53 protein-coding genes and 1 pseudogene (1 of these 54 only partly in view) are annotated in these 56775 nt (G+C 69.6%); 15 read left to right on the forward strand and 39 right to left on the reverse strand.

Annotation, left to right across the window (positions count from 1 at the left end; translation table 11 throughout):
• Window positions 1-39: 39 nt before the first annotated feature.
• From ACRDSQ_RS00600 to ACRDSQ_RS00610, 3 genes are all read right to left on the reverse strand, one after another.
• Window positions 40-651 (reverse strand): lipoprotein, encoded by a 612-nt coding sequence (locus ACRDSQ_RS00600; protein WP_431417811.1) that lies wholly within the window; start codon window positions 649-651, stop codon window positions 40-42.
• A 27-nt stretch (window positions 652-678) separates the two neighbouring features.
• Window positions 679-2340, reverse strand: coding sequence for a citramalate synthase (cimA, locus tag ACRDSQ_RS00605; RefSeq protein ID WP_431417812.1), 1662 nt, complete (start codon window positions 2338-2340; stop codon window positions 679-681).
• 228 nt (window positions 2341-2568) lie between these two features.
• Window positions 2569-3318, reverse strand: coding sequence for a class I SAM-dependent methyltransferase (locus ACRDSQ_RS00610; RefSeq protein ID WP_431417813.1), 750 nt, complete (start codon window positions 3316-3318; stop codon window positions 2569-2571).
• Between the two features lie 59 nt (window positions 3319-3377).
• On the opposite strand from ACRDSQ_RS00610, the gene ACRDSQ_RS00615 reads away from it, so the two are divergent.
• Window positions 3378-3959, forward strand: a complete 582-nt coding sequence (locus tag ACRDSQ_RS00615) for a CGNR zinc finger domain-containing protein (protein WP_431417815.1) — start codon at window positions 3378-3380, stop codon at window positions 3957-3959.
• 7 nt (window positions 3960-3966) lie between these two features.
• Here ACRDSQ_RS00615 and ACRDSQ_RS00620 read toward each other — a convergent pair whose 3' ends face one another.
• The 8 genes from ACRDSQ_RS00620 to ACRDSQ_RS00655 all read right to left on the reverse strand — a co-directional run bounded on the left by ACRDSQ_RS00620 (window position 3967) and on the right by ACRDSQ_RS00655 (window position 14200).
• Window positions 3967-4947 carry an ABC transporter substrate-binding protein gene (locus tag ACRDSQ_RS00620; RefSeq protein WP_431417817.1) on the reverse strand — a complete coding sequence of 327 codons (981 nt, stop codon included), beginning with the start codon at window positions 4945-4947 and terminating at the stop codon, window positions 3967-3969.
• Window positions 4944-5717, reverse strand: a complete 774-nt coding sequence (locus tag ACRDSQ_RS00625) for an ABC transporter ATP-binding protein (RefSeq protein ID WP_431417819.1) — start codon at window positions 5715-5717, stop codon at window positions 4944-4946. Before ACRDSQ_RS00625 ends, ACRDSQ_RS00620 begins: the two co-directional genes overlap by 4 nt.
• Window positions 5717-6730, reverse strand: coding sequence for a FecCD family ABC transporter permease (locus tag ACRDSQ_RS00630; protein WP_431417821.1), 1014 nt, complete (start codon window positions 6728-6730; stop codon window positions 5717-5719). The genes ACRDSQ_RS00625 and ACRDSQ_RS00630 overlap by 1 nt, the downstream gene beginning before the upstream one ends.
• A 364-nt stretch (window positions 6731-7094) precedes the next feature.
• Window positions 7095-8132, reverse strand: coding sequence for a 3-isopropylmalate dehydrogenase (locus ACRDSQ_RS00635; RefSeq protein WP_187221353.1), 1038 nt, complete (start codon window positions 8130-8132; stop codon window positions 7095-7097).
• Between the two features lie 341 nt (window positions 8133-8473).
• The gene (gene serA / locus ACRDSQ_RS00640) at window positions 8474-10072 is read right to left on the reverse strand and encodes a phosphoglycerate dehydrogenase (RefSeq protein ID WP_431417824.1); all 1599 of its coding nucleotides are present in this window, start codon (window positions 10070-10072) and stop codon (window positions 8474-8476) included.
• 164 nt (window positions 10073-10236) lie between these two features.
• Complete coding sequence (locus tag ACRDSQ_RS00645; protein ID WP_431417825.1) at window positions 10237-10554, reverse strand: hypothetical protein; 318 nt, start codon at window positions 10552-10554, stop codon at window positions 10237-10239.
• Window positions 10555-12564: 2010 nt separating this feature from the next.
• The gene (locus ACRDSQ_RS00650; RefSeq protein WP_431417826.1) at window positions 12565-12840 is read right to left on the reverse strand and encodes a DUF397 domain-containing protein; all 276 of its coding nucleotides are present in this window, start codon (window positions 12838-12840) and stop codon (window positions 12565-12567) included.
• A 166-nt stretch (window positions 12841-13006) separates the two neighbouring features.
• Entirely contained in the window at window positions 13007-14200 is a 1194-nt protein-coding gene (locus ACRDSQ_RS00655) for an RNA-guided endonuclease InsQ/TnpB family protein (RefSeq protein WP_431417828.1), read from the reverse strand.
• A gap of 143 nt (window positions 14201-14343) precedes the next feature.
• Here ACRDSQ_RS00655 and ACRDSQ_RS00660 point away from each other — a divergent pair, with 143 nt between their 5' ends.
• Window positions 14344-15060: a hypothetical protein gene (locus ACRDSQ_RS00660; protein WP_431417830.1), complete on the forward strand. Its 717-nt coding sequence runs from the start codon at window positions 14344-14346 to the stop codon at window positions 15058-15060.
• Window positions 15061-15117: 57 nt separating this feature from the next.
• Here ACRDSQ_RS00660 and ilvC read toward each other — a convergent pair whose 3' ends face one another.
• From ilvC to ACRDSQ_RS00675, 3 genes are read right to left on the reverse strand one after another with little or no spacing between them, the layout of a single operon-like run.
• Complete coding sequence (gene ilvC, locus ACRDSQ_RS00665; protein ID WP_187221358.1) at window positions 15118-16131, reverse strand: ketol-acid reductoisomerase; 1014 nt, start codon at window positions 16129-16131, stop codon at window positions 15118-15120.
• Window positions 16132-16163: 32 nt separating this feature from the next.
• Window positions 16164-16670 (reverse strand): acetolactate synthase small subunit, encoded by a 507-nt coding sequence (gene ilvN, locus ACRDSQ_RS00670; RefSeq protein WP_091371379.1) that lies wholly within the window; start codon window positions 16668-16670, stop codon window positions 16164-16166.
• A gap of 2 nt (window positions 16671-16672) precedes the next feature.
• Window positions 16673-18505: an acetolactate synthase large subunit gene (locus ACRDSQ_RS00675; protein WP_431417833.1), complete on the reverse strand. Its 1833-nt coding sequence runs from the start codon at window positions 18503-18505 to the stop codon at window positions 16673-16675.
• 292 nt (window positions 18506-18797) lie between these two features.
• On the opposite strand from ACRDSQ_RS00675, the gene ACRDSQ_RS00680 reads away from it, so the two are divergent.
• From ACRDSQ_RS00680 to ACRDSQ_RS00690, 3 genes are all read left to right on the forward strand, one after another.
• Complete coding sequence (locus ACRDSQ_RS00680) at window positions 18798-19238, forward strand: PH domain-containing protein (RefSeq protein ID WP_431417836.1); 441 nt, start codon at window positions 18798-18800, stop codon at window positions 19236-19238.
• Between the two features lie 85 nt (window positions 19239-19323).
• A complete protein-coding gene (gene ilvD, locus ACRDSQ_RS00685; protein WP_431417837.1) occupies window positions 19324-21183 on the forward strand; it encodes a dihydroxy-acid dehydratase in 1860 nt (619 codons plus the stop codon).
• 57 nt (window positions 21184-21240) lie between these two features.
• Complete coding sequence (locus tag ACRDSQ_RS00690; protein ID WP_431417839.1) at window positions 21241-21411, forward strand: hypothetical protein; 171 nt, start codon at window positions 21241-21243, stop codon at window positions 21409-21411.
• A gap of 71 nt (window positions 21412-21482) precedes the next feature.
• On the opposite strand, the gene ACRDSQ_RS00695 is transcribed toward ACRDSQ_RS00690, so the two are convergent.
• The gene (locus ACRDSQ_RS00695) at window positions 21483-22118 is read right to left on the reverse strand and encodes a DoxX family protein (RefSeq protein ID WP_431417841.1); all 636 of its coding nucleotides are present in this window, start codon (window positions 22116-22118) and stop codon (window positions 21483-21485) included.
• A gap of 48 nt (window positions 22119-22166) precedes the next feature.
• Window positions 22167-23054, reverse strand: a complete 888-nt coding sequence (locus ACRDSQ_RS00700; RefSeq protein ID WP_431417843.1) for an NAD(P)-dependent oxidoreductase — start codon at window positions 23052-23054, stop codon at window positions 22167-22169.
• A 175-nt stretch (window positions 23055-23229) separates the two neighbouring features.
• Between ACRDSQ_RS00700 and ACRDSQ_RS00705 the strand changes: the two genes are divergently transcribed.
• Together ACRDSQ_RS00705 and ACRDSQ_RS00710 are read left to right on the forward strand one after the other, a co-directional pair.
• A complete protein-coding gene (locus ACRDSQ_RS00705) occupies window positions 23230-23868 on the forward strand; it encodes a septum formation family protein (protein WP_431417845.1) in 639 nt (212 codons plus the stop codon).
• Window positions 23869-24197: 329 nt separating this feature from the next.
• Window positions 24198-25388, forward strand: coding sequence for a PQQ-dependent sugar dehydrogenase (locus tag ACRDSQ_RS00710; protein WP_431417846.1), 1191 nt, complete (start codon window positions 24198-24200; stop codon window positions 25386-25388).
• Here the strand turns inward: ACRDSQ_RS00710 and ACRDSQ_RS00715 are convergent.
• The 5 genes from ACRDSQ_RS00715 to gatC all read right to left on the reverse strand — a co-directional run bounded on the left by ACRDSQ_RS00715 (window position 25385) and on the right by gatC (window position 29460).
• Window positions 25385-25798: a hypothetical protein gene (locus tag ACRDSQ_RS00715; RefSeq protein WP_431417847.1), complete on the reverse strand. Its 414-nt coding sequence runs from the start codon at window positions 25796-25798 to the stop codon at window positions 25385-25387. The genes ACRDSQ_RS00710 and ACRDSQ_RS00715 overlap by 4 nt on opposite strands.
• Window positions 25799-25944: 146 nt before the next feature.
• Window positions 25945-27450, reverse strand: a complete 1506-nt coding sequence (gatB, locus tag ACRDSQ_RS00720; RefSeq protein ID WP_431417848.1) for an Asp-tRNA(Asn)/Glu-tRNA(Gln) amidotransferase subunit GatB — start codon at window positions 27448-27450, stop codon at window positions 25945-25947.
• Window positions 27447-27647 carry a hypothetical protein gene (locus tag ACRDSQ_RS00725; RefSeq protein ID WP_431417849.1) on the reverse strand — a complete coding sequence of 67 codons (201 nt, stop codon included), beginning with the start codon at window positions 27645-27647 and terminating at the stop codon, window positions 27447-27449. The genes gatB and ACRDSQ_RS00725 overlap by 4 nt, the downstream gene beginning before the upstream one ends.
• Window positions 27647-29164 carry an Asp-tRNA(Asn)/Glu-tRNA(Gln) amidotransferase subunit GatA gene (gene gatA, locus ACRDSQ_RS00730; RefSeq protein ID WP_431417850.1) on the reverse strand — a complete coding sequence of 506 codons (1518 nt, stop codon included), beginning with the start codon at window positions 29162-29164 and terminating at the stop codon, window positions 27647-27649. The genes ACRDSQ_RS00725 and gatA overlap by 1 nt, the downstream gene beginning before the upstream one ends.
• The gene (gatC, locus tag ACRDSQ_RS00735; RefSeq protein WP_431417852.1) at window positions 29161-29460 is read right to left on the reverse strand and encodes an Asp-tRNA(Asn)/Glu-tRNA(Gln) amidotransferase subunit GatC; all 300 of its coding nucleotides are present in this window, start codon (window positions 29458-29460) and stop codon (window positions 29161-29163) included. The genes gatA and gatC overlap by 4 nt, the downstream gene beginning before the upstream one ends.
• Before the next feature lie 238 nt (window positions 29461-29698).
• Here gatC and ACRDSQ_RS00740 point away from each other — a divergent pair, with 238 nt between their 5' ends.
• The 3 genes from ACRDSQ_RS00740 (at window position 29699) to ACRDSQ_RS00750 (ending at window position 31856) form a co-directional block, all read left to right on the forward strand.
• Window positions 29699-30352 carry an amino acid-binding protein gene (locus tag ACRDSQ_RS00740; RefSeq protein ID WP_431417853.1) on the forward strand — a complete coding sequence of 218 codons (654 nt, stop codon included), beginning with the start codon at window positions 29699-29701 and terminating at the stop codon, window positions 30350-30352.
• A 339-nt stretch (window positions 30353-30691) separates the two neighbouring features.
• The gene (locus tag ACRDSQ_RS00745) at window positions 30692-31597 is read left to right on the forward strand and encodes a helix-turn-helix domain-containing protein (RefSeq protein WP_431417855.1); all 906 of its coding nucleotides are present in this window, start codon (window positions 30692-30694) and stop codon (window positions 31595-31597) included.
• A 25-nt stretch (window positions 31598-31622) separates the two neighbouring features.
• Complete coding sequence (locus ACRDSQ_RS00750; protein WP_431417857.1) at window positions 31623-31856, forward strand: DUF397 domain-containing protein; 234 nt, start codon at window positions 31623-31625, stop codon at window positions 31854-31856.
• Between the two features lie 144 nt (window positions 31857-32000).
• Here ACRDSQ_RS00750 and ACRDSQ_RS00755 read toward each other — a convergent pair.
• The 7 genes and pseudogenes from ACRDSQ_RS00755 to ACRDSQ_RS00785 all read right to left on the reverse strand — a co-directional run.
• A pseudogene (locus ACRDSQ_RS00755) lies at window positions 32001-32301 on the reverse strand (IS982 family transposase); the annotation flags it as partial.
• Window positions 32302-32409: 108 nt separating this feature from the next.
• Window positions 32410-32934 (reverse strand): GNAT family N-acetyltransferase, encoded by a 525-nt coding sequence (locus tag ACRDSQ_RS00760; RefSeq protein ID WP_431417859.1) that lies wholly within the window; start codon window positions 32932-32934, stop codon window positions 32410-32412.
• On the reverse strand, window positions 32927-35134 hold the full coding sequence (gene ligA / locus ACRDSQ_RS00765; RefSeq protein ID WP_431417861.1) for an NAD-dependent DNA ligase LigA: 2208 nt from the start codon (window positions 35132-35134) through the stop codon (window positions 32927-32929). Before ligA ends, ACRDSQ_RS00760 begins: the two co-directional genes overlap by 8 nt.
• 38 nt (window positions 35135-35172) lie before the next feature.
• A complete protein-coding gene (locus tag ACRDSQ_RS00770; protein WP_431417863.1) occupies window positions 35173-35715 on the reverse strand; it encodes a hypothetical protein in 543 nt (180 codons plus the stop codon).
• Window positions 35716-35801: 86 nt separating this feature from the next.
• Complete coding sequence (locus ACRDSQ_RS00775; protein ID WP_431417865.1) at window positions 35802-36083, reverse strand: MoaD/ThiS family protein; 282 nt, start codon at window positions 36081-36083, stop codon at window positions 35802-35804.
• Window positions 36083-37165, reverse strand: coding sequence for an exo-alpha-sialidase (locus tag ACRDSQ_RS00780; protein ID WP_431417867.1), 1083 nt, complete (start codon window positions 37163-37165; stop codon window positions 36083-36085). The genes ACRDSQ_RS00775 and ACRDSQ_RS00780 overlap by 1 nt, the downstream gene beginning before the upstream one ends.
• Window positions 37166-37215: 50 nt before the next feature.
• Entirely contained in the window at window positions 37216-38253 is a 1038-nt protein-coding gene (locus ACRDSQ_RS00785) for a methionine synthase (protein ID WP_431417868.1), read from the reverse strand.
• 63 nt (window positions 38254-38316) lie between these two features.
• On the opposite strand from ACRDSQ_RS00785, the gene ACRDSQ_RS00790 reads away from it, so the two are divergent.
• Window positions 38317-39207: a threonine/serine dehydratase gene (locus ACRDSQ_RS00790; protein WP_431417869.1), complete on the forward strand. Its 891-nt coding sequence runs from the start codon at window positions 38317-38319 to the stop codon at window positions 39205-39207.
• Here the strand turns inward: ACRDSQ_RS00790 and ACRDSQ_RS00795 are convergent.
• The 5 genes from ACRDSQ_RS00795 to ACRDSQ_RS00815 are packed head-to-tail and all read right to left on the reverse strand — an operon-like array spanning window position 39204 to window position 44089.
• Window positions 39204-40514 carry an ABC transporter permease gene (locus ACRDSQ_RS00795; RefSeq protein ID WP_431417871.1) on the reverse strand — a complete coding sequence of 437 codons (1311 nt, stop codon included), beginning with the start codon at window positions 40512-40514 and terminating at the stop codon, window positions 39204-39206. The genes ACRDSQ_RS00790 and ACRDSQ_RS00795 overlap by 4 nt on opposite strands.
• Window positions 40514-41212, reverse strand: coding sequence for an ABC transporter ATP-binding protein (locus ACRDSQ_RS00800; RefSeq protein WP_431417873.1), 699 nt, complete (start codon window positions 41210-41212; stop codon window positions 40514-40516). Before ACRDSQ_RS00800 ends, ACRDSQ_RS00795 begins: the two co-directional genes overlap by 1 nt.
• Before the next feature lies 1 nt (window position 41213).
• Window positions 41214-42212, reverse strand: a complete 999-nt coding sequence (locus ACRDSQ_RS00805; RefSeq protein WP_431417874.1) for an efflux RND transporter periplasmic adaptor subunit — start codon at window positions 42210-42212, stop codon at window positions 41214-41216.
• Between the two features lie 42 nt (window positions 42213-42254).
• Window positions 42255-43172 (reverse strand): LysR substrate-binding domain-containing protein, encoded by a 918-nt coding sequence (locus ACRDSQ_RS00810; protein WP_431417876.1) that lies wholly within the window; start codon window positions 43170-43172, stop codon window positions 42255-42257.
• A gap of 44 nt (window positions 43173-43216) precedes the next feature.
• Window positions 43217-44089 (reverse strand): hypothetical protein, encoded by an 873-nt coding sequence (locus ACRDSQ_RS00815; protein ID WP_431417878.1) that lies wholly within the window; start codon window positions 44087-44089, stop codon window positions 43217-43219.
• A 244-nt stretch (window positions 44090-44333) separates the two neighbouring features.
• Here ACRDSQ_RS00815 and ACRDSQ_RS00820 point away from each other — a divergent pair, with 244 nt between their 5' ends.
• Window positions 44334-45272, forward strand: coding sequence for a hypothetical protein (locus ACRDSQ_RS00820; RefSeq protein WP_431417880.1), 939 nt, complete (start codon window positions 44334-44336; stop codon window positions 45270-45272).
• Here the strand turns inward: ACRDSQ_RS00820 and ACRDSQ_RS00825 are convergent.
• Both ACRDSQ_RS00825 and ACRDSQ_RS00830 read right to left on the reverse strand, forming a co-directional pair.
• Entirely contained in the window at window positions 45230-45871 is a 642-nt protein-coding gene (locus tag ACRDSQ_RS00825; RefSeq protein WP_431417881.1) for a response regulator, read from the reverse strand. The genes ACRDSQ_RS00820 and ACRDSQ_RS00825 overlap by 43 nt on opposite strands.
• Window positions 45864-46994, reverse strand: a complete 1131-nt coding sequence (locus ACRDSQ_RS00830) for a GAF domain-containing protein (RefSeq protein WP_431417883.1) — start codon at window positions 46992-46994, stop codon at window positions 45864-45866. The genes ACRDSQ_RS00825 and ACRDSQ_RS00830 overlap by 8 nt, the downstream gene beginning before the upstream one ends.
• A gap of 144 nt (window positions 46995-47138) precedes the next feature.
• Between ACRDSQ_RS00830 and ACRDSQ_RS00835 the strand changes: the two genes are divergently transcribed.
• The 3 genes from ACRDSQ_RS00835 to ACRDSQ_RS00845 are packed head-to-tail and all read left to right on the forward strand — an operon-like array spanning window position 47139 to window position 49239.
• Complete coding sequence (locus ACRDSQ_RS00835; RefSeq protein WP_431417885.1) at window positions 47139-47816, forward strand: SDR family NAD(P)-dependent oxidoreductase; 678 nt, start codon at window positions 47139-47141, stop codon at window positions 47814-47816.
• Window positions 47813-48193: a VOC family protein gene (locus ACRDSQ_RS00840; RefSeq protein WP_431417887.1), complete on the forward strand. Its 381-nt coding sequence runs from the start codon at window positions 47813-47815 to the stop codon at window positions 48191-48193. The genes ACRDSQ_RS00835 and ACRDSQ_RS00840 overlap by 4 nt, the downstream gene beginning before the upstream one ends.
• Window positions 48194-48225: 32 nt before the next feature.
• Window positions 48226-49239 (forward strand): S-adenosylmethionine:tRNA ribosyltransferase-isomerase, encoded by a 1014-nt coding sequence (locus ACRDSQ_RS00845; RefSeq protein WP_431417888.1) that lies wholly within the window; start codon window positions 48226-48228, stop codon window positions 49237-49239.
• A gap of 399 nt (window positions 49240-49638) precedes the next feature.
• Here ACRDSQ_RS00845 and ACRDSQ_RS00850 read toward each other — a convergent pair whose 3' ends face one another.
• The 4 genes from ACRDSQ_RS00850 to mnmA form a co-directional block, all read right to left on the reverse strand.
• Complete coding sequence (locus ACRDSQ_RS00850) at window positions 49639-51426, reverse strand: AMP-dependent synthetase/ligase (protein ID WP_431417890.1); 1788 nt, start codon at window positions 51424-51426, stop codon at window positions 49639-49641.
• Window positions 51427-51525: 99 nt separating this feature from the next.
• Window positions 51526-54096 (reverse strand): CHAT domain-containing protein, encoded by a 2571-nt coding sequence (locus ACRDSQ_RS00855; protein WP_431417892.1) that lies wholly within the window; start codon window positions 54094-54096, stop codon window positions 51526-51528.
• 26 nt (window positions 54097-54122) lie between these two features.
• Window positions 54123-55766 (reverse strand): S8 family peptidase, encoded by a 1644-nt coding sequence (locus ACRDSQ_RS00860; RefSeq protein WP_431417895.1) that lies wholly within the window; start codon window positions 55764-55766, stop codon window positions 54123-54125.
• A gap of 214 nt (window positions 55767-55980) precedes the next feature.
• Window positions 55981-56775, reverse strand: the 3' portion of a protein-coding gene (gene mnmA / locus ACRDSQ_RS00865) for a tRNA 2-thiouridine(34) synthase MnmA (RefSeq protein WP_431417898.1). 294 nt of this gene lie beyond the right edge of the window; the window shows 795 of its 1089 coding nt (coding positions 295-1089); its start codon lies off the right edge, out of view; its stop codon occupies window positions 55981-55983.

Raw genomic sequence — 56775 nt, forward strand, 5'->3', positions numbered from 1 at the left:
GTCCAACGTCGTGGACGTTGGACTCGCGGCCGAAACGGGTCAGCGCTCCGTCGGGGTGAGGGAGTCTTTGGCCAGGAGGTAGCCGGGGAGGGCCTTGTCGTAGTCGGTGGCGTCGTCGGCCGTTACCGCGACGACGACGGAACGCAGCGGGGTGACCATGGCGAACGCTCGGGCGCGCGCGCCTTGTTCTTTGACGTAGGTCACCTCGACGCCCTCGCCCATGCCGACGTCGGTGTCGCGGTACTGCGGGTCGGAGATGGCGCCCTCGGCCCCGAGGAACTTCTCCAGCGCCCCGCGCGGGGTCGCGCCTGCCTCGGTGCCCACCCAGGCCCGCACGAACGCCGCCTTCCCGCTGCTCTCCTTGACCTGGCAGGCCAAGGAGAGACCACCGCGCGGCGACCCGCCCGGGGCCGTGGGCACGACTTCCCACTCCTGGGCGATGTCGAACGCGACGGGCATCGGGCAGGTGTCCGGCATGCCGACCTGCTTGGCCGAGGCGGCGGGTGTCGCGCGGGTGTGCCAGACGTCGGAGGCGGGGGGCGCCGAGCTGGGCGGCGGTGCGGCGTTGCCTGGCGGAGTGCCGCCGCCCGCACATCCGGTGACCGCGATGGCCACCGACACGATTGCCGCCGCTACCTGAATCCGACGCACCCGACTGCCTCCTCTGCCCTCAGGGGCCTACGGACGCAGGCCCCCACCTGTCGGCACACCCGACCGGACCCGCATGGCCTTGTGCGTCAGCGCGTCGCAGAGGGCCAGCCAGCTGGCCTCCACGATGTTGCCGTGCACGCCGACCGTGGTCCATTCGAGCCCGTGGTCCGTGGACTGCACCAACACCCTGGTGACGGCATCGGTGCCGTGTTCGGTTGCACGCGGGCTGCCACCTGAAGTCAGAATCCGGACCTTGTAGTCGGTCAGCTCCACCTCGTCGATCCACGGCAGGTGCGGCACCAGCGCCTTGCGCAGTGCCGCGTCGAGCGCGTGGACCGGCCCGTTCCCCTCGGCGGTGGCGATGACCCGGCGGCCCGCGACGTGCACCTTCACCGTGGCCTCGGAGACGACCTCGCCGTCGATGCGGTGGTCGAGGATCACCCGGTAGGACTCGAGTTCGAACGGCGCGCGCACCGCCTCCGCGCCGCCGACCTCGTCGCGCAGCAGCAGTTCCAGGGAGGCGTCGGCGGCTTCGAACGACCAGCCGCGCGCCTCCAGTTCCTTGACCTTGGCCAGCGCGTTGTTCAACGCGTCAGGCCTGCCGGCCAGGTCGACCCCGAGTTCGTGTCCCTTGAGCTCCAGGCTGGCCCGGCCGGCCATCTCGGTGACCAGCACCCGCATGTCGTTGCCGACGATGACCGGATCGATGTGGTTGTAAAGCTCCGGGTCGACCTTGATCGCGCTCGCGTGCAGGCCCGCCTTGTGGGCGAACGCTGACGTCCCGACATAAGCCTGGTGGGTGTCGGGAGCGATGTTGGCGATCTCGGCAAGAGCATGGGAGACCCGGGTGAGCTCGGGCATGGCTTCGGTGGGTAGCACCCGCATGCCGAGCTTGGTCACGAGATTTCCGATCACGGCGAACAGGTCGGCGTTGCCCGCCCGCTCCCCGTAACCGTTCGCGGTGCACTGGACGTGGCTCGCGCCCGCCTGCACAGCCGCGACGCTGTTGGCCACCGCGCAGGACGTGTCGTCCTGGCAGTGGATGCCGACCCGAAAACCGGTGCGGTCGATGACTTCGCGGACCGTCTCGGCCAGGCCAAGCGGGAGCTGCCCGCCGTTGGTGTCGCACAGCACGGCGACGTCGGCGCCCGCCTCCATGCCCGCGCCGATCACCCGCAGCGCCGTGTCGGAGTCGAACGCGTAGCCGTCGAAGAAGTGCTCGGCGTCGAGGAACACCCGCCTGCCCTCGGCGACCAGGAACGCCACGGTGTCGCGCACCATCTCCGCGGCCTCGTCGACGTCGGTGCGCAGAGCCAGTTCGATGTGCCTGCGGTCGGACTTGGCGACCAGCGTGATGACCGGCGCCTGGGAATCGAGCAGCGCCCTGACCTGCGGGTCCGTGTCGGCTTTCGCCCCGGCGCGGCGGGTCGAGCCGAACGCGACGAGCGCGGCGTGCTTGAGGTCGAGTTCCTTGGCCGCGCGGGCGAAGAACTCGGTGTCCTTGGGCATCGCGCCCGGCCAGCCGCCCTCGATGAAGCCCACACCCAGGTCGTCGAGCAGCCGGGCGACCGCGAGCTTGTCGGTGACGGAGTAGGAAATGCCTTCCCGCTGGGCACCGTCGCGCAGGGTGGTGTCGTACATGTGGAAGGCGTCGCCGAGCGGTGTGCCTGCGGGCGAGGTGCGGGTCACGGAGGGCTCCTGGGTCAGAGGGCATTTCGTTGGCCGGAAAACAAAAAGACCCCCCGCATGGATGCGGGAGGTCAGCGCGCCGGGTGTGTAGCTCTGCTACCCAGCGCGCTCGTCAATAATGATCATGGAGAAAGTGGCCACGTCCAGATAGTGCCACAGTGGACCCGGCGGTACCAACTCGCGGACCCAGGTTCCCAAGCCCTGGGACCCGCAAGTCGGCGCCGCAGGTCAGCGGACCGCGACCACGACGTGGTCGTCGCCGAACTGCCAGACCGGACCGGCGGCGGCGGCGAAGCCCGCGCCGGTCAGCAGGCTCACGTACTCACCCACGGTGAGGCCGCTGGAGGAGTCATGGGAGATCGCGACCTGGGAGTGCGCGGCGGCGAGGGCGCCCATGCCGGGCTCGGCGAGCACGGCGTCCCACCAGGCGCGCCAGTCCTCGTTGTCGAAGACGCCCACGCGGATCGCGCGAGCCTCCCGGACGACCTTGGCGTAGGCGTCGAGCGGGCCGTCGAGATGCATGTTGTCGGCGTTGACCAGCACACCGCCGGGCCGGAGCCTGCCCGCGGCGGTGGCGAACACCTGGGCCAACTCGGTCGGCGCGAGCCAGTGCAGGGCGGTACTGGACACCACGGCGTCCCACTCCCCCGCCATGCCCACGGCGTCCGCCCAGGCCGGGTCGCCGAGAAGAGCCCGGACGAACCGGACGTCGGCCCGGGCGGCGGAGTTCGCCAGCTCCAGCAGCAGCGGGTCGGCGTCCACGCCCACGATCTCGGCGTGCGGGAGCGCGTCGGCGATGCGTTCGGCCAGCGAGCCCGGGCCGCAGCCGAGGTCGACGATCCGCGGCTTGGCGATGCCCGCCGTGGCCTGCCGAACGACGTCGATGACGACCCGGAACCGCTCTTCCCGGTCGGCGACGTAGCGCTCCTGCTGGGTGTCCCACCGGTCCAGCCACTTCTGTGCGGTTATCGTGTCCACAAGCCCCTCCGGTAACTGGCGTATTCAAGAACGACAGTGACAAACCTAGAGAAGAGGACGTGACTGGTCAAGTGGACTTCGACAGTCACTCAAGTGTGGTGGCCCAGGCTGCCCTGGCGTTGATGAACGAGGTGTCCCCCGGATACCGGCGCGGCCGGGAGTCTCCCGCGCCCGACGACCTTTCCGAGGCCATGACCAGGGCGATCGCGTCGGTCAACCCGAAGTGGGGCGGCCCGCCGGACGAGGCCGCCGCCGCGAGGCTGACGGCTTGGGCGGTCCGGCTGCACCGGGCTGTCACGGCCGTGGACGCGGGCGATGTCGACGCCGCGTGCGTCGAGGTGAACCAGGTCATGCGGGAAGCGGGTGCGCTGCCCACTTTGGCGCGGCACGACGGCGAGCCCTGGCATCTGCACTTCCACGCCGTCGACGCGCCGTGGGACGAGAGCTGGGCGGCGTCGATGGCCACCAGCCTGGCCATCGTGCTCGGCAACGCCACGATCGACCGGCTCGGCATCTGCAACGCGACGGCGTGCGACCGGGCCTACTTGGATCTCTCGCGCAACGGAACGCGGCGGTTCTGTTCCACGGCTTGCCAGAACCGGGTCAAGGCGGCTGCGTTCCGTGCGCGTCAGTCGGGCTAGTGCTGCGTCAGGAACTTGTTGAACTCCACGATCGCGGCGGGGTTGCGTGGGCCCTCGACGAGCGCCGCGGGAGCACGTAGAACCGCTGGTTCTGGATGGCGGGCACGCTCGCCAGCGCGGGATGGGAGAGCAGGAACTGCTTCTTGGCCTCGATGCTGTCGCTGGGGCCGTTGCCGTAGTCGTTGATCAGGATGACCTCGGGCGCCCGCTGCACCACCGACTCCCAGCTCACCGTGGTCCAGCTGTCGTCGAGGTCGCCGAAGATGTTGTCACCGCCCGCTTTCGCGATGATCTCCTGCGGACCGGCGTTGCGCCCGGAGGTGAAGGGCTGGTCGATCCCGGCGTCGTAGAGGAACACCTTGGGCCGCTTCCAGTCCGCGGGCAACGCCGCCGCCGAGGCGACCTGCTTCTGGTAGCCCGCAACGAGTTCATCGGCCCGCTGCCGGACGCCGAACACGGTCCCGAGGTTGCGCAGATCCGTGTAGAGGGCTTCCAGCGGGTCCATGATCCCCCGCTGCTTGCCCACGCCGTTGCGGCACGACTCGGTGAGCAGGTAGCTCTGGACTCCCAACGCCTTGAGGCTGTCGGGGGTGAGTCCCTTGGTCTCGTTGAAGCCGTAGTTCCAGCCCGCGAACACAAGATCGGCGTTGGCGCCCTGGATCGGTTCCACGGCGATGTCCTCGGCGATGCGGGGAACCTTGTCGAAGTCCGCCTTCCACGGCGAACTCGCGATGCCGCGGTCCTGCCCGTGGTCCACTGTGTACCCGGCCATCCGATCGGCCAGCCCGAGGGCGAACATGATCTCGGTGATGCCGATGTCGTTGGCCACCACCCGCGACGGCGCGCGGTCGAACTTCACATCCGCGTCGCAGTTGCGGATGGTCACGGGATATCCCTGTTGGGCGGGGGCCGAATTGTCGGCCGCGATCTGCGCACCGCACGCGGTCGTGCTCAGCATTACCGCGACAGCCAGGACTCGGGTCTTCACTGGGTCTCCTCTTGGTGGACAAGCCGGTCGTAGAGCAGTTGTGGGGCACCGGAAACGGGATGGTCGACGACGAACGCGCGAACTCCGAACACCTCGGCGACCAACTGTGGCGTGAACACCTCGGCGGGTCGTCCACTGGCGACGATCCGGCCGTCGGCGAGCACGTGGACGCGGTCGCAGTAGGTGGCGGCGAGGTTCAGGTCGTGCAACACGGTCAGAACCGTCAGCCCGGTGCTGGCGACGAGTGCGAGGATTTCGTGCTGGTGGCGGATGTCGAGGTGGTTGGTCGGCTCGTCGAGCACGAGAACCTTCGGCTGCTGCGCCAAAGCGCGGGCGACGAGCACCCGCTGCCGCTCCCCGCCGGACAGGGTGAGCACGCTGCGCTCGGCGAGGTGCGTGGCATCGACGCGTTTCAACGCCTCCGCGCAGATCGCGGCGTCGGCCTCGTTCTCGCGTTCGAAGGTTCCCTTGTGCGGCAGGCGGGCCATGGCGACGACCTCGGCGACGGTGAAGTCGAGGTCCACGTGGCTGTCCTGGGTGACCGCGGCCAGCAGCCGGGCGCTGTGCTTCGGCGCCAGGTCGGCGAGCGGATCGCCGCCGAGGAGCACGGCTCCCGCGTCGGGGGTCAGCGAGCGGTAGACACAGCGCAAGGTGGTGGTCTTGCCGCTTCCGTTGGGGCCCACCAGACCCACGACAGTGCCGGTCGCGGCGGCGAGCGAGACGTCGGAGACGATCGAGCCGACGGAGAGGTCACGGAGTTCGATGTCCATCAGCTGCCCCCGAACACGTAGCCGCGGCGGCGCATCAGGAACACGAAGCACGGCACGCCCACGACCGCGGTGATCACGCCCAGCGGAAGCTCCTGCGGCGCGGCGACCGTGCGCGCCACGAGGTCCACCCAGATCAGGAACACCGCGCCCGCCAACGGCGCGACCGTCAGCACCCGGCGGTGATCGGCGCCGACCACCATCCGCACCAGGTGCGGCACGACCAGCCCGACGAACCCGACCGCGCCGCTTACCGCGACCAGCGTCCCGGTGAGGACCGAGGACACCACGAACAACGTGCGGCGCAAGGCGGTCGGGTCCACGCCCAGGGTCAGCGACGTCTCGTCGCCCATCGACAAAGCGTTGAGGGAGCGGGCGATCAGCCGCAGGTAGACGAGGCCGATGACCACCACCGCGGTCGACAGCGGCAGCATCGCCCAGGTGGCCGCGCCGAGGCTGCCGAGCAGCCAGAACAGCACCGACCGGGCCGCTTCCCCATGCGGCGCCAGGAAAATCAGCACGGTCGTGACCGCGGAGAAGGCGTACGCCATCGCGGTCCCGGTCAGCACCAACCGCAGCGGCGTCAGGCCTTGGGACGTGCGGGCCGCGAGGTAGACGAGCACCGTGGCGACCAGCGCGCCCAGCGAGGCCGCCACCGACAGCGCGTAGAGGCCCATCGACGCGAACACCCCGAACACGACCACCGTCGACGCGCCGACCGACGCCCCCGACGACATGCCCAGCACGAACGGATCCGCCAACGCGTTGCGCACCATGGTCTGCACGACGACACCGACCACCGACAGTCCGGCGCCGACGACGGCCGCGAGCAGCACCCGGGGCAGCCGGATCTCCCACACGATCCGATAAGTGCCCGCGTCAGCGGCGTCGACGATCCCGCCGAACAGCGCCGCGCGCAGGTGGGCGACGGTGTCGAGGAGGGGAACGCGGACCGGGCCGAGCGCGACACCGCACACCACGGACACCAGGAGAACCCCGGCTAAGAGCACGACCATCGGCGCGAGCGGGCGCCGGGACAAGGGGACAGGGGCGGACACAGGCACCTTTCGGAGTGCGGGTCCGAAACGAAACCCACGACCCCGGCACGCGCGCGTCGACACCGGAAGGGACTTCGCCCGCAGACCTCGGCGGGAGAGAGCTTGGCTTGCGCGGGTTGTCAGGTGGTCGGGCTCGTCCGCCGTGAGGCGGACCTACCGTTGCGGGTCAGCGCCGGATTTTGACCGGTCTTTCCCTTCGAACCGCGGATGAAGTTGTGGCACGCATGGTGGCGGCACCGAGGTGGCGCTGTCAACGCGCCGTGCCCGCACGTGCGAATGGCCACCCGCCGAAGCGGATGTGGCCATTCGTGTGTGCTTTCAGCTAGCTGACGCGCACGTTCGACGACACCAGGGCCGCCAGACGGTCGCCGATGGCGAAGGTGCCACCGGGCGAAGCGTGGTCGCGGGTGGCGAGGTCGAACGCCACCGAAGCCTCGATGCGCCGGGCCGACTCGTTCTGGCCCAGGTGGTCGAGCAGCAGCGCGACCGACAGCACGGCGGCCGTCGGGTCGGCGATGCCCTGGCCCGCGATGTCCGGCGCGCTGCCGTGCACGGGCTCGAACATGCTCGGGTTGCGCTTGGTGATGTCGAGGTTGCCGCTGGCCGCGAGGCCGATTCCGCCGGTGACCGCCGCCGCCAGGTCGGTGAGGATGTCACCGAACAGGTTGTCGGTGACGATCACGTCGAAGCGGGTCGGGTCGGTCACCATGTGGATGGTCGTGGCGTCCACATGCTGGTAGGCGACCGTGACCTCGGGGTGCTCGAGCGAGACCTCCTCGACCACCCGCGACCACAGCGAGCCGGCGTGGGTGAGGACGTTCGTCTTGTGCACCAGCGTGAGGTGCTTGCGCGGACGGGCCGAGGCACGGCCGAACGCGTCGCGGACCACCCGCTCGACGCCGAACGAGGTGTTGACGCTCACCTCGGTGGCGATCTCGTGCGGAGTGTCCTTTCGCAACAGACCGCCGTTGCCCGCGTACAGGCCCTCGGTGCCTTCGCGGACGACGATCATGTCGATCTCGCCCGGGTCGACGATCGGGCTCTTCACACCTGGGTAGAGCCGCGCCGGGCGCAGGTTCACGTGGTGGTCGAGCTCGAACCGCAGACGCAGCAGGAGGCCGCGCTCCAGGATGCCGCTCGGCACCGAAGGGTCGCCGACCGCGCCGAGCAGGATCGCGTCGTGCTCACGCAACTCGCCGAGCACCGACTCCGGCAGGAGCTCACCAGTCGCGTGCCAACGCGACGCGCCGAGGTCGTAGCGGGTGATCTCGGCGGTCGGAACGACCTCGCCCAGCACCTTGAGTGCCTCAGCGATGACTTCCGGCCCGATCCCGTCACCTGGGATCACCGCGAGCCGCATGCACACACCTCCCGGAGTATCGGCCCGAACTGACAGGGCCTCGTAGACGAACGAAAGGCTACCGGCAATAAGCCCGATTGCCGCATCTCGCCACCCCACTGGGTGGTTTCATCACACCTCGACCGTGCTTCTGCTACACCTGCGGTGCCGAAATCGGCTGTATGACAACCATTCCGGGCACACCCGAGGCCGAGATCAGACTTCTCAACGTATGGACAGCCCGCAAACCGGCCGCCCACCCCACCGCCCCCAAGGGGACCGTGACGCCACGTGACCACGGTGCGCCCATCACGCACCGTGCTCACGCAGCGCGACCAACCCTAAAATTTCGGGGAGGCGGCTCAGCCGAAGTCGATCGAGCGGACCGTGCGGGCGCCGATGGACTTGCCGATCGACTCCAGCACCGACTGGTCGACCGAGCGGCCGACGCGCAGGACCATGACCGCGTCGGCGCCGTCGGTGGTCTGGCTGATCTGCGCGGCGTCGATGTTGATGCCCGACTCGCCGAGCAGGGTGCCGACGGTGCCCATCACGCCGGGGCGGTCCGGGTACTCCAGGAACACCACGTCACCCTCGGCGCGCAGGTCGAAGTGCCTGCCGTTGACCTCGACGAGCTTCTCGACCTGGGTCAGGCCGGACAGCGTGCCGCTCACGGTCAGCGACGAACCGTCGGGGTAGACCGCGCGCAGCGTGACGAGGCTGCGGTGGTTGGCGCTCTCGGACTCCTTGGAGAGGTCGATCGCCACGCCCAGGTCCTCGGCGAGGCGGGGCGCGTTCACGAACGTCACCTGGTCCTCGACGATGCCGGAGAACACGCCCCGCAAGGCGGCCAGCGGCAGGATCGAGACGTCCTCAGTGGACAGTTCACCGCGGACCACGACGGAGACCGAGGTGGGGGCCTTCGGGCTCAGCGCGGAGAGCACGGTGCCGAGCTTCTGGGTGAGCCGCAGGTACGGGCGGACCTCTTCGCCGACGACGCCCCCGGCGGCCACGTTCACCGCGTCGGGCACGAACTCGCCGCGCAGGGCCAGCAGCACCGAACGGGCCACGTCGGTGCCCGCACGGTCCTGGGCCTCGCTGGTGGAGGCGCCCAGGTGCGGGGTCACGACGATGCCGGGCACGCCGAACAGCGGGCTCTCGGTGGTGGGCTCGGTGACGAAGACGTCGACACCGGCGCCGCCGACGTGGCCGCTGCGCACGGCGTCGGCGAGCGCCTGCTCGTCGATCAGGCCGCCGCGGGCGGCGTTGACGATGATGACGCCCTTCTTGGTCTTCGCGAGCGCGTCGGCGTTGAGCAGGCCCTTGGTCTCGGGCGTCTTCGGGAGGTGCACGGAGATGACGTCGGCGCGGGAGAGCAGCTCGTCGAGGGTGACCAGCTCGATCCCCAGCTGCGCGGCGCGCGCGGGAGAGGCGTACGGGTCGTAGGCGATCAGCGTGGTGCCGAACGCGGCGAGACGCTGGGCGAACAGCTGGCCGATCTTGCCCAGGCCGACGACGCCCACGGTCTTGCCGTTGAGCTCGACCCCGGAGAACTTGCTCCGCTTCCACTCGCCACCCTGCAGCGTCGCGTGCGCCTCGGGCACCTGGCGGGCCACGGCCAGCAGGAGGGCCACGGCGTGCTCGGCGGCGGAGACGATGTTCGAGGTCGGCGCGTTGACGACCAGGACACCCCGGTCGGTCGCGGCGGGCACCTCGACGTTGTCGAGGCCGACACCCGCGCGGGCGACGACCTTGAGCTTGTCACTGGCCTTGAGCACCTCGGCGTCGACCTGGGTGGCGGACCGGACAAGCAGCGCGTCGGCACTGGCGACGGCGGCGAGGAGAGCGGGGCGGTCGGTGCCGTCGACGTGGCGAACCTCGATCTCGTCGCCGAACACGTCCAGCACGGACGGCGCGAGCTTCTCGGCGATGAGGACGACGGGTCGGGTCGAATTGGTCACGCTGCGACTCCAAGGTCAGGAGGCTGGGCAGGAGACGGTTACCGCGCTGTAACCAGACGTCGACGAGTCTATGACGTGGGCTGAACCGTTTCACCAGGAGGTGGGATTCATGACATGGCAGCGTTGCGCCACACCGCCCCGGCGACAAGGTCAACTACCCGCTGTCACTCCCCGATGACCTGCGGGGCGGTGAACTCGCCACTGCCGAACACCTCGTCATCGTCGCCTTCGACGAGGAAGGCAGGCCGCTTTTTCTCCTGGTCCTTGACGGTGGGGAGCTCGGGGTGGTCGTCGTTGGAGCGGATCGGGACGGGAGTGCTGCCGGTCGAGTAGCCACCGGAGCCCGCGGGTCCGAAACCGCCGCCGAAGGCCCCGATGGGCGGCAGCTTGGCCGCGATGGCCGGGGGTGGCTGGGGCGGGCGGTTCTGCGGGTTGGGCGCGGGCGGCCGCATCGGCTGGCGGGGAGCTTCGGGTTGGCGCATCGGTGGACGGGCCGCGTTCGGCCCTGGTCGCCCCATCGGCCTGGGCGCGTCGGGACCGGGCTGGCCGGGGCGAGCCGGAGGGCGGGACTCGCCAGGCCCTTGCCTGCCCATGGGACGTGACGTGTCGGGGCCGGGCTGCCCCATCGAGCGCGGCCCGTCAGGACCCGACTGCCCCAGCGGGCGGGGAGCCTCGCCACCCGGCTGAATCGGCGGGCGCGAACCATCAGAACCCGACTGCCCCATCGGGCGGGACGCGGCGGGACCGGGCTGCCCCAGTGGCGGACGCGGAGGGTCCGGAATGCGTTGGTCCAGCCGACGGGGAGCGTCGGGAGCGGGCTGGCCCATCGGGCGGCTGGCATCAGGACCAGGCTGGCCCACAGGGCGCCCAGTGTCGGGGCCCGGCTGGCCCATCGGCCAGCCGGCATCGGGACCAGGCTGGCCCATCGGGCGCCCGGCATCAGAACCAGGCTGGCCGGGGCGAGGCGGAGGCCCGGAAGCCTCAGGCAGGTGCCTGCCTGGCGGGATCGGTGGGCGTGCGGGCATGGGGCGGTGCGGTGGATCGAAATGACCGGCCGCAGGCCGCATCGACCGCTCGATATCCGGCAAAGAGTGCTGACCGGGATGGGTCTGGGGCACGTGCCTGCCCGCCGAACGCTCAGCACCGGGCATGGGGTGGGCAAGCCCGACCTGATCTGGCCTGCCGGATCCCATGGCCTGCTGCCTGCCGTCAGGCAGGTGTTGCCCGGGGCGGCTCTGCGGATCGACTGGAGGGCGCCCAGGCAAGCCCGGTGAATGGTCGCCGTCGGGCATGGAATGGGCAAGCCGACCCGGCGAACCCTCAGCCCCAGCCATCGGATGTGCCTGCCGACCCTGCGGCCCCTCAACCCCAGCCATCGGGTGCACGGGGTCAGGGCGCATCGCCGGGCGCTCGTCCCCGGGCAGATGCTGACCGGGGCGAACCGGTGGTCGCCCGGCCTCGGGTTGGCCGTCGCCCATCGGCGGGGCCTGGCGGTTCTGCGGTGGGTCGTACAGGCCAGGTCGACCATGCCCGTCCACCGGGTGCCCAGGCCTCATCGGCGCGCCGGGACGGCCCTGCTGCGGAAGCACCGGGTCGCGGTGCCGGCCAGGGTTTACCGGGGGCGGACGGTGCTGCGGTCCGGTCGGCGGGTGGTTCTGCCAAGCGGCCATCGGCGGCCTGCCCGCGGACGGGTCCTCCACCTGGTCAGGTCCGCCCATGGCAGGCGGGCGGTCCTCGTCCGGTGGTCGCGCTCCGGGCGTCGGTGAATGGGGCATCGGCAAGCGGTCCTCACTCGGTGACGTACGCGGTCCCTCCGAGGACCCAGCATCCATGAGCGGCCGATCCCCATCAAACGACGGGTACGAACCAGTCGGCAGCAAGGGAGCGGAACCAACAGCAGGATGGGCCGGGGCGTCCAGGGGGAGCGGAGCCTGCGGTTCGGCAGGCCACTCCTCCTCCCGCGGTGCGATCGAATACTCCCCTGACTCAGGAGCCACGACGTCCGCGGCAGGCCAACCGATCGGGGCCGAATCGCGGACCTCCGCGGGCGGTTCCTCGAAGCCGCCGATGCGCGGGGCGACCAGTTCCTCGCGGGCTCGCCGTGAGCGTCGGCCGGGAGGGGCGCTGGGCTCCTCGGACCGGGCCGGGTCTTGGGTCAGGAAAGTGGGCGCGGCGGGCTCCACGAAGCCGCCACCGGGCCAGACGTCCCCAGAGCCCCCACCTGCCCCCAGAGCCACCGAAATCCCGAGAACCGTCAAACCCCCCAGAGCCCCCCGAACCAGGCTCCACGAACCCCGGTCGGCCCTCGTGCCCCCCGCCGGCTAAAGGTAAGTGCTCTTCAGCCTCCCGCCGGGCCTCGGCGGAATGGCGTCCACCTCCCGACGGCGGTGTCCACGTGTCCTCCTGCGGCCACTCCGGCGCCGCGGGTGGGGTCACCCAACGTGGGTCACCCGATTCAGTGAAATCCCCCCGGTCCCGGGCCGCGCCCGGGCTCACCACGGCTCGTCGAACTCGCCTGCCTTGGCGCCCTCGACGAAGGCGTCCCACTCAGACTCGGTGAAGACCAGGACGGTGTCGTCCGGGCCGGTGAACTTGGAGTTGCGCATGGCGATGTAGGTCTTGCCGTCGGTGTGCGGCACGAACGCGATCTCGACGTATTCGCCGTTGGGGTCGGCATCCGGCTCCGCGGCGCGCTGCCAGTCGGCGTTCGTGAGGTCGAGGTTGCCGCGCACCTCGGCCTTGTCGTCGTAGATGGGGGCGCTGTCCATCGCGTCTCCTCTTTGGTCCCGAAGGCGTCACCGAAAACTGTCGGGCCCAGGTATACCGCAGTGGGCGGCTCGGTGATGCCGGAACGTGTCGGTCCGGCCACGCCTCCGTCGCGCTCAGTAGCTTGACATCCTCCCCCGCTTGAAGGCCTGGGGATTCCAACAGCGACTACTCCACGGATAGGAGGTCACGTTGAGGTTCACGGTTCGCGGACACACCCGAGGGCGGGCCTCCCCGTGCGGCCACGGCATGCCCTGCCGCGTGTCGAATATTCAGTGCCGCGTTCACATCGGCGTTGCAGGCGAATCCGCAGGACCTGCAGCGGAAGGCGGCTTGGCTCTCGCGCGCCTCCCGATCCACGATCCCGCATACCGAACAACGCTGACTCGTCAACCGCGGATCAACCTTCACCACCCGACCCGAAGCCTTCTGCTCCAACCGGGTCACCAGCAGACCCCACCCGTTGGCCAGGATCCCTCGGTTCAAGCCCGCCTTCTGCCGCACACCCCGACCGGGGACTTCGACCGTGCCCTTCGCCGACCGGGTCATGTTGGTGATCTTGAGGTCTTCGACGCCGATTACATCGAATTCCTGGGCCAAGCGGGTGCTGGTCTTCTCGACCCAGTCCTTGCGCCGGTCGGTTTCGCGGGCCTTGAGCTTCGCGATCGCCGTCTTGACCTTGCCGCGCCGGTTGGAGCCGCGTTGTGCTCGGGCGAGCTTGCGTTGCAGCCGCAACAGTCGTGCCTGCTCGCTCCTGCGCAGCGTAGGCGTGGACAGCAGTTCCCCGGTAGACAGTGCCGCCGAGACCGCGACACCCCGGTCCACGCCCACTGCCGTACCCGTGTCCGGTCCGGCGATGGGTTCGGGCACAACGGCGAACGCCACGTGCCATCGGTCCGCCCGGTCACGGGTGATGCGGTAGGACTTCGCACCGTCGGCGACGGCACGCGACCAGCGGAACCGCACCCAACCGATCTTGGGCACCCTGACCTCGCCGACCATGCGCGACACCCGGCGCACATCATCGGGATTGACCGCCACGATCCGGAAGCCCTCGCCCCGCCCCCGTCGACGCCAGGTCGGCCGCCGATGGGTTCGGCCGAAGAAGTTCGCCATCGCCTGGTCGAAGTCCTTCAACGCCTGCTGCTGCACGATCACCGATCCGGCCGCCAACCACGGGTTCTCCGCCCGCGCCTCGGTCAACTGACGGCACTGCTCGCTATACCTCGGCGCCGCCTTACGCCCCGGACTCCAGTGGGCGTACTGCTCCACAGCGAGATTCCACACGAATCGGGCATGCCCACAGTGCTCCAGCAACATCCGCTCCTGAGCGGGGGTCGGTTGAAGACGGAACCGGGACATGCCGATCAACCTAAGGACCACCACCGACAAAACCAGGAGACAGCAATGAGTCACCGCAGACCGCGGCACGCTCGGGTTCTGGCGCGCATCCCTCACCCGATTCTTCCCCGGCGTGAACGCCGGAGCATCCTCGGGAGGTCCTGGTGAGCTCGTATTACGCGCGATACCTGAGCGGCGAGCACGAGGCGGTCTGGAACGACCTCCGCGCGCTCGGCGACATCCCGGAGAACCTCATCGAGGACGCCTCCGCCGTGGCCGACGAGACGATGATCCGGGTCGCCCAGCACGTCGCCCGCATCGCCGCCGCGCTGCCCGAGTTCGGCTGGGTCTCCTCCGACCGGCTGGTCCCCGCCCACCAGCCGCCCACCGAGGACGACGACGACCTGGTCGACACCCTGGTCGACAAGATCGGCGGCCTGCCGCTGGCCCTGGAGGCCTGCCTGCGCCGCGTCGGCGAGGTGTGGTTCGCCGGGGACTGCCAGGTCCTGGAGCTGACGTATCACCAGCAGCCCGCCCCGCGCGGCGCCCCGCCCGGCCCCGAGTACCCCGACCCGCTGTGCCTGGGCAACGCCTACTCACTGAGCTACGAGTGGCAGCGCTGCGAGAACCCGGCGGACTTCGTCTTCGCCATCTCCCCCGACGAGAGCACCAAGGCCAACGTCACCGGCGCCGCCCACGGCATCGACCTGCCCGCCGTGACGGCCGACGCGGTCCTGCGGGGCGTCGTGGGCAGGCCCGGCATCACCCTGGTCGACTACCTGCGCGAGTCGGTCGCCTGGGGCGGTTTCCCCGGCTTCTCCTTCACCCCGGAACTCGCCCCGGCCGCGCTCATCACCCTGCGCACCAAACCCGACTTCTGAGGGAACACAGTGGCCCGCGGCGTCGAGGACGCCACGGGCCACCGTTGGGGGAAAGCCTCAGGCGGTGTCGGTCAGCGGCCGGTCGACCCAGGACATCAGGCCACGCAGCTTGCGCCCGGTCTCCTCGATCGGGTGCTGCTCGCCCTGCTCCTGCAGCTTGCGGTAGTTCTCACGACCGGCCTCGTCCTCGGCCACCCACTCGCGGGCGAAGGTGCCGTCCTGGATCTCGCCCAGGATCTTCTTCATCTCCTCCTTGACCGCGGGGGTGATGACGCGCGGGCCGCGGGTGAGGTCGCCGTACTCGGCGGTGTCGGACACCGAGTAGCGCTGGCGGGCGATGCCGCCCTCGTACATCAGGTCGACGATGAGCTTGAGCTCGTGCAGCACCTCGAAGTAGGCGATCTCCGGGGCGTAGCCGGCTTCGGTGAGCACCTCGAAACCGGTCTGGACCAGCGCGGACGCGCCGCCGCAGAGCACGGCCTGCTCGCCGAACAGGTCGGTCTCGGTCTCCTCGGTGAACGTCGTCTTGATGACGCCGGCGCGCGCGCCGCCGATGGCCGCGGCGTAGGACAGGGCCAGCGCCTGGGCGCCGCCGGTGAAGTCCTGGTGCACGGCGATGAGCGCCGGGACGCCCTTGCCGTCGACGAACTGGCGGCGCACGAGGTGGCCGGGGCCCTTCGGCGCGACCATGGCCACGTCGATGTTCGCCGGCGGCTTGATCAGGTCGTAGCGGATGTTGAAGCCGTGGCCGAAGAACAGCGCGTCGCCGTCGGAGAGGTTGGGCTCGATGTCCTCGGCGTAGATGAAGCGCTGCTTGGTGTCGGGCGCCAGCACCATGATCAGGTCGGCTTCCTTGGAAGCCTCCGCCGGGGTGAGCACGCGCAGGCCCTGCTCTTCGGCCTTGGCGCGGGACTTGGAGCCCTCGGGGAGCCCGATGCGGACGTCCACACCCGAATCACGCAGGCTCAGCGCGTGCGCGTGGCCCTGGCTGCCGTAACCGATGACCGCGACCTTGCGACCCTGGATGATGCTCAGGTCGGCGTCGGCGTCGTAGAAGATCTCGACGGACATGGTGCTGTTGTTCCTTCCTGGGACTAACGAAATCAGCGGACGGCAGTTGCCGTGATGGATCGCGGACCGCGGCCGATGGCGACCATGCCGGACTGGACCATTTCGCGCACGCCGTAGGGCTCGAGCATGCGCAGCAGCGCCTCGAGCTTGTCGGCGGTGCCGGTGGCCTCGATGGTGAGCGCCTCGGGCGAGACGTCGACCACCTTGGCGCGGAACAGGTTCACCGTTTCGAGGACCTGGCTGCGCACGGTGGCGTCGGCGCGGACCTTGACCAGCAGCAGTTCCCGCTGCACCGCGATCGACGGCTCCAGCTCGACGATCTTGATGACGTTGATCAGCTTGTTGAGCTGCTTGGTGACCTGCTCGAGGGGCAGTTCGTCGACGGCCACGACGATCGTCATCCGGGACACGTCCGGGTGCTCGGTCGGGCCGACCGCGAGCGAGTCGATGTTGAAGCCGCGCCGGGAGAACAGGCCGGAGACGCGGGCCAGGACACCGGGCTTGTTCTCGACGAGAACGCTCAGAGTGTGAGTAGTCATGATCATTCCTCGTCGAACAGTGGCCGGATGCCGCGCGCGGCCATGATCTCGCTGTTGCCGGTGCCCGCGGCGACCATGGGCCACACCTGGGCGTCCTTGCCGACGACGAAGTCGATCACGACGGGCCGGTCGTTGATCGCCATGGCCCGGTTGATGACCTCGTCGACCTCTTCCTTGGTCTCGCACCGCAGGCCCGCGCAGCCCAGCGCCTCGGCGAGGAGGGTGAAATCGGGGATGCGGAACTTGTGCGTGCCGAGGTCGGTCTGCGAGTAGCGGCCGGAGTAGAAGAGGTTCTGCCACTGCCGGACCATGCCCAGGTTGCCGTTGTTGATGACGGCGACCTTGATGGGCGCGCCCTCGATGGCGCAGGTGGCGAGTTCCTGGTTGGTCATCTGGAAGCAGCCGTCGCCGTCGATCGCCCAGACCACCGCGTCCGGCTTGCCGAACTTGGCGCCCATGGCGGCGGGCACGGCGTAGCCCATGGTGCCCAGGCCGCCCGAGTTGAGCCAGGTGCCCGGCTTCTCGTAGCGGACGTGCTGCGCGGCCCACATCTGGTGCTGGCCGACGCCCGCGGTGTAGATCGCGTCGGGGCCCGCGATGGCGCCGATGCGCTCGATCACGTACTGCGGCGAGAGGGTCCCGTCCTCGGGCCACTCGTAGCCCAGTGGGTAGGTCTCACGCCACTCGTCGAGCTGCTTCCACCAGGGCGCGAGGTCCTCGGAGCCGGAAGCCTTCTCGGCCTTCACCGCGGCGATCAGCTCGATCAGGATCTCCTTGCAGTCACCGACGATGGGGACGTCGGCGCGGCGGTTCTTGGAGATCTCGGCCGGGTCGATGTCGGCGTGCACGATGGCCGCGCCGGGCGCGAACGACCCGAGCTGGCCGGTGACCCGGTCGTCGAAGCGGGCGCCGAGGGCGATGAGCAGGTCGGAGCTCTGCATGGCGCCGACCGCGGGGACCGTGCCGTGCATGCCGGGCATGCCCAGGTGCTGCTTGTGCGAGTCGGGGAACGCGCCGCGCGCCATCAGCGTGGTCACCACCGGCATGCCGGTCAGCTCGGCGAGCTCCAGCAGCTCGGGGGACGCCTGGGCCTTGATGACGCCGCCGCCGACATAGAGGACCGGGCGCTTCGCCGAGCACATCAGCTTGGCGGCCTCGCGGACCTGCTTGCCGTGCGGGCGGGTGGTCGGGCGGTAGCCGGGCAGCCGCAGCTCCGGCGGCCAGATGAAGGACGTCTGCTCCTGCAGGACGTCCTTCGGGATGTCGACCAGGACCGGGCCGGGCCTGCCGGTCTTCGCGAGGTGGAACGCCTCGGCGATGATCCGCGGGATGTCGGCCGGGTCGGTGACCAGGAAGTTGTGCTTGGTGATCGGCAGCGTGATGCCGCAGATGTCGGCTTCCTGGAACGCGTCGGTGCCGATCAGCGCGCGGGTCTGCTGGCCGGTGATGGCCACGACCGGCACGGAGTCCATGTTGGCGTCCGCGAGCGGGGTGACCAGGTTCGTCGCGCCCGGGCCGGAGGTGGCCATGCAGACGCCGACCTTGCCGGTGGCCTGCGCGTAGCCGGTCGCGGCGTGGCCCGCGCCCTGCTCGTGGCGGACGAGGACGTGCCGGACCTTGGTGGAGTCCAGCAGCGGGTCGTACGCGGGCAGGATCGTGCCGCCGGGAATGCCGAAGACGATTTCGACGCCTACCGCCTCGAGCGAGCGGACGAGTGACTGCGCGCCGGTCACCCGAACGGGTGTCCCGGTCGGCGGCGCGGGCTTCGGGCGGGCGGAGTTGCCCGGCCCCGGTGTCGCGGGGGCCGGCGTGGGCCGCGATGTGGCGCTGGTCATCGTTTCTGCCTCGTGGGTAGAAGTGTTATCTGGTCACGGGAAGCGGGTGAGGGCACAAAAAAGCCCCCGTCGACCGGCATGGTCGTACGAGGGTCCGCGCGTTCGATGCGTAACGGCTTCCGTCAGCGTCGAACGCGCGGCGGAAGTACGAGAATTGACTGTGAGGGCACGGCTCAGACGCTAATGCGTTCGGCCTAGGGCGTCAACTCTGCGGGATCGTGATCCCGGATACTGGACGCGCGGCAGGGGGTCGCGCGTATGCCCGCGGGTGCCAGGGTGCACCATTTGTCCTGTGTCCGACCAGCAGATTCCCTCCCGCCTCGTGTTCCGGATCCCGGGTGTCGCCATCCTCGCCGCCCTGCTCCTGGCCGTGTGCGCGACGCCGATCGCGTTCGCCGCGCCCTGGCTGCCGCTGCTCTATGTGATCCCGCTCGCCATCGTGGTGTGGGTCATCCGGGTCCGCACCACGGCGAACGCCGACGGCATCGTCGCCCGCCGGGTGGTGGGCAGCAGAACCATGCCGTGGGACTCCCTCAAGGGGCTGCGGCTGACCAAGCGGTCCGGGGTCCGGGCGGTGCTGGCCGACGACACCGAGGTCACCCTTCCGTGTGTGCGCGTCCGGCACCTGCCCGCGCTGGCCCTCGTCAGCGGCGGACGGCTGGACGACCCCACCGAGACACCGGTCACCGAACCTGAGGAGAAGGCCGAGGAACCCGCCGTCGAGGCGGAGTAACCTAAGGTCACCGCTCCCCGCTTGGGCGCCTATCCGGCGCCGTGCACGTCCCATAGCTGATAGCGACACGAACCTTGGAGGAGCCGTGCCCGCGCTCCGGTCCCGCACGACGACCCACGGCCGCAACGCAGCCGGAGCCCGCGCGCTCTGGCGCGCCACCGGCATGACCGACAGTGACTTCGGCAAGCCGATCGTCGCCATCGCCAACTCCTACACGCAGTTCGTGCCCGGCCACGTGCACCTGCGCGACCTCGGCGACATCGTCGCCGACGCGATCCGCGAGGCGGGCGGCGTGCCGCGCGAGTTCCACACCATCGCGGTCGACGACGGCATCGCCATGGGACACAGCGGGATGCTCTACTCCCTTCCTTCGCGCGAGATCATCGCCGACGCGGTGGAGTACATGGTCAACGCCCACCAGGCCGACGCGCTGGTGTGCATCTCGAACTGCGACAAGATCACCCCAGGCATGCTCAACGCCGCGATGCGGGTCAACATCCCCGTGGTGTTCGTCTCAGGTGGACCGATGGAGGCGGGCAAGGCGGTCGTCGTCGGCGGTGTCGCCCAGGCGCCCACCGACCTCATCACCGCCATCTCCGCGTCGGCGAGCCAGGAGGTCGACGACGAGGGCCTGAGCGAGGTCGAGCGGTCCGCGTGTCCGACCTGTGGCTCCTGTTCGGGCATGTTCACCGCCAACTCGATGAACTGCCTCACCGAGGCGCTCGGCCTCGCGCTGCCGGGCAACGGGTCCACCTTGGCCACCCACTCCGCGCGCCGCGATCTGTTCACCCGCGCGGGGACGACCGTGGTCGAGCTTTGCAAGCGCTGGTACGGCAGCGAAGATCACCCAGGCGACGATTCCTCAGTTCTCCCGCGCTCGATCGCCAACCGCAAGGCCTTCGAGAACGCGATGGCCCTGGACATGGCGATGGGCGGGTCCACCAACACGGTGCTGCACGTCCTCGCCGCCGCCCAGGAAGGCGAGATCGACTTCACCCTCGCCGACATCGACGCCATCTCCCGCCGCGTCCCGTGTCTGTCGAAGGTCTCGCCGAACTCCGACTACCACATGGAAGACGTCCACCGGGCGGGCGGAATCCCGGCCCTCCTGGGCGAGCTGTGGCGAGGCGGGCTGCTCAACACCGATGTCATGTCGGTGCACAGCCCGTCGCTGGAGCAGTGGCTGTCCGAATGGGACATCCGCGGGGAGAACCCGTCCGAGGCGGCCGTCGAGCTGTTCCACGCGGCCCCCGGCGGCGTCCGCACCACCAAGGCGTTCTCCACCTCGAACCGCTGGTCCTCTTTGGACACCGACGCGGCGGGCGGCTGCATCCACGACGTCGAACACGCCTACACCGTCGACGGCGGGCTCGCGGTGCTGCACGGCAACCTCGCAGAGCGCGGCGCGGTCATCAAGGCGGCGGGCATCGACGAGGAACTGTTCACCTTCCAGGGCCCCGCACGGGTCGTGGAGAGCCAGGAGCAGGCCGTCTCGGTGATCCTCGGCAAGCAGATCCAGCCCGGGGACGTGCTGGTCGTGCGCTACGAGGGCCCGGCGGGCGGTCCGGGCATGCAGGAGATGCTGCACCCGACCGCGTTCCTCAAGGGCGCGGGCCTGGGCAAGAAGTGCGCCCTGGTCACCGATGGCCGCTTCTCCGGCGGCTCAAGTGGACTGTCCATCGGCCACGTCTCGCCGGAGGCGGCGGGCGGCGGCACCATCGGCCTGGTCCAGGACGGCGACCAGATCCGCATCGACGTGCACGCGCGGACCCTGGAACTGCTGGTGGAGCCGGAGGTGCTCGCCGAGCGCCGGGCGAAGATGGACGCGAGTGAACGCCCGTGGCAGCCGGTCGACCGGGTCCGCCCGGTCACCGCGGCCCTGCGCGCCTACGCCCGCATGGCCACCGACGCCTCCACCGGCGCGGTCCGCGACCCGGACAAGTAGACACGCGATTGACCACGACTCAGAGGTGGACCAACCTCATAGCCAGGAGGTCGATCCATGGGCGCCGAACACCTTGGGCAGTACAACATCCATGAGGTGCTCCCACTTCCGCGTACGACCCTACGATCCAGCTACGGGATCCTAGAGGGCCAGATCACCATCGCGGGCGACTGGGATTCTCCTGAAGTCAACGACGCGATCACCGACGACTTCTACGGGACGACATGAGGCTTCTTCCGTAACGACAGTGGCACCGGAGTCACGGACTCCGGTGCCACTGTCATACAACGGTGTTTCAGCTAACGCAGAACGATGAGTGTGGCCACGGAGAGTCCGATCGCCAGCACCAGGAACACGAACCCGAACGCGGGTGCGCGGCGGAACCACGGGGTGTTGCGGTCCAGCGAGATCTTGCCCGCGCCCGCGAACAGCAGGGCGAACGCGCCCGCCGCGTACAGGGCTTCGAGCTCGACCGAGCCGAGGAATTCGTTGATGTCGAGCTTGACCCAGATGGCGTTCGCCATCACGCCGAGCGCGGCCGCCGCGGCGGCTGGGGTGAACAGACCGAGAACGAGCAGGGAGCCCGCGGTCAGCTCGGTGACGCCGGTGACCCAGGCCAGCAGCGTCGTCTGCTGGTAACCCAGGGTGCCGAGGAATTTGGCGAAGCCGTCGATCCCGGGGCCTTGCATGATCCCGAAGACCTTCTGCAGCCCGTGTCCGACGAGCATCGCGCCGAGCGCGACCCGCAGGACGAGCAGACCCAGGTCGGCACCGAAGTGCCACTGGTGTGGTGCCCGAGTGACGACGCTGTCGTCGTCGTCGAAGTCAGTTGTGTCGTCAGAGTCGTAAGCCGTGTACCTCTGTTCCGAAGGCGTGAAATATCCACTGTCCGTGCTGCCGCCCGCGATCGGGGTGCGGTCATCATCGATACTCACGGGCGCAGACTATGGCCTCCGTCAACCCCGCGCCGCCCGGAAGATCGCTCAATAGGCCCCGCGCAGCAGGTTCAGCGGCGTCTCCCCGGCGGCGAAGCGGGCGATCTCGGCGGCGGCCACTCGGTACGCGCGGGCCCGGTGACCTGCGCAGTTGCCCGCCACATGCGGGGTGATGAGCACGTTCGGCATGGTCCACAAAGGATGGTCGGCGGGCAGCGGCTCCGGATCGGTCACATCGAGCGCCGCGCGCAGCCTGCCCGTGATCAATTCCGCTTGCAGCGCCTCGGTGTCCACGACCGGGCCACGCGCCACGTTGACGACGATCGCGCCGTCGGGCAGCAGGGCCAGGAACTTCGCGTCGACCATGCGGGTGGTCGCCTCGGTCAGCGGTACGACAAGGACCACCGCGTCATGCTTGGGAAGCAAATCGGGGAGCTCATCGACGCCGTGCACACCGTCACGGGCCCGGCTCGCCACCAAAGTCGTGTGCGCGTCGAATGCGTCGAACCTGCGACGCAACTGGTGTCCGAGGTCACCGGCGCCGACGACGAGGATTCGCTTGTCCTGCAACGTGTCCGTCGTGTGCGGAGTCCACATGGCAGCACGCCGCGCGGTGTCGAACTCGGTGAACTCCCGGTAGAACGTGAGCAACGCGCCGATAGCCCACTCCGCGCTGCTGCCCCCGTGGGCGCCGCGACAGGTCGACAGCATGACGTGCTCAGGCAGCCTGCCCGCCCAGGCGTCGGCGCCGGTGGTGAGCAACTGCACCAGACGCAGCTTCGGCAGCCGGTCCACCAGACTCAGGGCCTCACCGGCCAGGAAATCCGGGATAAGGACCTCAGCGTTGTCGGCCTCCGGTGGGAGAACGGGCGAATGCCGGAACACCCGCAGACCGTCGATCCCCGAAAGTGCTTCGATCCCGTGCTCGTCAGGCACTAAAACTGTCACCGTCACACACGACAGGGTGTCATGGCGCTGTGACACGGCGCCGGCTTCGCCGGCGCGGCTCGGTAGCTTTGATGGTGAGGTGCGGACTGGTCGGTGTTTCGGAGCAGGCGGCGTTCGATCCCGTCTTTGTCCGCCGGTCAGACGGCCCCATTAGGCTGCCGCCGTGACCGACACACCCCCTCAGCAATACCACGCTCAACTGAGCCCCTACCCGCAGCAGTCCATGCAGGCGCCCGCCGTCTCGCGGCCTCCGGGGACAAACGGTTTCGCGATCGCCGCGCTGGTCTTCGGCATTTTGGGCGGCATCCCCCTCAGCGTGATCTTCGGCATCGTCGCGTTGGTGAAGATCCGCAAGACCGGCCAGTCCGGCAAGGGCTTGGCGATCGCCGGCCTCGCCCTCAGCGGAGTGTGGCTGCTGATGATCGTCGCGGGGGCCGTCTACGGGGGCAAAGACGGCAACGTGTCGGTCGACCGGCTCCACCCTGGCGACTGCATCAAGACGCTCTCGGAGTCCGAAACCGTCTACCGCATGCCCGTGGTCCCCTGCACGCAGCCGCACCAGGGCGAGGTATACGGCGAGTTCGACCTGTCGCGCGGTGACTACCCCGGCGAGACCGCCATCGAGACCGAGGCGTTCACCCAGTGCGAGACACTTTTGGAAAAGTATGCGCCGCAAGCGGTCGACTCCGCAGGGGACACGTTCTACCTCTACCCGCGTTCGGCTGACTGGCGTCGGGGTGACCGCACGGTTACCTGCATCGCCTACTCGGACCCAGCGGTCACCGGCTCCCTGAAGGACTGATTCCGGGCCGCTGTTGTGCAAGTCGGTGCCCGCGATCGGGTGGCGTTCGCCGACGTCGCCCGGCACGCGGGCACCGCCATCTACACCGCGCCGCTCACCCTGAACGTGCGCCCGCAGCTCGACTGCTGGGTTCGCGTGGGAGCAACCCGCACGACCTGCACGGCCCCGACGCTCCGCGGCTGCCTCGGCGTTGCCTGTACCCGCGTCCGAGTGCTCCCACCAGCCAATTCTGCCGCTCGAAGCGTCCCGGGTGATCGTCGACAAGCTGGAGCTGCTCGGGGCGCGGGCGCTCACCGCGGATTCACGGGCCTCCTCCTAACCTGGGACCCATGTCGGGTACACACCGCCGGGTCCGCGCGTTCGCCGCCGCCTGCGTGGCCAGTGTCCTGCTCACCTCCTGCGCGACGTTCGAGGAGCAGCCGCCGCCGCAGAGCTGGCAGCCCAACCCGCGCCTCACCCCGCAGGCCGCGCCCGAGCCGGACACCGGCGGCGGCGACAGTGGCGGTGGCGGACCGGCAGGCGACCCGCGGGTCGACCCGCCCGGCCCAGTGCCCCCGCCGGACGGGTGCAAGGACTTCCACCCCGCGGTACTCGCCACCTGCCTCGACACGGTGGTCGCCGTGGCGGCACTGCCGGGCGACGGGTCGACGCCGTCGGCGCTGGTCGGGGAACGCAAGACCGGCCGCATCCTGCTGGTCCGGATGGGCTCGGACCCGGTCGTGGTGGCCACGGTCCCGGTCGACGGCAGCACCGACGGCGGGCTCACCGGGCTCGCCCTGTCCCCTACCTACGTCGAAGACCAGCTCCTCTTCGCCTACATCACCACGCCCACCGACAACCGCCTGGTGCGCATCGCGCCGAACGACACGCCCAAGCCGGTGCTCACCGGCATCCCCCGGGGCGCCTCTGGCAACCGCGGGGCGCTCGCGAACGACCACCGCGGTGCTCTCCTGATCGCCACGGGCAACGCCGGCAACCCCAACGCCGCCTTGGACCCCGCGTCGCTCGCCGGGAAGGTGCTGCGGATCAACTCCGGCGGGAAGCCCGCCGAGGACAACCCGGCCCCGTCGGCTGTGGTGGCCAGTGGCCTGGAGTCGCCGGGTGGTCTGTGCAGTTCGCTGGACGGGTCGCGGGTCTGGGTGACCGACCGGACCGCGGCCGCGGACGTGCTCTACCGACTGGACTACGGCAAGCCCTTGGGGGCACCCGCCTGGTCCTGGCCGGACAAACCGGGCATCTCCGGCTGCGCCTCGCCTGCCCGGAGCATGTGGGTGGCCATGTCGAAGAGCGCGCACCTGCAGAACCTGGCCCAAGCCCCGGACGGCACGTTCACCGGGAAACCGCAGGTCGTGATGGCCGACCCGGACGGATTCGGCCGGGTCGACGGGCTCGACCTGCTGTCCGAGCAGTTGGCCATCGGCGGCACGGTCAACAAGGAGGGCGGCAAACCCGCCTCCAGCGACGACCGCGCCGTCGTGATCGTCGTCGAACAGGGCGGCGGCGGCAGCGGCGTCGACTAGATCTCGGTGAAGACGCCGGTCCCGTCGTTGCGGAAGTGCCGGGTGGCGACCGAGCCATCGGAGTGCCGCTCGACCACACGGGCATCCGGGATCGCGTCACCACCCAGATCGGTCACGAAGACCTCGTACCGGATCTGTCCGTCGGAGTTGGCCAGCATGGCGGGCGTCGACCCGTCGCCGAAGTAGACCTCGGCGTTGGTCTCCGGGCCGACACCGAAGAAGCAGGTCCGCGAGACGAGCATGTCCTGTCCGCCGTCACTGTCGAAGTCGGCGAACGCGTGCTGCGGAATAGGCACCGAACTGCACACGTCGAACGGACCGGACACCAAGCCGCCTGAGCCATCGTTGCGGAAGGCCCGCAACCTCGAACTCTGGTCGCTCGACTGCCAGATGTCCTCGGCCGTCGCCATTGAAGTCGGCGAAGAACGGCTGGTTCCGGTTCCCGGGGCCGTGCCTCGTCGGCTTTCGCGGAACCATTACCCGCCGCGTCTTGTGGCTGAGAAACCGACTGCCCGCCATCAGGCGATGGCGGGCAGTCGGATGATGACTCTGTCGGTTATCCGCCGCAGCGTTTCAGAATGAGTTCCCGGACGCGCTTGGCGTCGGCCTGCCCCTTGGTCGCCTTCATGACGGCTCCGACAATGGCACCCGCGGCGGCGACCTTGCCGTCGCGGATCTTGTCGGCGACGTCCGGCTGGGCGGCCAGGGCCTCGTCGATCGCGGCGTAGAGCGCCGAGTCATCCGACACGACCTTGAGGCCGCGCTTCTCGACGACGTCCTCCGGCTCGCCTTCGCCTGCGAGGACGCCGTCGACGACCTCGCGGGCCAGCGTGTTCGTCAGGCTGCCGTCGGCGGCCAGGGCGATCACCTTCGCCACCTGGGCGGGCGTGATCGGCAGGTCACCGAGCCCGACACCCCGGTTGTTGGCCTGTTGGGTCAGGTACGACACCCACCAGGAGCGGGCCTCGGCGGGTGAAGCACCCGCGGCGACCGTGGTCGCGATCAGGTCGATCGCACCGGCGTTGATCAGGTCGCGCAGCTCCAGGTCGGTGAGGTTCCACTCGGCCTGGACCCGCTTGCGGCGCTGCGCGGGCAGCTCCGGCAGGGTCAGGCGCAGTTCCTCGACCCACTCGCGGGACGGGGCGATCGGGACCAGGTCGGGCTCCGGGAAGTACCGGTAGTCCTCCGAAGTCTCCTTGCGCCGCCCGGCGCGCGTGGTGCCCGACGCCTCCTCGAAGTGCCGGGTCTCCTGCAGGATGGACCCGCCCTCGACCAGGATCGCCGCCTGCCGCGTCATCTCGTGCCGCACGGCCCGCTCGACGCTGCGCAGCGAGTTGACGTTCTTGGTCTCGGTGCGGGTGCCGAACTCCGTGGCGTCCTTGGCCATCAGCGAGATGTTCGCGTCGCAGCGCAGGGAACCCTGGTCCATCCGCACGTCGGACACGTCGAGCGCCTTGAGCAGGTCGCGCAGGGTGCTGACGTAGGCGCGGGCCACCTCGGGGGCGCGGGCTCCGGTGCCCTCGATCGTCTTGGTGACGATCTCGATCAGCGGCACACCGGCGCGGTTGTAGTCGAGCAGCGAGTGCTCCGCGCCGTGGATCCGGCCGGTGGCGCCGCCGACGTGCAGCGACTTGCCGGTGTCCTCCTCCATGTGGGCGCGCTCGATCTCGACCCGGAAGATCTCGCCGTCGTCGAGGGTGACGTCGAGGTAGCCGTTGAAGGCGATCGGCTCGTCGTACTGCGAGGTCTGGAAGTTCTTCGGCATGTCCGGGTAGAAATAGTTCTTCCGGGCGAAGCGGCACCACTCGGCGATCTCACAGTTGAGCGCGAGGCCGATGCGGATGGCCGACTCGACGCCGATGGCGTTGAGCACCGGCAGCGCGCCGGGCAGGCCGAGGCACACCGGGCACACCTGGGTGTTCGGCTCACCGCCGAAGGTGACCGGGCAGCCGCAGAACATCTTGGTGTTGGTGTTGAGCTCGACGTGGACTTCCAGGCCCAGCACCGGGTTGAAGCGCTCGATCACCTCGTCGTAGTCCATCAACTCCACAGTGGACGTCATTTGTCCCCGCCCTTCCGGAACGCCCGAACCGCGATCAGCGCACTGGTCAGCGCGACGAAGATGCCGCCGAGCGCGTTGGCCAGCTGCAGCTTGTCGTTCTGCTCGCGCGCCTTGCGCAGGCTGGTCACCGCGGTCGTCGCCGCCGTCACCGAGCCGACGACACCGAAGGCGCCCTTGAGATTCTTCACGCCGGCCATCAGTGAGCCACCTCCAGCTCGGGAACGCGGTTGATCAGCGAACCGCCCTGCGCGGCGTTGCGGGCGGCCTCGTACGCGGCGGCCACGCGGTAGCCGCGGTGGTCCTGCAGCGCGGGGGACATGATCTGCAGTCCCACCGGCAGACCGTCGTCGTCGGACAGTCCACTCGGGACACTCAGGGCCGCGTTGCCCGCCAGGTTCGACGGGATCGTGCACAGGTCGGCCTTGTACATGGCCATCGGGTCGTTCGCCCGCTCGCCGATGCGGAACGCCGTGGTGGGCGTGGTCGGCGAGATGAGGACGTCGACGGTGCCGAACGCGGCGTCGAAGTCACGCGAGATGAGCGTGCGGACCTTCTGCGCCGAACCGTAGTAGGCGTCGTAGTAGCCCGAGGACAGCGCGTACGTGCCGAGCATGATGCGCCGCTTCACCTCGGGACCGAAACCGGCCTCGCGGGTCAGCGACATGACCTCCTCGGCGCTGCGCGTGGCGTCGTCGCCCACCCGCAGGCCGTAGCGCATGGCGTCGAACCGGGCGAGGTTCGAGGAGCACTCGCTCGGCGCGATCAGGTAGTAGGCGGGCAGCGCCAGGTCGAAGCTCGGGCAGGAGACCTCGACGATCTCCGCGCCCAATTCTTTGAGCTGCGCGACCGCGGCCTCGAAGGAGGCGAGCACGCCGGGCTGGTAGCCGTCACCGGAGAACTGGGTGACCACACCGACACGCACGCCGCTGAGGTCGCCGTTGGCGCCCTCGCGGGCCGCGGCGACGACGGGCGGCAGCGGCGCGTCGATCGAGGTGGAGTCGAGCGGGTCGTGGCCGCCGATGACCTCGTGCAGCAGTGCCGCGTCGAGGACGGTGCGGGCACACGGGCCCGCCTGGTCGAGCGAGGAGGAGAACGCGACCAGGCCGTAGCGCGAGACCGTGCCGTAGGTCGGCTTCACACCGACGGTGCCGGTGACCGAACCGGGCTGGCGGATCGAGCCGCCGGTGTCGGTGCCGATCGCGAGCGGGGCCTCGAACGCGGCCAGTGCCGCCGCCGAGCCACCGCCGGAGCCGCCGGGGATGCGGTCGAGGTCCCACGGGTTGTGGGTCACGCCGTAGGCGGAGTTCTCGGTGGACGAGCCCATCGCGAACTCGTCCATGTTGGTCTTGCCGAGGATGACGACCCCGGCCTGGAGCAGCTTGAGCGTGACGTTGGAGTCGTAGGGCGGGTTCCACCCTTCGAGCATCTTCGAGCCGCACGTCGTGGGGGCGCCCTGCATCGTCAGGACGTCCTTGAGGGCGAGCGGCACACCGGCCAGCGGCGACGCCGCCGGGCGGCCCGCGGCCACGTCCTCGTCGACGGCCTTCGCGGCCTGCAGCGCGCGCTCGGTGTCGACGTGCAGGAACGCGTGGACGGCGGAGTCGACGGCGTCGATGCGGTCGAGGTGCGCCTGGGCGACCTCGACGGCGGAGACGTCCTTGGCCTGGATCTTCGCGGCCAGTTCGGCGGCGGTCAGGCGGATCAGGTCGGTCATGCTTCCTCCCCGAGGATGCGCGGAACGCGGAAGCGCCCGTCCTCGGCGGCGGGTGCCGCGGCGAGTGCCTGCTGCTGGGTGAGCCCGGGTCGAACGAGGTCCGCACGGAAGACGTTGGTCAACGGCACCGAGTGAGAAGTGGGCGGAATGTCCTGGTCAGCGACGTCACCGACCTTCGCCACGGCCTGCACGATCTGGTCGAGCTGGCCCGCGAACAGGTCCAGTTCTTCTTCGGTGACGGCCAGCCTGGCCAGTCGGGCGAGGTGGGCTACCTCGTCACGGGAGATGCTTGGCACTCGACGAACCCCCGGGGGTGTCTGCGATAGGACCCCGTGAGTCTATTTCGCGCAGGATGGAAGCCCCGAACGGGTTGTTCTCAAGCCGCCGGGGGTGTACACCGAAGCCCGTCCCGCGATGCGGTCCGATGGACACCAGCCGCCGTGTGGGTCACCTGGTCTGCGACAATCGGCGGTCGGCGTAGGGCGTGGACGTTTGGTTTCGCGCACCGAGTAGGAACATCGGGAGGCGTTCGCCTTGTCCTTCCTGATCCGGGTCCAGCTCCCGGACAGCCCCGGAACCCTGGGCGCGGTCGCGACCGCGCTGGGGGCCATCGGGGCAGACATCCTCAGTGTGGACGTGGTGGAACGCGTGGGCGGTGTCGCCATCGATGACCTCGTCGTCGAACTCCCCGGCGGCAGGCTCCCCGACGTCCTGATCACCGCGGCGGAGTCCGTGGCAGGCGTCGAAGTCGACGCCGTGCGCCCCTACGCGGGGGTGCTCGACACCCACCGTGAGCTGGAACTGGTCGAGGACGTCGCGGCCGAGCCCAACGACGGCCTGGCGATCTTCACCGAGGGCGTCCCGAAGATCATCCGAGCAGGCTGGGCCCTGGTCGTCACCTTCGACGCCGCCGGCGCGCACCCCATCGCATCGAGCAGCGCGGCGCCGACGGTGCACCGGATGGAACTGCCGTGGATGCCGTTAGCCCGGGCGACCGTGCTGGACGGTGAGGAGTCGTGGGTGCCGGAGACCTGGCAGGAGCTGGGGACCGAGCTGGCGGCCACGCCGTTGGGGAAGCCGGACCGGGTGTTGTTGGTCGGGCGGCCGGGTGGACCGATGTTCCGGGCGGCTGAGGTGGCGCGGTTGGCGCATCTGGCTGGGATCGTGGCTGTGGTGTTGCCAGACTGATCTGGGTTCCGCCCTGTCTGGGCGGTTCGGCCGGTCTGAACGCTGCCGCGACGCTGCTTGATGAGGCCAGGCAGGCAGTCGGCACGGCCACGTATCGTTCGAAGTCGCCTGAGGCGTCGGGTTCGGTGGCCGCCTTCGAGCAAGCGCACCAGGCGCTGACGGCGCCGTTCGCCGCGTTGCGGCAGGTGGACAGGGCTGTGCGCACGCATCTCACCAGCATCGGGGCGCCCGAGGCTGGTGGTCAGGCAGTCGAGGTTCGGGCGGGGGTCGCCAAGCCCGCTAACGTAGGAGTTCCTATATTCGCTTGGTCCTAACGAGTGAGTTCCTATTTCACCGTGTGTGACCAGCGCCGTGTCGATGGAGGCAGCCGCGCCGATGGCGATCGCTCATACCGTTCCGCTGTTGATGCTGATCAACGAGCTCAACCGGCTCAAGGACAGCTCGGGCATCAAGGACGCCGAGGCCGCGCGTCACCTCGGCTGCCAGCCCTCGAAGATCAACCGCATCATGCTTGGCCAGTCGAAGATCTCCGTCGGCGACACGAAGCTGCTCGGCGAGTTGTACGGAGCCAGCCCCGAGTTGGTCGAAGTCATGCTCGACCTGGCTCGCAACCTCGGGCAGAAGGGCGACTGGACCAGCTACCGCGACCTGTTTCGGGAGTCCTTCCGCCTGCTGGTCGACCTCGAACACCACGCCAGCCGCCTGCGACAGGTGCAGTCGGAGATCATCCCCGGCCTGCTCCAGACCGAGGCCTACCGGCGAGCGCTGCACGACGCACCCACACCGTTCCACGGCAAGACCGACGTCGACGGCGAGATCCACGCCCTGCACTACCGGCAGTCGATCCTCACCCGCGAGGATCCCGCGCCGCCCGCGGTCAGCTTCGCGCTCTCGGAGTCCTGCCTGCGCCGCGCCTATGGCGGCAACCAGGTGATGCGCGAGCAGATGCTGCGGCTGATCGAGATCGCCGACGACCCCAACGTCCAGATCCAGGTCCTGCCCTTCGACGGCAACGACCCGATCCTGTACGCCTCCCTGGACTTCTGCCTCATCCACGTGCCCGGACCCGGCATCGCCAACCCGCTCGACTTCGTCTATGTCGAGCAATACGACGATGCCCGCTACCTCGACGACCACGACCGCGTCGAAGCCTACGAACAGCTCTGGGGCTACCTCCAAGCCGCCGCACCGGGTCCGCAGGACTCCATCGAGTTCATCGGGAAAGTGGCGGACCACTACAGCTAGCCAGCACCACCGGAAGGAACCGCTCATGGCCCCACACCACGACTACCTGCCCATCGAAGCGTTCGCCGCAGCCACCTGGCAGAAGGCCACCGCGAGCCAGCCCAACCAAAGCTGCGTCGAGTTCACCAAGATCGGCCGCATCATCGGCGTCCGCGACAGCAAACTCGGCACCTACAGCGCGATCCTCCAGTTCACCGTGGACGAGATCACCGCCATGCTCACTGGCGCGCAAACGGGCGAGTTCGACCACCTGATCTGACAGCAGTGCCCGTCCCTTGTGCGTTCGGCCAGACGCAACGCGCCCGGCAAACGGACTTCGATGCCCACGTGCGACTGGTCCGATCCAAGCTTGGTCACCCATCCGTGTCGCGGGGCCTAGATGATTGATGCGGTGAAGTTGGCGTTAGTGATCGAACGCGATCAGTGACCGTTTGCTGTTGTGCCGGTCATCCAGTTGTGCCAGATACCGGCGGCCATGGCCAGCAGGCGTTGCGCGACCCGGGCGGGCGCAGCAGTCTCACCCCCATCGCGGCGGCGAGTTCCTGGAAGTCTTTGCCAGCGAAACCCTTGTCCGCCAACAGGATTTGGCCCTCACGGAGGAGGTGGTGGTCGTGGTCGAGCAACGCGGCCAGCACTTCGCGTTCCCCGATCTTCGGGGTGGCCAGGCACCACATGATCGGCATCCCGTCCCCGGCGCACACGAGGCCCGACGTTCCCCGCCAGCCGCCGCTTCCCCTGGGCCGCCGCCCTCCCAACCGGTCGGGCGGACCCTCGCCACTCCCCTCCCGTAGGCGGCCCGGCACCCCGGTGGCTCAGTCGTCCGGTAGGTCCAAATCGAATGCGATCAGGTGGACCTTTGGGCCCGGACTCCAATCGCGGTCTGGCAGGCGGGTGAAACCTAATCGCTGGTAGAGGCGGTGGGCGGGGGCCATGTTCTGTGAGCTGCACAGCACCACCCTCGGCAAACCGAGTTCCCTGGCCCGGTCCAATACGGCGCGGATGAGGGCTTCGCCGATGCCTCGGTTGCGGGCCGTGGGGGCGACGGCGAGCATGCGGAATTCCAGTTCGCCCTCGCGGGAGATTTCGGCGTAGTCGGAGCCGGGTAAGGCGAGGGTGACGGTGCCGAGGAGGGTGTCGTCAGCGTCGACGGCGACCAGGAGATCCGCGCTGCGCAACCTGCTTGCGGCGTCGGCCAGGCTGGCGGCGTAGCCGCTTGAGTCGGGGCCCAAGTAGCCGTCGGCGGTGTAGGCGTCGAGGGTGAGGGTGCCGATCTCTTCGACCTCGTCCGCGCGGGCCGAGCGCACCGTGATGCTGGAAGCCTCCACTGGGCTACCCATCGGCGGCCTCGGTGTTTCCGCCGGCGACTGCCTTCGGGTCGACCTTCGCATCCCCGCCGTCAGCCTCCGTGTCGCCGATTGTGGCGACCTCCGTGGCGGCCTCGGGGCCCTGTTCCAGCAGTACGCCGAAGCCATCCTCGTCGAGCACCGGGACCTTGAGCTGGATCGCCTTGTCGTACTTCGATCCCGGTGCGTCGCCGACGACCACGAACGCCGTCTTCTTCGACACCGAACCCGACGCCTTGCCGCCGCGGGCGATGATCGACTCCTTGGCCTCGTCGCGGGAGTAGGTCTCCAGGCTGCCGGTGACGACGATGGAGAGACCCTCCAAGGTTCGCGGTGTCGAATCGTCGCGTTCCTCTTCCATGCGGACGCCCGCCGCGCGCCACTTGTCGACCACCTCGCGGTGCCAGTCGACGGCGAACCAGGCCTGGACGGAGGTGGCGATGGTCGGGCCCACGCCCTCGGCGTCGGCGAGTTCCTGTTCGGTTGCCTTGGCGATCGCGTCGACGGAGCCGAACTCGCGGGCCAGCGCCTGGGCGGCGGTGGGGCCGACGTGGCGGATGGAGAGGCCGACCAGGACCTTCCACAGTGGACGGTTCTTCGCGCTGTCGAGGTTGCCCACCAGCTTGCGGCCGTTCGCGGACAGCTCACCTGCCTTGGTGCGGAACAACTCGACCCGCGAGAGCTGCTCCTCATCGAGGGAGAACACGTCGCCCTCGTCCTGGATCACCCCGGAGGCGAGCAGGGCGGCGGCGGCCTCGTAGCCGAGCACCTCGATGTCGAACGCGCCCCGCCCAGCCAGGTGGAACAGCCGCTCCCGCAGCTGCGCCGGGCAGGACCGGGCGTTGGGACACCGGATGTCGGCGTCGCCCTCCTTCTCGTAGGCCAAGGTCGTGCCGCACACCGGGCACTCGGTGGGCATCTCGAACTCGTAGGCGTCCTTCGGGCGGACCTCGATCACCGGGCCGAGCACCTCCGGGATCACGTCGCCCGCCTTGCGGATCACCACGCGGTCGCCGATGAGGACGCCCTTGCGCTTGACCTCCGAGGCGTTGTGCAGCGTGGCCATCGCGACCGTCGAACCCGCCACCTTGACCGGCTCCATCACCGCGAACGGCGTCACCCGGCCGGTCCGGCCGACGTTGACCTCGATGTTGAGCAGCGTGGTCGTCGCCTCTTCTGGCGGGTACTTGTAGGCGATCGCCCAGCGCGGCGCACGCGAGGTGTTGCCGAGGCGGCGCTGCAGCGACACCTCGTCGACCTTGATCACCACGCCGTCGATCTCGTGCTCGGCGTCGTGGCGGTGTTCGCCCCAGTACTTGATGTGCTCGGCGAGCTGGTCGGCAGAGTCGAGCACCTTGGTGTGCTTGGACACCGGCAGCCCCCACGCGGCCAGCGCACGGTAGGACTCGGACTGGGCGGTCGGCTCGAAACCCTCGCGCCTGCCCAGGCCGTGGCAGATCAGCCGCAGGTTGCGGCTCGCGGTGACCTTCGGGTCTTTCTGCCGCAGCGACCCGGCCGCCGTGTTGCGCGGGTTCGCGAACGGCGGCTTGCCCGCCTCGACCAGCCGGGCGTTGAGGTCGGCGAAATCCTCGAGCGTCATGAACACCTCGCCGCGCACTTCGACCAGCGCGGGCACCGGGAACTCATCGCTCGGGGTGAGCCGGTCGGGCACGCCGCGCATGGTGCGGACGTTGAGCGAGACGTCCTCGCCGGTGCGGCCGTCGCCCCTGGTCAACGCGCGGGTGAGGCGGCCGTTCTCATAGAGCAGGTTGATCGCGAGGCCGTCGATCTTCAGTTCGCACAGGAAGTGCGCGGCGGAGCCGACCTCCTTCTCCACCCGGTCCACCCAGCCGCTGAGTTCGTCGAGGTCGAAGGCGTTGTCCAGGCTGAGCATGCGCTCGAGGTGGTCGACCGCGGCGAACTCGGTGGAGAAGGACCCGCCGACCCGCTGGCTCGGCGACTCCGGCGTGATCAGCGATGGGTGCTGCTCCTCGATCGCCTCCAGCTCGCGCAGCAACGCGTCGAACTCGCCGTCGGAGATCGTCGGCGCGTCGAGCACGTAGTAGCGGAACTGGTGGCCGAGGAGTTCCTCGGACAGCTCGGCGTGCCGCTCGCGGACGTCGGAGGGCACATCCTCGACGCCCTCGACCGCGGCTGGTCGTTCCTGTGGAAGATCCTCGTCAACACTGGTCACGTGTCAAAGAGTAGCCAGGACGACCGACATTCGAAGGCTCAGGAAGCCAGCCTGTGGACAAGTTCGCGCAGCTCAAGCAAACCGATGCTGTCGGCGGGCTCGGTGTCGGCGGCCTCGACCCGGCGCAGCCGCTCCCCCGCCAGCCGCTCACCGAGCGTGGCGTCCAGCGGCAGGAACGTCATCGCCGCGCGAGCCGACGGCTCCAGCCCGGCGAGCGCCGGGTGATAGACCGCGACGTCGACCAACCCCTCCTCGACCTGCGCGTGCACGCGGACATCCGCGAGGGCGACCCTGGTCGCACCGAGGTTGACCGTCACCTCCGTCGGGTCGGGGACGGCCGGCACCGAGTCGTGGAACTCCCACAGCGGGGTGTCGGGCTCGGCAGCCGCCTTCCACGCGTCGGTGTACGGCCGCAGCCTCGGGTCTTCCTGGCCGCTCACCACGAACGCGTAGATCGAGCGGATGCCGCGCTCGAGCGAGAAGTGCAGGTCGGGGTGGAGCGCCGCGACCATCTCGCAGAGCTGGTTCTCCACCCGATGCGGCTCCCCCTCGCCGAGCGCGGCGGCGATCTCGGGCAGCATCTGCTGCCACTCGCACCAGAAGCGTTCCGCGAGGACGGCCGGGTCGGGCCGCTCGACCGGATCGCGGGAACGCTTGAACCAGCGCGCTAGCCGCCCGCCACCGACGGAATCACCTGAATCTCGGCGTCGGCCGCGACCGGTGTGTCCGCCCCGCCCAGAAACCGGCATTCCTCTCCGTCCACATAGAAGTTGACGTACCGGCGCAGCCCCCGGTTCTCGTCGCGCAGGCGCCGTTCCAGCGCCGGGTAGCGCTCACAGACCGCGTCGAGCACTCCGGCCAGGGTAGCGGGCTCGGGCGCGTCGATCTCGACTTTCGCCTGGCCGTCCGCCTTGGCCCGCAGGACTTGGGGCAGCAGGACGGTGATCATCAGATCACCGCGGCCCGCACCGACAGCACGTCCGGCAGGTGCGCGGCGACCTGCGTCCAGTGCTCGCCGCCGTCTCGGCTGGCGTAGACCTCGCCGGACCGCGAACCGAAGTACACGCCCGCCTCGTCGGCGTCGTCGACGCACATCGCGTCGCGCATGACGGCGCTCCAGAAGTCGTCGGGCAGGCCGTCGCCGAGCGCGGTCCAGGTCGAGCCCGCGTCGTCGCTGCGGTAGACCCGGCAGCGGCCGTCGGGCGGGAAACGCATCGAGTCCGCTGTCAGCGGGAAGTTGTAGATCGTGTCCGGTCGGTGCGGGTGCACGACCATCGCGAAGCCGAAGTCGCTGGGCAGGCCGTCGGCGATCGACTGCCACGTCTTGGCGCTGTCGTCGCTGCGATAGACGCCGTGGTGGTTTTGCGCGTAGAACCGGTCGGGCCGATCGGGATGCTGGGCGATCTTGTGGACGCACTGCCCGAACTCGGGGTACGGGTCGGGGAGGAAGTACGCCTTGATGCCCTCGTTGCTCGCGTCGAACGACTTGCCGCCGTCGGTGCTGACGTACACCCCGCCGGTGGACATCGCGACGGTGATCCGGCCCGCGTCGGTCGGGTGCGGGATGACCGAGTGGACCGCCATCCCGCCGAAGCCGGGCGTCCACTTCTCCCGGTGCTGGTGGTCCCACAGGCCCCGGACGAGTTCGTAGTTCACGCCGCCGTCGTCGGAACGGAACAGTGCTGACGGCTCCACTCCCGCGTAGACCACGTCCGGCTCACTCGACGGTCCTGGCGCGAGCTGCCACACGCGCCCGAGCGCGGTCTCGGTGTCCTCGGGGAACGCGACAGGCGCGTGGTCGGGCTCGGACCAGGTCTCGCCGAGGTCGTCGCTGATCGCGACGCTCGGTCCCCAGTGCTCGGATGTGACCGCGGCGAGCAGCCTCGGGGTGGCGCGTCGGGTGTCGATGGCGACGGCGTAGACGTCGGTCATCGGGTGGTGCGGACCGGTTGTCTCCCAGTCCCCACCGGAGTTGGTCGCGAGGAACAGCCCTTTGCGCGTCCCTATCGCGAGCAGCACCTTCTGTGTCATCGGGCACCTCCATCAGTGACCCGCGACACGTTACGCCCGGGCACCGACAGCTACCAGGACTCCGGCGGCTCCACGAAAGCTTTGCCCAGTTCACGGACCTGATTGAGGGCGGCGCGTGCCCATCCGGTGGACGCCCCTGCGAGGCCGCAGGCGGGGGTGACGACGGTGCGCGAGGCGAGGATCGAACGCGGGAAGCCGAGCCGGTCCACCAGCCGCAGGGCGGGCTCGGCGGCCGCGCGCAGCGACTGCCGCTCACGCGGTTCGGTCCCCGGCACCAGACCGAGGAACATGAACACGCCCGCGTCCCACGCTTCGCCGAGGTCGTCGGACAGCGACGCGGGGATGCCTTCGAGGAGAGCGGCGTCCAAGGCGAGTGCTCCGGCGCCCGCTTCGCGAAGCAAACCGATCGGGGGACGCGGCGCGCAGCAGTGAACTATGACCGGGTTCCCGGTAGCGGCGCGCGCCGCGTCGATCAGCGTCGACAGCATGTCGCGGGCGTCGTGAACGGCCACCGACGGCACCGTGCCGTACCCGGACGGCGTGGGCAGCGCTCCCGCCAGGACCGTGGGCAGGCTCGGCTCGTCGAACTGGACGACCACTTCGGCACCGGTCCGCTTGCGCACCTCGCCGACGTGCAGCGCGAGCCCCTCCGCGAGCGACTCGCCGAACTCCCGGCGCGCGCCGAGATCGGTCAGGACGCGGTGGCCGCGGTGCAGTTCGACACCCGCCATCAGCGTCCACGGCCCGGCGACCTGGACTTTGAACACCGCGGGTGATTCGCCCGCGCGCCCGATCGCGTCCTCGACAGCGTCAAGGTCCCAGCGCAGCAGGTCGACCCCGCGGCGGTGGTCGCGGCCAGGGTGGGCGGCGACCCGGTAGCCCGAGGGCACCACCTCGACGGCGAGGTCGACGAGGAGGGCGGTGGTCCGGCCGATCATGTCGGCGCCGAGTCCGCGGGCGGGCAGTTCCGGCAGGTGCGGCAGGTCGGGCAGCTCACCGAGGACGACTGTGGCGGCCTCGGCGGGATCGTCGCCGGGCAGCGAGCCGATCCCGGTGGCGGCTCCGTGCGGCCATGGTGCGTTCGTCACGCAGCCAGTGTGGTCGATCAGGTGACGCCGCCGCACACCGACCGTCCGCGGTTAGCATGACTCGTGGACCACAATGACATCGGCAGGGCCGCAGGCCGCATCGCCCCGCACATCCGCCGCACCCCGCTGCTTCGCTCCGAAGTGGACGGTCGGAGGGTGGTCCTCAAGCTCGAACACCTGCAGCGCACCGGCTCGTTCAAGTTCCGCGGTGCGCTCAACGCGCTGCTCGGCGGTGACCGGCCCGCGGCGGTGGTGACCGCGTCAGGCGGCAACCATGGGCTCGCGGTGGCCACGGCGGCGCGGGTGCTCGACATTCCCGCGACCGTGTACGTCCCGGCGTCCGTCCCACCGGAGAAGGCCCGGCGGATCGAGGCGGCGGGCGCGAAGCTGATCATCGGCGGCGACTCGTACGGCAAGGCCTCCGCCGCGGCGCTGGCCGAGGCGGCCAGCACCGGCGCGCTCTACGTGCCCGCGTACGACCATCCGCTGGTCATCGCGGGCCAGGGCACCTGCGCGGCGGAGGCGGTCGCGGACGCCCCGGACATCGACACGTTCGTGGTGGCGGTCGGCGGCGGCGGGCTGGCCTCCGGCACCGTACTGGGCGGCGGCAGGCCCGTGGTCGCGGTCGAACCCGAGAACTGCCAGGCCATGCACAACGCGTTCGCGGCGGGCCACCCGGTCGACTCGACGGTCGACTCGGTCGCCGCGTCCGCCCTCGGCGCGACCCGGGCGGGCGACCTCACCTTCGAGATCCTCCAGGCCGCCGGGGCGACGTCGGTGCTGGTCAGCGACGATGAACTGCTCGCCGCGCGTGACCGGCTCTGGGAGGAGTTCCGGCTGGCCGTCGAACCCGCCGCCGCCGTGCCGTTCGCCGCGTGGCTCGCCGGGCGGGTGCCCGGCGAGCTCGCCTGCGTCATCGTGTGCGGCGCCAACACGGAATGGTCACCGAACTAAGCGCGCATCACCGTCGCGATAGGAATGCGAGCCGCCCGGATCGCGGGGAGCAAACCGCCGAGGACACCGGCAGCGAGACCCGCGATCACTCCCGCGACCCCGGCCTGCCACGGGAACTCGAGTTCGGCCCCCATCGACTCGAACCGGCCGCCGAGCACCGTCGGCGCCAGCTTGAGCCCGACGGCACCGACGCCGATCGCGGCGGCCGCCGTCAGCATGCCGATGATCAGCGTCTCCGACAGCACAATTCCCGCCAGCAGCAGCCGCGGTGTGCCGACAGCACGGCGCAGGGCGAACTCCTCGATGCGCTCGCCGACCGTGGCCAAGCCGACGTTGAGGATTCCCGCGACCCCGATGAGCAGGACCAGCGCGGCCAACGCGAGGAAGATCATCCGCATCAGCGTCAACTGGGACTCGATCTGCTTCTTGGCCTCGACCGGATACGAGTGGAACTGATCGCCTGGAGCGCCGCGGGCGATGAGTCGAGCCCGCAGTGTCTGCTCCACATCGGTCACCCCCGGCGGCATGTACACGGCGAACTGGTTGCGGCCGTCGAAATTGCCTCCGGCCGGGGTGGTCCAGTTCAGGAGTTCGTCGGCCCTGACGTAGGCCGTGGGTGAACTGTCGCCGTCGTGCACGACGCCCAGGACGCGGGGAGTCGGATTCGCCGACGAGTCCTTGATCCGCATCTCGGCGGGAAGTTGGTGCTGGGTGAAGGCCGCCGCCGCCTCGCGGTTGAGGACCAGCCCCGGCGACAGCGACGGCGCCCCAGAGAAGTCGAGCCATCGGCCCGCCTCCGTGTGAAACGGCCGGTACTGGCGGATGTCGCCGGTGAGTCCGACGAGGCGCAGTTCGATGGCCTTCCCCGCGGGAGGTGGGCTGTCGTCCTGCTTGATTTCCCGGCAGCCGGTCTGGTCGCAGACCATGCTCGGGCCGTAGTAGCCCTCTCCGGCGTACTTGAGTGGCGAGCCACCCGGATTGATGGGCGTGACTCCCGGCTCGCCGATGATCGCCATCGTGCTCGTCATGCCGACCATCTCCGGCCGGCCGCGCAGGACCTCCGTCATGATCGGCACCGTCGCCTCGTGGCTGGGCAGCGTCAGCACGACCGTGCCGTCCTTGCCCGCGTTGAGTTCGATGTCCGCCAGCAGCGCACGGTTCGCGATCTCCGACCCGGCCTGCACAGTGACCACAGCTAGAACGCCTAAGAACAAACTGACCATCGACAGGAACGTGCGCAGTTTGCGCGCGCGGATGCCTTGTCCGCCGATGATGAGCGCGGAGCGGAACCGACCGGACAGGGCCATCAGGCGTACACCCCCGCCCGCTCGGTCACGAGCCTGCCATCGGTGAGCCGCACTACGCGACCCATCCGGCTGGCGTGCGCGTGGTCGTGGGTCACGAGGACGAGCCCGCACCCCCGCGCGGTCGCGGAATGCAGGACCTCGATGACGTGGGCGCCGGTCTCGGTGTCGAGGGCGCCCGTGGGCTCGTCGGCCAGCAGGATCTTCGGCTCGCGGACCAGCGCGCGGGCGATGGCCACGCGCTGCTGCTCGCCGCCGGACATCCGCTGCGGCCGCTGCTTGGCCAGGTGCGCGATGCCGACCAGGTCCAGCGCCGCCATCACCTTCGCGCGCCGCTTGCGCCGTGCCGCCCAGCCCTGGCCGTTGACCAGTGCCATGGAGACGTTCTGCGCGGCGGTCAGGTGCTTGAGCAGGAAAAAGCGCTGGAAGACGAAGCCGAACTCGTCGCTGCGCAGCCGCGCGGCGCGGCGCTCGGACACCCGGCTGATGTCCGCCCCGTTGAGCAGGTACTGACCGCCGTCCGGGCGGTCGAACAGCCCGATCAGGCTCAGCAGGGTGCTCTTGCCGGAGCCGGAGCGGCCCAGGATCGCCACACTCTCGCCACTGTGGACAGTGAGGTCGACACCGGTCAGGATCGGCCGCGGCTCGCCTTGGCCTTTCAGCGTCTTGGTGAGTCCGCGCAACTCGATCAGGGGTGTCATGTCAGGACCCCATACCGGGCTTGGGATTCTGCTCAGGCGGGCCCTGCGGCAGATTCGGGCCGGGCACGGCGAGCGTCTCCTCGCCGGTCAGGCCCGACTTGATCTGCACGACCCGGCCATCGGTCAGGCCGAGGACGACGTCCTTGGTCTGGCGCGAGCCGTCCGGTCCGAGGACGTCGACCTTGCCGCTGCCCTGCTTGCCGGCGACCGCCTCGACCGGCGCGACGAGCACCTGCTTCGCCGTCTCGGTGATGACCTCGATGGTCGCGGCGGCGCCGTTGATCAGCTTCACATCGGCGGGCGCGGTGCAGACCAGGCGCATGCCGGTGGCCTCCGACGGTTTGCTCTGCGGCTGCTCGGGCTGCGGTTTGGGCTGCGGTTGCGGCTGGGGAGCGTTCGGGTCCGGGTTCGGCTGCGGCGCGGGATCCGGCGCGGGCGGCTCCGGGATGGTGCCCGCGGGCAGCGCGGCGATGGTGCCCATGACGGCGCAGTCGAAGGGGCCGGGCCCGCTCTTGATCTGCGCGCGCACCGACTTCAGCGAGTCGGACAGCTGGTATGCCTGCGCGCCGTCGATGTCGGCCACGATGCCGTATCCGACGTAGGTCGCGGAGACGATCGGCATGCCCGCGGTCACCGACGACTTGTCGGCGACGAGGCGACCAGCGAAGACCGCGCCCGCGGGGACGTCGACGTGCGTGGGCTTGCCCGACGCCCACACCGCGCCCGCTCGCGTCGGCTTGGTCGGCGTGCTCGTGGGCGGCTTCACCCCGACGTAGCGGACCTGGCCGTCGCCCGGCGCGACGAGGCCGAAGATCGGGTTGAGCGTGACCTTGCCGGTGAGGCTGACCTTGTTGGTCAGGTCCTGCCGGGTGAGTTTGGCCGTGGTCATGGTCGTGCCGCGGTCGGCGAGGCCGGGCACGGGCGGCGGCGCGTCGGATGACGTACACCCCGCGAGGGTCAAGACGGCGGCGACGACCGCCGCGCAGATTCGTGAGTCCACCGGTACCCCCAGAGAGTCGAATTTGCCCGGTACACGCCCAGTCTATACATGCAGTGAATAGTGATGTTCGCGCCACTGTTCGACCGCCATTTCGACGAAAGCGCGGACCGCGGGCTTGCGGCCGCTTTCCTCACGCCAGACGGCGAAAACCCGCCGCGACATGGCGGGTTCGACAGGGCGGAGGCGGACGCCGTCGGGGACGTGGTCGCCCGCCAGCCGGGGCATGAGGGCGACACCGAGACCCGCGGCGACGAGGGCGAGCTGGGTGGGGAATTCGACGGCCTGATGGGCGATGTCAGGCTCGTGCCCGGCGCCGCGGAAGGTGCTCGTGAGCCAGTCGTAACAGATGGTCCCGGCCGTGGACGCGATCCAGCGCTCGCCGGCGAGGTCCGACAGCGCCACCGTGGACGCGTCGGCCAGCGGGTGACCGGCGGGGAGGGCCACGTCGATCAGGTCGCGCCCGATGTCATGGGAGCGCAGGCGGTCGGAGACGGCGATCGGGACGTTGACCCAGTCCTGGGCGATCGCGAGGTCGAGGTCGCCGCGGGTGAGCTGGGCGATGGCGTCGTACGGTTCGACCTCCCGCAGGCCCAGCCGCAGCCGCGGATAACGCTCGTTCATCGCCACCAGCACCTTGGGCAGCAGCCCGCGCGCGGCGGTGGGGAACGCGGCGACGGTGAAGTCGCCGACGACCTCGCCGCGACGCTCATCCAGGTCGGCCTCGGCCTGCTCGACCGCGCCGAGGATGCGTTCGGCGTGCTCCGCGAGCAGCCTGCCCTCCTCGGTGAGCCGGACCCGCCTGCCGTGCCGCTCGATGAGCGCACAGCGGGCCTCGCGCTCCAGCTTCGCCATCTGCTGCGAGACCGCCGAAGGGGTCAGATGCAGGACGTCGGCGGCCGCGGCGAGGGTGCCTTGATCGGCGACGGTGCGCAGGACACGGAGTCGTACCAGGTCGAACATGAAGCAAGGCTAACGCTGACTACGGGGCAGCCATTAGCGGAGCTTCAGGACACGAAGACCGTGAACGCTCCTCGGTGGACCTGGCCATCGCGGCTGAACTCCAGGAACAGGCGGTACTCGCCGCGTTCGCCGAACAGGGCCTGGAAGGTCAGCTCGCCGTTGATCAGGGGGGCGCCCAGCGGTTCGCGCGGGTGCAGGTGGGTGGCCGACAACAGGGACGTGTGGAAGCCCGTCATGTGCCCGTACGCGCCCAGGTGCGGGTCAACGGTGTCGAGTGGTTTGCCGTCGGGTCCACGCAGCGAGAACCGCAGCACCGTCGGCTGCCGGACGGCGACGGTAGCCGGCCCTTCCGGCCGAACGATGCGGTACCCGGAACCGGCGTCGGCCTCGGCGGCGGGAGCCGGGATCTCGACGGTCGCGGTGTCACCGGCGATCGCGAAGGGCAGACCGAGGACGACGGGGTGGGTGGTGTCGGTGGTGTTCATCGGGATGAACTCGGCGAACATGCGGTAGGCGCCGCCGTCGGCGATGGCGACCGCACCCTTCCAGGTGTCGCCATCGAGTTCCGGGTGCAGGTGCTGGTAGCCCTGCATGTCGTCGCGCACCACGAAGAAATGCAGCTGCTTGGTGGCGTTGAGCTGGAACTGGGTCTCCGGCTTGCCGGACGGCCCGAGGATCCGGAACGCGACCTGCACGGCGTCGCCGCGGGTCGTGGGCAGGGTGACCGGCTCGAAGCGGAAGCCGTTCTCGAAATCCGACAGCCCGTCGCTGTGTGCGGCCAGCGTCATCGGCGAGCCCATGTTCTGGTGGGGCGAGGCGCCGGTCGAGGAGCGCAACACGACGAAGACGATCGCCACCACGGCGACCAACACCGCCGCCCCGAGCGCGGCCCAACTGGCCCAATGCAGCTTGCGCATGCCAGCAGAACCTCCGAACCCTCGCGACCGTGACGTCGGTGAACAGCGGGTATTCACCGAATACGTGCCGGTTTCGTCAATCAGCAGGGACTGCAGTGTCGCTGAGGGGCAAGGCGATGACAACCCGCGAACGGCGGGAGCGACCTCGCCGAAACCAGGCTCGGTCGATTCCGGGTCAGCATGCCTATCGCGTTTCTCAGCGTTCTCAGGGGACGGCCGATACCTTGGCGGCCATAACGGGGAGGTGGATGCCGTGGTTTCGGAGGGGCAGACCCGGTTGATGTTGACCGCGCTGCGTGGGGTGTGGACGCAGGGCCGGACTGTCGAGCGAATCGGCTATGTGGTCGGGGCCTGTCTCCTTCTCTCCGGGGTCGCGCATTTCGGCGTGTTCCTGATCGATGGTGGCCCGTGGAGAGGGCCGGTGTCCTGGCGCAAGCCGGTCACCTTCGGCCTGTCGTTCGGCCTGGCGTTGATCACTCTGGTGTGGGTCAGCACCTGGATTCGGCAAAGCGAGCGAGCTCGGTCGGTCACGCTGTGGCTGTTCACCGCGGCGAGCGTCGTGGAGGTCGGGCTGATCTCCGTGCAGGCATGGCGTGGGGTGCCATCGCACTTCAACAGTGAGACCGGCCTCGACCGGGTGATCGCCACCTCGCTCGCCGTGGGTGGCGGCCTGATCCTGATCTCGGTGCTGACCATCACCGTGGCCGCGCTTCGGCCGGACTCGGTCGTACGGCCCGAGATGCGTCTGGCCGTACGCGCCGGGTTGTTGCTCCTGGTCGTGGCCTTGCTCGTCGGCGCGGCCATGATCGCGCGAGGCGTCATCGCCGTCGCCGCGGGCAACCCGGACCTTGCCTACACCACGGCAGGCGCGTTCAAGCCGATCCACGCGGTCGCCATGCACGCCGTCCTCGTGCTGCCCGGCATCGCCTGGCTGTTGGGCTTCACCCGGTGGACGGATCTGCTCCGGCTGCGCGTGGTGCAACTCGGCACCACAGGGTATGGCCTGGTGGCCCTCACCACCGGTGTCGAGTCGGCACTCGGCGTCTCGCCGTTCTCCGCGCCACTGCTCGCGGATGTCGCCAACGTCGTCGGCTTGACCGCCTTGGTGTTGGCCGGTGTGGTCGCCTGCTACGGCGTGGTTCATTTCCCGGCCAGAGACACCAACCCCGTCCGCACGGCGTAGAGCGCGGCCTGAGTGCGGTCCTGCAAGCCCAGTTTTGCCAGGATCGCGCTCATATGGGATTTCACGGTCTTCTCGGACAGGTCGAACTTCTTCGCTATCTCCCGGTTGGACAGTCCACGAACGACAGCTTCCAACACCTCCGACTCCCGCGAGGTCAGCTTCAGGTCGCTCGGACGCGAGTCGCCTTCGGCGAGCAGACGGGCCACATCCGGGTGCAGCAACACATGGCCCGCGTGGACCGACCTGATCGCCGCCGCCAGCGCGGTTGGGTCGACGTCCTTGTAGACATAGCCCGCCGCGCCCGCGCGAACCGCCGGAACGATTGCCGACGGGTCGGCGAAGCTGGTCACGACGAGTACTCGCGCGGGGTTACCCCGATCACGCAGGGCGCGCAGCGCGAACACACCATCGCTGCCCGGCATCCGCAGGTCGAGCAGGATCACGTCCGGGTGTAGTCGCTCCGCCTCGGCCACGCAGGAAGCGCCGTCGAAGGCTTCACCGATCACGGTGATGTCGTCCTGCACGTCCAGGAACGTGCGCAGCCCCTGTCGCACGACCGGGTGGTCGTCGACGATCAGCACCTTGATGTTGTCAGTCAACGGGCACCTCCAGCAGGACGGTCGTCCCACCGGGACGCTCGGAGGTGACCTTCAACCGGCCGCCCGCCACCCGCGCGCGCTCACGCATCGACGAAAGCCCCAGCCTGCGCGAGGTCTGCTCGGACGGCGAGGTGTCGAACCCGACGCCGTCGTCCTTGACCCTCACCACGAGCACCTGGGCACGGAACGACATGTCGATCTCGATCTGGTCCGCCTGGGCATGGCGCAACGCGTTGTGTAGAGCCTCTTGCGTGATGCGATACACCGCCTCCTCTCTCGCCGAAGTCAGCCTCGGCACGTCGCGGCTGCTGAACCGCACCGCCGCGTCGTGCACGCGGTTCAACAGGTCGGCCTGCTTGCGCAAGGCGATATCCAAGCCGTCGCCCGCGAGGTCGGGTGAGCGCAGCCCGATGACGACGGACGACAACTCCTCCGTGGCGGCCGCGGCGAGCCTGCGCACGATGTCGATCTCGGTTCGCGCGCGGTCCAGATCGCGGTCGAGCAGAGCGGCGGCCGCCTCCGCGGTGAGCCGAAGGCTGAACAGCTTCTGGGTGACCGAGTCGTGCAACTCGCGCGCGATGCGGTTGCGCTCCTCCACAATGGACAATTCACGGCTGCGCTCATACAACCGGGCGTTGACCAACGCGATCGCGGCATGGGAGGCGAGCAGCGCGAGGAGTTCCTCGTCTTGAGCGGTGAAGCCGCCTGGCACCTCCTTGTTGGCGACGAAGATCTCGCCGAGGATCTCGTCGCCGTCGGTGATCGGCACCCCGAGGAAGTCCGTCAGCACCGGGTGCGCGGCGGGCCACCAGCCGAACTTGGGGTGCGCACGGATGTCGTCGAGCCGGACCGGGTGCGGGTCGGACAGCAGGACGCCGAGGAGGCCATGCTGCCGGGGCACCGGCCCGATCTCGGCCCACTGCTCGTCGCTGATGCCGTCGGCCAGGAACTCGGCGAACCCACCGTCCTCATCGGGCACGCCGAGCGCCGCGTACCGGGCGCCGACCAACCTTCGTGCGGACGTCAGAATCGTCTGGAGGACCTCGCGCACCTCAAGGTGGGTGGCGACCGCCAGCACGGCGGCGCTCACCTCACGCAGTTCGTCTCGGTCGATTCCGGTCACCGTTTCAAGGTACCCAGGAGGACCGACAAAGCCCCTGGTCCTAGGACTAAAGTCTGAGAAAAGAACCATCTCTGGTCCGATGGCCGCCCGCCCGAACCGGCCTAACGTCGATCACGTCAAACGACGACCGACGGAAGGACCGACATGCCCGTCGCCATCATCACCGGCGCGTCCCGCGGCCTGGGCCAGGCGCTCGCGGCCGGACTCGCGGACGAAGGCTGGGACCTTGTTCTCGACGCCCGCGACGCGACCGCGCTCGCCGAAGCCGCCGCTGCCCTGCCCAAGTCCGTTACGGCCGTGCCGGGCGACATCACCGACCCCGGCCACCGCGCGGACCTGATAGCCGCCGCCGAGGCTCTCGGCGGAGTCGACCTGTTGATCAACAACGCCGGAGGGCTCGGTCCGAGCCCACTACCGAAACTCGCCGATTACCCATTGGACGGGCTGCGCGAGGTGCTCGAGGTCAACGTCGTCGCCCTGCTCGCGTTGACCCAGCTCGCCCTCCCCGGCCTGCGGAAGCGCGCTGGCGCGCTGGTCAACCTCACCTCGGACGCGGCGGTCGAGCCCTACGAGGGCTGGGGAGGCTACGGATCGTCGAAGGCGGCCGTGGAGCAGCTCAGCAATGTGCTCGCCGCCGAGGAGCCGGGCGTCCGCGTCTGGTGGACCGACCCGGGCGACATGCGGACCCAAATGCACCAGGACGCTTTCCCCGGCGAGGACATCAGCGACCGGCCGCTGCCCGCCACGGTGGTCCCCGCGATGCTCAAGCTGGTGGCCGACCGCCCGGAGTCCGGCCGCTACCGGCTGGCGGAGCAGGCGTGAGCAAGACCCGGGCCCTTTGGATTCCGTTCGAGGCGGCCGACATCGGGCAGGCGCGGGCGTTCTACCTCGACCGTCTGGGCTTATCCGAAGTGGACAGTTGGTCCACGGCGAAGGAACACGGATCGGTCATCCAAGTGGTGCCGGGCGCATACATCGAGTTGGTCAGCCCGGCTCGACGGCACCGGGGGCAGGGGCCACTGGCCATGGAACTGGCGACCGTCAACGACGTCGACGCGCGACTCGCGGCGATGGAGCAGGACTCGATCACCCGGGCGCCCGGCAGGTATCCGCGCGGGCACTACGGATTCGAGGTCGCCTGCCCCGGCGCGGGCGACGTCATGGTGTGGACCGAGGACAGGAGCACTGGGGGACGATGACGAGCGCATCACCGGAAAGTCAGGTGTCCACAATGGAGTTCGTGCTTCCCGCGGAGCTGGAGGCACACGAGCCACCGGAAGCACGCGGACTCTCGCGAGACGGCGTGCGACTGCTCGTCGGGACCGGATCGTCGGTCGACCACAGACGGTTCGCCGACCTGCCGAGCGCTCTGCGTGCGGGCGATCTTCTTGTCGTCAACACCTCGGCGACCATCCCGGCGGCGGTCAAGGTGCCCGACAGCGACCTCTCGGTGCACTTCTCGACAGAGCTGCGCGACGGTTCGTGGCTGGTGGAACTCCGGCGGGCCCGGGGAAAGACAACAGAGCGCCACCGCGGGGGCGTCGCAGGGCGGCGGTACCCCCTCCCGTCCGGCGCGTCGGTGACGCTGACGCGGCCGTACTCCCAAGACCGACTTTGGGAGGCGGAAGTCGATCAGGGCCCGTTCGGGTCCGTGATCGGCTACCTGCGGGCAGTCGGATCGCCCATCCGCTACGGGTACGTCCCCCGAGACTGGCCGATCGCCTACTACCAAACGGTTTTCGGCACCGACCCAGGCAGCGCCGAAATGCCCAGCGCGTCCAGACCGTTCACCGACCGAATGGTCACCACCCTGGTAACCCGAGGAATACGCATCGCCCCACTCCTACTCCACACCGGCGTCGCGTCGCAGGAAGCACACGAACGCCCCTACCCGGAACGCTTCCGCGTACCCGCAACAACGGCAAGCTTGATCAACCACACACGGGCCACCGGCGGCCGCGTCATCGCCGTAGGCACCACAGCGGTCCGAGCCATGGAAAGCGCCGCAGCCCCGGACGGAACCGTCCACGCGGCCGAGGGGTGGACAGACCTGATCATCACCCCGGAACGCGGGGTCACCGTGACCGACGGCCTCATCACCGGCTTCCACGAACCCCGCGCCTCCCACCTCGACATGCTCGAAGCCATCGCCGGCCGCCCTTTACTGCACGACTGTTACCAGGAGGCCATCGCCGCAGGTTACTTATGGCACGAATTCGGCGACCTCAATTTGCTGATCCCGTGAAGATCACCCGATACCTGACTTGATCAAGTCATCAGTGCCGACCACCAGGCCAAACCAGCGCTAAGGGTGCGATGGTGGAGCCGATCGCTATCCGCGCCTTGGAACTGCGAGGACAGCTGATCCGGCTGTCCGGGCCCACCGGCGCGCAGGAGTTCGACGCCCGGCTGAGGGAGGCGGCTCATGCCTGAGGACCCCGCTCAGTGGACGGTGCATGGGCACCCGCCGCGTGTTTGCCTCCGAGTGGGTCAACGTCGACTTGGTACCGGACGCCGCTGAGGCGAGCCGTGTCGAGTGGGTGCCCTCGCCGACTTGCGGGCGCTCATCGCGAGCGGGCAGATCGGCGACGGACCGTCCTTGAGGGCCCTCTCCACCTTCCTGCTCTTGCGCTGAGCGCCCCCGTCAGGAGCCGACGTTGATGGTGTCCGGGGTCGGTGAGTCGGCGTAGAGGTCGTCGATTTCGTGGGCGTACTTCTCCGCGATGGGCTTGCGGCGGAGTTTCAGGGTCGGGGTGAGTTCGTCGCCGCCCGGTTCCCAGAAGCCGGGGACGATGCGGAACCGTTTGATCTGTTCCACGCGGGACAGGGTGGCGTTGCCCTTTCGGACAGCGTCGGTGATCAAGGTGCGTACGGACTCGTGGTTGAGGACGGCGCTTGGGGAGGAGGGGTCCAAGCCGTGTTTTGCGGCCAGGCCGGCGGCGGCGTCCTGGTCTACGACTATCAGCGCCGAGACGTACGGGCGGTCGTCGCCGATGGCCACTACCTGGCCGATGAGGGAGCTGGCCGCTTTGACCGCGTTCTCGATGTTCGTCGGGGACATGTTCTTGCCCGACGAGTTGATGATCAGTTCTTTCTTGCGGTCGACGATCGTCACGTACCCGTCCGCGTCGATTACGCCGATGTCGCCGGTGTGGACCCAGCCGTCGGTGTCGATCGTTTCCGCGGTGCGGGTGGGGTCGTTGCGGTAGCCGCGCATCACCGAGGCGGCTCGGATGAGGAGTTCGCCGTCGTCGGCGAGGGTTACCTCGGCGCCGTGTACGGGGGTGCCGACGGTGCCCAGCTTCACCTGGCCCGCGCGGCAGGAGGTGCCCAGGCCACCCGTCTCCGACATGCCCCAGATCTCGTACACGGGGATGCCGATGCCCCAGAAGTACTCCATGGTGTCCACCGGGATGGCGGCGGCGCCGGACGCGGGGACCTTCGCCTCGGCCAAGCCCAGCTTGTGGCGAAGCTTCGACAGGACGAGCTTGTCGGCGAGTTTGTGCTGGAAGCCGAGCGCGGCCGGGATGGGTTCGCCTGCCAGTTGCAGCTTCGCGACCTTGCGGCCGACGTCGAGGGCCCAGCCGGCGATCTTGCGCTTGGCGCCGCTGGGTTCGGCCGCCAGACCCGTTTCGATGGCGAGCTTGAACTTCTGCCAGACGCGGGGCACGGCGAAGAACACGTGGGGGCGGGCGTCCGGGAGGGCCGCGGCCAGTTGCTTGGGGTCGGCGACGGAGGTGACGACTGTGCCGAACAGCATCGACAGGTAGTGCGAGATCACCCGGTCGGCGATGTGGGCTGAGGGGAGGAAGGACAACACCCGGTCACCGGGGTCGACCGCGTACGCGCTGCGGACGGCGTCGGCGACGGCCAGGACGTTGCGGTGCGTCAGCTCGACGCCCTTGGGTGGGCCGGTGGTGCCGGACGTGTAGATGATCGTGGCCAGGTCGCCGGGTTCGACGGCGCGCCAGGCGGCTTCGAAGTCGAAGTCGGGGGCGCCGGCGGCCTCGAGGTCGGCGAGCGTCGTCGTGCCTTCCTCGGCACCGTCCACGCAGACGATCTTCAGGTCGGCCCCGGTGGCGCGCAGGGTGGGCAGGAAGGCCTTCTCGGTGACGACGATGCTGTTGCCCGCGTTGGAGAACACGTACGCGAGCTGTTCTGGGGCGCTGGTGTTGTAGACCGAGAACGGCACCGCGCCCAGGTGCAGCGCACCCGTGTCGACCAGGTGAAACTCCGGGCGGTTGGTGAGCATGATGCCGACCGTGTCGCCCCGCTTGACTCCCTGCGCGGCGAGGCCTGCGGCGATGCGACGGACCCGGTCGGCGTACTCCTGCCACTTGATCGACACCGCGTCGCCGGTCGTGCGCAGCGCGACGAGGTTGGGGATCTCCTTCGCCGTCGCCTGGAATGCCTCGCACAGGGTTTGGCTCATGGCTCGCCTCTCGACCTTTGTGACCCGTCACACAGAGGCGTGATCGTATTCAGAACCATCACCCGCTGTCTATGGTCGATTCGCCCGTTTCGGCCGGAATCAGCCCGCACCCAGGCAGATGAACGGCCTGCGATAGGGATCCTCGGCGACCGACTCAGCCAGCGCCCGTGCCGGTGGGACGCCCGCCGCCAGTCGGCGGTGGTACGCGACCATCGCGCCCGCCGCCGCGGCGTCGCCCACCCGGCTCGTCGCGGCGATGACGGTCTGGACGCCGCCCGCGAGCATCGCGCCCGCGTAGCCGAGGGCCTCGTCGCCGGGCCGGACGTAGTTGAGCGCCAGTTCGCACGCGGCCAGCACCACCTGGCGCGGCGGCTGGCGCAGGCGGGCGACCTCGTAGGCGAACAACGGCCCGTCGGCCAGCTCCAGCCGGGAGAAAAGCGCGTTCGTCGGCTCGTGCTCGCCGTGCGCGGCCAAGTGCGCCAGCTCCGCGCCGTCCAGGGCGGCGAGCACTTCGGCGACCGTCGCCCCCTCCCCTTCCAGCGTGACGGCGTCGGGGTACACCGATCGCAGGGTCGAGTCCTCGACGACGTCGCCGGTGAGCAGCGGGCCGCGGGCCAGGAGGGTGCGGCCAGCAGGGGCACTCGCGCGGTGCGCCGAGAGCCAGGTCGTAGCCGAGGGGGCGACGACGACGGGTCTGCCCCGCAGCGACGGCACCACCCCCCAGGGGATCGCGTACAGCGGGCCGGTCGGCACGATCACCAGGTCTCGGTCGCCGACAGCTCCCATCAGTGGCCGAACGAGGTTCCGGTCGAGCGCCTCGGCGCTGCGTTCGGCCGACCCGCGCACCACCTGGACGATGGCCGCGGGCAGTGTGTCCGGCGCCAGCGCGTCGAGGTCGGCGTGCAGCCGAGCGGCGGGTTCGACCGCGTCGGCCGCCGAGCCGAGCCGGATGAGCCTGGTCCGCCCGTCGGCGACGACCACGGCGACGAGGTGCCCGCGCGACATGGCGAACTCGACCAGCGCCCGATCACCGAGCGCCGCGGTGACCTCGGCGAGCGACGCGACCGGCCGCGGCGAACCCCAGGCGCTCGTATGCCATCCCAGCCGGACAACGTCGCGTTGCAGAGCAGCCGCCAGCCGGTCGAGCTTGCCGACCGGGCGACCCGCGAGCCGGTCGAGCTGCAGGGCCCGGCGGACGTGGCGCAGTTCGGCGGCCTTCTTCGCCATCTCGGAGTCGGCGATCGTCGGCAGCGGCTCGTACCTGTACACCTGGGCGCGGGTCTGCTCCAGCCAGGTGAACAGCCGTCGCGGGTCGGTGCGGCGGCCGTCGAGGACAAGCTGGATCGCCAACTCCCCGAGCTGGCGGCCGTGGATCGCGGTGCCGCACACCAGTTCCAACCCACCCATCCGATCGCGGGCCTTGCCGAGCACGGTCAGACCGGTGCGCGCCTCGGCCAGGGCGCGGCGGCGTTCGCCCCGGGCGACGGCCAACTCGGCGCGGCAGAGCCGGGCCATCATCTGGTTGTCGACCGGGGTGGTGGGCCTGCTCGGGGGCATCTGCTCGATCAGCATCTCGGCGCTTTCGACGTTGCCGCGCAGCAGCTCCAGCCGGATCGCCAGCATCAGCGCCAGTGCCGACTCGTCTTCCAGCATCAACGTGCGCAGGCGGTCGGCGAGTTTGACCGCCGCCACCGCCTGCGCGGCCGTGCCGCGGCCCCAGGCCAGCGCTGTGTCGGTCTGCGAGCGCATCGCGGCGAGCGCGGCGACCGCCGCCCACCGGGCGTTGCCCCGCCGGGTGAACCGCCGCTCCGCGCGCCTGGCCCACTGCCGGGCGCGCTCCGCGGTGCCCTGCACCAGCTCCGCGGCGGCAAGAGTGACCTCGACCTCGGCCGCGTCCTGCCCGGCACGCTGCTTGCGCAGCATCGGCAGGGCGTCCGTCAGGTTGCGCGCGGCCTCCTCTGCGAGTCCCGCGGCGAGCAGCGCGCGGGCCCGATCGAGCAGCAACGTCGGCTGCAGACCCGCGTCCCGCGCCTCCTCGTAGTATCGGAGCGCGGTCGGAATGTCGCCGGTCATGTAGGCGACGTAGCCGAGGTTGTGCCGGGCTTTCACGCCGAGGCTGCCATGGACTTCGGGATTGGCGGCGGCGAAGTCCACGCACCGCCGAAGCTCCACGTTCGCGCCCGACGGGTTGGCGGCCTCGATGTGGGCGAGGCTCCGGTTCAGATACAGCGTCGCGAGGACCGTGGGATCACCCGCCCCGGCGCGCAGGCCCGCCGCGAGGAGGTGTTCGGCCTCATCGAGCACTTCCAGCGCCTCGTCAAGTTCCCCCGCGCGGATCAACAGGATGCCGCGCTGCTCCAGGGTCAGCCCCAGCAGTTCCGACCGCTTCGGTTCGGGCAGAACGTCAGCGAGGCCACGCGCAACGTCCAGCCTGCTGAGCCCGGCACCGACCTGCCCGCCCTCGGTCTCCACGTAGGCGAGGGAAACCAGGACGTGGATGAGCACCGGGGTGGACCGTGCGGCCTCCCGGTCGACCACCTGGTCGAGCAGAACGAGCGCCTTGAGCAGTTGGGCGCGGGCCTTGGCGAAGTCGTATGCGTACGCGATGTCGCGCGCGCGGTTGTGTAGGTTCCGCGCACGCTCCACCCGAGCCTCATCGGCACCCCGCATGGCTCACACAGTACGACCACCCAAGATCAGGGAGTCCAGCCCCTGTCGGCCTTGTCGAGCAGTTCCTTGTCGGTTTCGGCCAACGCGGTCGTCGCGCGGGAGATCCGGTCGGCGATGACCAGCGTGTCCTCGGCCGCCGCGAGCTTGGCCGCGAGCATGCCCGCGATCACGGGCGTGGCGAAGGATGTGCCCGCCCAGATCGCGAATCCGGTCATCAGGTCGTCCGGGTCCGGGCCGCTGCGCAGCTGCACTCCGCCGATCGTTCTGGGCAGGCTGATGTCGCCTGCCTCGGAGCCCTGCCAAAGTGGGACGGTGCTGACGACCGCGTTGCCGGGCGCCCACCGCTTCACCCATTCACCGTCATTGCTGAACGCCGCGATGCTGGCGCCGGAGGCGTTGAGCGCGCCGACGGCAACCAGCAGGTCGTTGCCGGTGTTGGTGCCATCAGCGTTGAGTGCGAGCGCGGCGGGCACGAACGGCCGGGTCGTGGCGTCGTTGCCCGCGGCCGCGATCACGACGACGCCGAGGTCGGTGAGCTTGCGGACCGCCTCGGCGAGCAGCGCGCCGGTTTCCTGGTCGGAGTTCTCCGGATAGAAGCCAAGCGAGAGCGACACCGCGTCGACCAGCTCGTCGGGCCGTTCACCGTCGATCGCGTCCTGCACCCGGTCGCGGAGCCATTCCAGCGCGAGCAGCACGGAGGCGTCGGTGGTGACGCCGTCGGTGTGCAGCACGCGCAGCGACAGGACCCGTGCGTCCGGGCAGTGTTGGTGGACCAGGCCAGTGATGAAGGTTCCGTGGCCCGCGTGCGAGTCGGTGAGCCCGAGCAACGGCTGGATGGTGTCGCGTTCCTCGAAGGGGGAGACCAGCGACGGCAGAGTGTCGCCGTTCTCCGCGGTCATGGTCGACTCGAGTTCGGCCAGCAGCTCCTGGAACTCCTCGGAAACCTCGACGACCGGGTCCTCGGTGAGCGGCCCGACTTTCAGCCAGGGGTGGGGTCCGATGCCGGTGTCGAGCACCGCGACCACCGGACGTCGGCCCGCTGGGAGTTCGGCCGCAGACCTACGCGGCGGCTTCGGCAGGAACACCCGCACCGGGTTGCGCGCGCCGGTCGCCAGGCCGATGGACCCCGACGGAACACCGCCGCCATAGGGAACGCCACCGCCATACGGCACCCCACCGCCATAGGGAACTCCGCCGCCATAGGGCACCCCACCGCCGTACGGGACTCCGCCGCCATACGGAGCTCCGCCACCGAACACAGAAGCTGCGCCCACGATGTGCTCCAAACCGATCCCCGCCACCTTGTCGGTGGGGAGTTCATTGCGTAGGAGGGCGAGGACCGCCCACGGGTCGGGCATGCTGTCCGCCTTGGCGCCCGCGCGCAGGCGCAGCGCGACCGGGACGGGCAGGCTCTGGTCGAGTTTGCGCATCGCGAGCCGCCAGCGGTCGGTGCGCGGAAGCTTCTGGACGAGCCGCGCGTTCAGCGGCTCGATAACCTTGTTCAGCTCGGCGATCAAGCCGTCGTCCTGCGCTGTCCGCAGCGGAACCAGCAGCGTATCGGCCCGGTAGGCCGTGGACTGGGGCCGTTTCGTACCCTCGTACCAGACGGCGCAGGCCGGGTCGAGCACGCGCACCCGGTGCCGGGTGAACACGTCGGTCGGCACCGTCACGAGCCGGTGCGGATGGTTGCCCTTACCTCGGTTGCGGTCATCCGATCGCTGCTCGGTCCCCATATGCGCCCCAATTGCCTCAACGTGATCCTGGTCCATGGCTCAGTGTCATCTATCCAGAGCGCACAGGCTGCCATGAGATACGTCGATACGACGACCGGATGCGTAACGGCTGGTCATTCCCCGACCGGGTTAAATCACCAACTACCAAGTGTCACCGAGTGGCGACGATCATCCCGCTTCCGAGAACGATGTCCCCGGCTTCGTCCGGGCGGTAGAGCACGATCGCCTGTCCCGGCGCGACGCCGCGCAGGTCGGCCCCCGGGCGCACGAGGAGTTCGTCGCCGACGATCTCGGCGGTGGCCGCCGTGGTGCCACCGTGGGCGCGCACCTGCGCGACGCACTCGACGGTGCCGGAGATCGAGACACCGCCCGGCCAGATCAGCCGGGTGGCGGCGATCTCGCGGACGGCGAGCTTCTCGATGGCGCCGACCCGGACGTTGCCGCTGACCGGCTCCAGCGCCAGCACGTAGCGGGGACGGCCGTCGGCGGCCGGGGTGTCGATGCCCAGGCCGTGGCGCTGCCCGACGGTGAACCCGTGGACGCCCGCGTGCACGCCGAGGACCGCGCCGGTCTCGTCGTCGACCAGTTGTCCGGGGCGTTCGCCGAGCTTGCCCGCGAGGAAGCCGCGGGTGTCGCCGTCCGGGATGAAGCAGATGTCGTAGCTGTCGGGCTTCTCCGCGACCGCGAGCCCGCGTTCGGTGGCCTCCACGCGCACGTCGGACTTGAGCGAGTCGCCCAGGGGGAACATCGCGTGGCTGAGCTGCTCGGCGGTCAGTGAGGCCAGCACGTAGGACTGGTCCTTGCCGAGGTCGGCGCTGCGGCGCAGTTCGGGGCGGCCGTCGACCTGGGCGAGGCGGGCGTAGTGGCCGGTGCAGACGGCGTCGAAGCCCAGGGCGATCGCCTTGTCCAGCAGCGCCTCGAACTTGATCCGCTCGTTGCACTTGAG

The organism is Actinokineospora sp. (genome assembly GCF_050699995.1).
Taxonomy (GTDB): domain Bacteria; phylum Actinomycetota; class Actinomycetes; order Mycobacteriales; family Pseudonocardiaceae; genus Actinokineospora.

Bases quoted from the DNA above. Each gene is read 5' to 3' on its own strand.
- gatB (WP_431417848.1), bottom strand. From the start codon at position 27,450: ATGACGTCCACTGTGGAGTTGATGGACTACGACGAGGTGATCGAGCGC.
- ACRDSQ_RS00690 (WP_431417839.1), top strand. From the start codon at position 21,241: ATGGGCGCCGAACACCTTGGGCAGTACAACATCCATGAGGTGCTCCCA.
- ACRDSQ_RS00635 (WP_187221353.1), bottom strand. From the start codon at position 8,132: ATGCGGCTCGCGGTGATCCCAGGTGACGGGATCGGGCCGGAAGTCATC.
- ACRDSQ_RS00775 (WP_431417865.1), bottom strand. From the start codon at position 36,083: ATGATCACCGTCCTGCTGCCCCAAGTCCTGCGGGCCAAGGCGGACGGC.
- ACRDSQ_RS00795 (WP_431417871.1), bottom strand. From the start codon at position 40,514: ATGGCCCTGTCCGGTCGGTTCCGCTCCGCGCTCATCATCGGCGGACAA.
- ACRDSQ_RS00760 (WP_431417859.1), bottom strand. From the start codon at position 32,934: ATGGGTAGCCCAGTGGAGGCTTCCAGCATCACGGTGCGCTCGGCCCGC.
- ACRDSQ_RS00845 (WP_431417888.1), top strand. From the start codon at position 48,226: ATGGAGTTCGTGCTTCCCGCGGAGCTGGAGGCACACGAGCCACCGGAA.
- ACRDSQ_RS00750 (WP_431417857.1), top strand. From the start codon at position 31,623: ATGGCCCCACACCACGACTACCTGCCCATCGAAGCGTTCGCCGCAGCC.
- ACRDSQ_RS00780 (WP_431417867.1), bottom strand. From the start codon at position 37,165: ATGACACAGAAGGTGCTGCTCGCGATAGGGACGCGCAAAGGGCTGTTC.
- ACRDSQ_RS00625 (WP_431417819.1), bottom strand. From the start codon at position 5,717: ATGGACATCGAACTCCGTGACCTCTCCGTCGGCTCGATCGTCTCCGAC.
- gatA (WP_431417850.1), bottom strand. From the start codon at position 29,164: ATGACCGACCTGATCCGCCTGACCGCCGCCGAACTGGCCGCGAAGATC.
- ACRDSQ_RS00810 (WP_431417876.1), bottom strand. From the start codon at position 43,172: ATGTTCGACCTGGTACGACTCCGTGTCCTGCGCACCGTCGCCGATCAA.
- ACRDSQ_RS00835 (WP_431417885.1), top strand. From the start codon at position 47,139: ATGCCCGTCGCCATCATCACCGGCGCGTCCCGCGGCCTGGGCCAGGCG.
- ACRDSQ_RS00725 (WP_431417849.1), bottom strand. From the start codon at position 27,647: ATGGCCGGCGTGAAGAATCTCAAGGGCGCCTTCGGTGTCGTCGGCTCG.
- ACRDSQ_RS00715 (WP_431417847.1), bottom strand. From the start codon at position 25,798: ATGGCGACGGCCGAGGACATCTGGCAGTCGAGCGACCAGAGTTCGAGG.
- ACRDSQ_RS00855 (WP_431417892.1), bottom strand. From the start codon at position 54,096: ATGCGGGGTGCCGATGAGGCTCGGGTGGAGCGTGCGCGGAACCTACAC.
- ilvN (WP_091371379.1), bottom strand. From the start codon at position 16,670: ATGACTACTCACACTCTGAGCGTTCTCGTCGAGAACAAGCCCGGTGTC.
- ACRDSQ_RS00770 (WP_431417863.1), bottom strand. From the start codon at position 35,715: ATGCTGCCCGAGATCGCCGCCGCGCTCGGCGAGGGGGAGCCGCATCGG.
- ilvC (WP_187221358.1), bottom strand. From the start codon at position 16,131: ATGTCCGTCGAGATCTTCTACGACGCCGACGCCGACCTGAGCATCATC.
- ACRDSQ_RS00645 (WP_431417825.1), bottom strand. From the start codon at position 10,554: ATGCGCCAACCCGAAGCTCCCCGCCAGCCGATGCGGCCGCCCGCGCCC.
- ACRDSQ_RS00630 (WP_431417821.1), bottom strand. From the start codon at position 6,730: ATGGTCGTGCTCTTAGCCGGGGTTCTCCTGGTGTCCGTGGTGTGCGGT.
- ACRDSQ_RS00850 (WP_431417890.1), bottom strand. From the start codon at position 51,426: ATGAGCCAAACCCTGTGCGAGGCATTCCAGGCGACGGCGAAGGAGATC.
- ACRDSQ_RS00800 (WP_431417873.1), bottom strand. From the start codon at position 41,212: ATGACACCCCTGATCGAGTTGCGCGGACTCACCAAGACGCTGAAAGGC.
- ACRDSQ_RS00710 (WP_431417846.1), top strand. From the start codon at position 24,198: ATGTCGGGTACACACCGCCGGGTCCGCGCGTTCGCCGCCGCCTGCGTG.
- ACRDSQ_RS00655 (WP_431417828.1), bottom strand. From the start codon at position 14,200: ATGTCCCGGTTCCGTCTTCAACCGACCCCCGCTCAGGAGCGGATGTTG.
- ACRDSQ_RS00650 (WP_431417826.1), bottom strand. From the start codon at position 12,840: ATGGACAGCGCCCCCATCTACGACGACAAGGCCGAGGTGCGCGGCAAC.
- ACRDSQ_RS00675 (WP_431417833.1), bottom strand. From the start codon at position 18,505: ATGACCAGCGCCACATCGCGGCCCACGCCGGCCCCCGCGACACCGGGG.
- ACRDSQ_RS00815 (WP_431417878.1), bottom strand. From the start codon at position 44,089: ATGCGCAAGCTGCATTGGGCCAGTTGGGCCGCGCTCGGGGCGGCGGTG.